Here is a 46,820-nt window from a genome sequence, read left to right on the forward strand (position 1 = left end):
TTATCACTTACCGCTAATCACTAAATCAGTATTTATTGTAAGAAACCACCTTTTCTTTCGGCTTTCTTGCTTTCTTCCGCTTCTCTTTCACGGAATAGCCAATGGTGATAACCAACAGCAAGCGTTTGGAAGAGGGAATACCGGTCAGCTTCTTGATTTCTTTCTCATCAAACCAACCGAGAATACAAGAGCCCAACCCTTCACTCTCGGCAGCCAATGTGATATGAGCAGTGGCAATGCCAATATCTATTAAAGGGAAATACTTGTCTTTAATCTTTGCACCCAGAAATGAAGTTACGTTCATTGATTCCTCCACCACCAAAATGTGTACAGGAGCATCTTTAGCAAACTTATTCATTCCCAGTCCGGCAGTGGCCTTACCTACTTTGACGGACAACTCCGGATCATTAATTACAACAAACTTCCACGGCTGCGCATTACAAGCCGAAGGTGCCAGACGGGCAGCTTCCAATATCCGTTCCAGCTTCTCAGGCTCAACAGGACGGCTCATATCATAAGCACGGTCGCTCTGCCGAGAAGCAACTAACTTCAGAAAATCTTCCATATCTATTAGTTAAACTGTATCATCCGGCTGATATACTTGCCGATAATATCAAATTCAAGATTCACTACACTACCTGCTTTGATATCGTGGAAGTTCGTATGCTCGAAAGTGTAAGGAATAATAGCTACCTGGAAAGTATCGTCTGTCGGGTTGCACACTGTCAGGCTTACCCCGTTCACGGTTACCGAACCTTTGTCTACCGTGATATATCCACGCTTGGCCATTTCCTTATCGAAAGTATACCGGAAAGTAAAGTAATAACTTCCTTCGGCATCTTCCACATTTATGCAAGTGGCAGTCTGGTCCACATGTCCCTGCACAATATGCCCGTCCAGACGGCCGTTCATCATCATGCTGCGTTCTACGTTCACTACATCCCCGACTTTCAGAAAGCCAAGATTGGAACGTTCCAATGTTTCCTTCATGGCAGTAACCGTATAGGAATCCTCCGTCATGCTGACTACCGTAAGGCACACACCATTGTGAGACACACTTTGGTCTATCTTCAATTCATTTACAAATGAGCACTTGAACGTGAAGTGTACGTTCTCTTGTTCTTTTACCAATGCCACGAGGGTGGCGCATTCTTCTACTATTCCGGAAAACATAAGTCTATTTATAATTTAGTGATTTACAATTCCTCATTCTGGTGGTACAAAGATAATGCAAATTGAGCGCAGAACTTTCATGCTTGCATGAAAAAGTTCTGCCGAGATGCAGTTTATCTTCTCTAAAGATACGAAATAAATGTGACATAGGTACAAAAAAAATGGAGCTTTTCACAAAGCCCCATTTTTCAGTTTTCAATAGGTATTAGTTTTTTTTTAAGGTAAAAAGATTGTTTTCAGGATAACGCTGCAAATATAGCGGCTTTTCGAGATACTTACCAAATTTAAAAACATGTCTTATAACATCTTTTTGAAATTTCTTTGGTTTTATTACCACTTATGTAGCCTTTCTACACCCGCAATCGTTTTCAGTGGACAAATATATATCATTTTTCTAACAAACACTAAATTTTATCTAAAAAAGAGCTTATTTCTTAGTTAAAGGGTAATGTTCGTCTGTTTTTCCGCTATGTTTTAACACTTTTGCATCGATAAAGAAGACTATTTCTTCTGCAATGTTAGTGATGTGGTCGCCGGAACGCTCCAACTTACGGAACACACTTACCAGGTTCAAACAGGGCAGTACAGCCTCGGGATGCTGGGCAATGTAGTCTGCTAAAACAGTAGTAGCTTCTGCATTGATTTCATCCAATAAATTATCTTTAGCAAATACCGAAGTCGCCAAATCCTGATTTTCTTCCTGAAGAGCTTTCTTGGCAAGCTCCAGCATAGCAAGTACCTGCCTCTGCATTTCTTCCAAGCGCAATCGTTTCAGAAGTTCCGGATCAAGAACCGGTTCCTTGCAATTCAGAACGAAGCGGGCAATACCCTCGGCAAAGTCACCAAGACGCTCCAGATTCGTATTGATCTTCAGCATGGCAAGCACAAAGCGCAGGTCGATGGCTACAGGATTATACAAAGCAATGATATCTTCAATATCGCTGTCTATCTTCAATTCTAGGGCATTCACACGACGTTCACGTACCAGTACCTGTTGCGCCAGTTCACGGTCAAAGGTCAACACAGCCTCCCCTGCCCTGTCGAGCTGGTTATATACTAAGGTCCACATTTCGTCTATTTCTTTTTTCAGCAAGACGAGTTCCGATTCGATAAACTTTACCATAAATTTCTATTTTAAGATTACTTGTATCATAAATTAAAGGAAGCCCGAGGTTCCTTTTTGTTTCTCCACAGGAAACAAACGCTTACCCGAAGCGTCCCGTAATGTAATTCTGAGTCTCCACCTTATCAGGGTTCGTAAATATTTTCTTGGTATCGTCAAACTCCACCATTTGCCCCAGATAAAAGAACGCTGTTTTATCACTAACGCGAGCAGCCTGCTGCATATTGTGTGTAACGATAACAATCGTATACTGCTCTTTCAGTTCGTGAATAAGTTCTTCTACCTTAGCCGTAGAAATGGGATCGAGTGCAGAAGCCGGTTCGTCCATCAGTAACACGGAGGGAGATACAGCCATGGCACGAGCTATGCAAAGACGCTGCTGCTGTCCGCCGGAAAGTGCATAGGCAGAAACTTTCAGTTTATCCTTTACTTCATCCCACAAAGCTGCCCCTTTCAAGGATTCTTCTACACGCTGGCGGATGAAGCTACTGTCTGTCACGCCATTCACTCGAAGTCCATAGGCCACATTCTCAAAGATGCTTTTCGGAAAAGGATTAGGACGCTGAAATACCATACCTACCTTCTTGCGAAGTTCATCTACCTGAATATCTTTTCCATAGATATTCTCTCCATCGATATGAATCTCACCTGTCAGGCGGGTATTGGGAATAAGATCGTTCATACGATTGAACAACCGGAGGAAAGTAGATTTGCCACATCCCGAAGGTCCAATAAATGCTACTACCGAACGTTCTTCTATCGACATGCTGATACCTTTCAAAGCATGGAAATCTCCATACCAGAAGTTTACATTATTTGTTTCTATTTTACCAATCATTTTATTTTCTGTTTTATTCCTGTTAGTTCATCTTTACTTTTTTCTCGAAATATTTTCGCAAAGCATTTGCCAGAAGATTTACCAAAAGGATGATTACGATTAAGACCAGAGCCGTGCCATAAGCCAGTGGAAGCTGGGCATCCATATCTGTGCCACTGGTAGAAATAACATACAGATGATAGGGCAATGCCATACACTGGTCGAGTATACTTGTGGGGAGTTGTGGAAGGAAATAGGCGGCACAAGTAAACAAGATAGGTGCAGTCTCGCCGGAGACACGTCCCAGAGCCAGAATCAACCCCGTAATCACATTAGGCATCGCCATAGGCAGAACAACGTGCCAGATAGTCTGCAACTTAGTGGCCCCTAACGCACGGCTTCCCTCACGCAAAGTATCGGGAATGGCTTTCAACGCTTCCTCTGTGGTACGGATAACCAAAGGCACACACAACAATCCCAACGTAAGTGAACCGGCCAGGATGCTATCGCCAAATCCCATATAGTTAACAAATAAAGCCATACCGAAAAGACCAAAAACAATGGAAGGTATGCCGCTCAGGTTATTTGTCATCATACGGATGAACCGGACTACCCAGCCTTTCGGCGCATACTCATTCATGTAGATTCCACTCATCACTCCTACCGGGAAGGCAAACAGGGCACTGCCTATCATCAGATAGAATGTTCCGACAATGGCGGGGAAAATACCTCCTGCCGTCATACCGTCCGTGGGGGCAGTAGTCAGGAACTCCCAGCTGATAACTCCCACACCTTTATATATAATGAAGCCGAGAATGGCAAAGAGTATCCCCACCACTGTCAGGCTCAGCAAACGGAATATTCCGAATGCAATACGTTGCGAAAGATGTTTCCTATCTATCATACTTATTTTTCTTTTCTCTATAAGACATTATCTTTTCCGGGCTGACACAGCTTCTACCGTGAAGTTTATCAGCAAACTAATAAAGAACAGCACTACACCCAAAAGAAATAAGGCTTCATAATGTGCTCCCCCGGCAGGTGCTTCTCCCAGTTCCGCTGCAATCGTTGCAGGTATGGTACGCAACGGCTCCAGAATGGTATGCGGTATGACTGCCGCATTACCTGTCACCATCAGTACCGCCATTGTTTCACCGATAGCACGCCCGATTCCCAATACCACGCCGGAAGTGATACCTGATACGGAATAAGGTATCACCACCTTATATATGGTCTGCCATTGTGAAGCTCCCAATGCAAGGCTGGCTTCCCGCATGGCACGGGGACAGTTGCGCATGGCATCTTCCGTCACCGTTATAATCGTAGGCAATGCCATTATAGCCAATACGATGCTTCCCGCCAGTCCACTTTCACCCACAGGCAGATTGAATACTTTCTGGATGAATGGTACAATCACAATCAGTCCGAAGAAACCATAGACCACCGATGGAATGCCACTCAGCAACTCAATGATCGGTTTCAGCAGATTACGTATCCTGGAATTTGCCACTTCGGACATATAGATAGCAACTGAAAGCCCAAAAGGCAATGCTATCAGGATGGCAAATAAACTCACCCACAGTGTACCGGTTATTAAGGGTAGAAAACCGAATTGTGCGGCAGGTGTAGCCGTCGGAAACCATTCCGCCCCCGCAAAGACATCTTTCACCGAAATGGTGTTATCCTGCAATAAGTGGACGGAATCCGGACGAACAATAAACTGTTGCGGTACAAAAGCAATAATGCCTGGCGTACGTTCCACCAGTTCGGTAATCTTTACTCCGGCATGTTCATAAGCTGCCCCCAGTTCTTCCTCGGTATAATACTGAGTGATATCTTCCAAACGGAAAAGCCGGATGGACATATCCTGCCCCCCGACTTCATTCCAGTTTGTTATCTCCTCATCGAAAACATCTTTTATCTGAGCCGGGGTCAGCTCACTTACCTTATTATCTTTATTCAGTGCCAATACATATCCTTCTTCAATTACCCGGCTGTTGAACAGTCCCAACGCCTCGGAAAAAAGAAACAGAATGATGAGCACAATGGTGATGCTTGTTACAAAACCGCTACAAGCTAACACTCCTTCTATTATTTTCTCAAAAAGCTTCTTCATAAATGCCTATTGAATTTCGTATGCAAAGAAACCACGTCGATGTTAAGAGAGTGTGACTAAGGTTTGAAAGAAATGTTTCAAACCTATTACAAAAGCGTTACAACCTCCAAAAACACAAGTTTTGTAATTAGATTGTAATGCGCAATTGTTTTATTTGCAAGCAATAAACAAATAGAATAATATTTGGGTTCTATTATCACCCACTTTTGAGTATAATAAAATTCATTATAAATAGAATAAAAAACAATTTTGAATAAAATGAAAACAATAAGTATCATCCTATTCCTGACATTGGCTGTAAGCAGCCTACAGGCGCAACGCATCAAAGGCAGTGACACCGTACTACCTGTAGCACAACAGACTGCCGAAAGATTTATGGCCCTCAATCCCGACGCCCGTGTTACCGTAACCGGTGGTGGCACCGGAGTGGGTATTTCCGCTCTATTGGACGGAACGACAGATATTGCCATGGCATCCCGCCCCATTAAATTCAGTGAGAAGATGAAAGTAAAGACAGCCGGAAAAGAAGTGGAAGAAGTGATCGTAGCTTACGATGCCCTTGCCGTTGTGGTTCACCCCTCCAATCCCGTAAAGCAACTGACGCGCCAACAACTGGAAGATATCTTCCGAGGTAAGATTACGAATTGGAAGCAAGTGGGTGGAGATGACCGTAAAATCGTGGTGTACTCTCGCGAAACATCTTCGGGTACTTATGAATTCTTCAAAGAAAGTGTTCTCAAAAATAAAAATTATATGAGTAGCAGCCTCTCTATGCCTGCCACCGGTGCCATTATACAATCTGTCAGCCAGACGAAGGGAGCAATAGGATACGTAGGATTGGCTTATCTTTCCCCTCGTGTCAAATCACTGTCCATTTCTTACGACGGGACACACTTTGCCCCACCCACTATGGAGAGTGCTACAGATAAGAGTTACCCCATTGTGCGGCCTCTATACTATTATTATAACACAGAAAACTCTGAACAAGCAAGTCCTCTCATTGATTTCATCCTTTCACCTGCAGGTCAGGAAATCATTAAAAAGAGTGGATATATTCCCGTGAAATAAGGATATACGAAAAAAATGTCTTACTTTTGTAGCTCGATTTTTAGAATATATACATACCAATTATGGCAGATATTAAGAGCGAAGAAGCAGGCGAAAAAAAGAGCCTCAACTTCATTGAACAAATTGTTGAGAAAGACTTGAAAGAGGGTAAAAATGGTGGTAAAGTGCAAACACGTTTCCCGCCGGAGCCCAACGGATACCTCCACATCGGACATGCCAAGGCTATTTGCCTTGATTTTGGTATTGCAGCCGACCACAATGGCATTTGTAATTTGCGTTTCGATGATACGAATCCGACCAAAGAAGATGTGGAATATGTAGAAGCTATCAAGGAAGATATCCAATGGCTGGGTTACCAGTGGGGTAATGAATACTACGCATCCGATTACTTCCAGCAATTATGGGACTTTGCCATCCGCCTTATTGAAGAAGGTAAAGCATATATCGACGAGCAGACTTCGGAACAAATAGCACAGCAGAAAGGCGCTCCTACCCAACCGGGTGTGGAAAGTCCTTACCGTAACCGTCCGATAGAGGAAAGCCTCTCCCTGTTCAAGAAAATGAATACAGGTGAAATAGCAGAAGGCGCTATGGTGCTTCGTGCCAAGATTGATATGGCAAACCCGAATATGCACTTCCGCGATCCTATCATCTATCGCGTAGTGAACCATCCGCATCACCGTACTGGTACAACGTGGAAGGCCTATCCGATGTATGATTTCGCTCACGGACAAAGTGACTACTTTGAAGGTGTAACGCACTCTCTCTGTACATTGGAATTTGTTCCCCACCGTCCGCTCTATGATCTCTTTGTAGACTGGGTAAAGGAGGGTAAAGATCTGGATGATAACCGCCCCCATCAGTACGAATTCAATAAGCTGAATCTCAGCTATACCCTGATGAGCAAGCGCAACCTGCTGATTCTGGTAAAAGAAAAACTGGTGAACGGATGGGATGATCCCCGTATGCCGACTATCTGTGGTTTCCGCCGTCGCGGATACTCACCTGAAGCCATCCACAAGTTTATTGACAAAATAGGATATACCACATACGATGCACTCAATGAATTCGCTTTGCTGGAAAGTGCTTTACGCGAAGATCTTAACACCCGTGCAACCCGTATCTCGGCAGTAATGAACCCGGTAAAACTGATTATCACCAACTATCCTGAAGGAAAAGTGGAAGAACTGGAAGCAATCAATAATCCGGAAAAGCCGGAAGAAGGCAGCCACTTCATTGAGTTCAGCCGCGAACTGTGGATGGAACGCGAAGACTTCATGGAAGATGCTCCGAAGAAATACTTCCGTATGACTCCGGGCCAGGAAGTACGCTTAAAGAGTGCTTATATCGTAAAATGTACCGGTTGCAAGAAAAATGAAGCCGGAGAAGTAGTTGAAGTATATTGCGAATATGATCCGAACACCAAGAGCGGTATGCCCGAAGCAAATCGTAAGGTGAAAGGTACCCTGCACTGGGTAAGTTGTGATCATTGCCTTGAAGCAGAAGTACGCCTCTACGACCGCCTTTGGAAAGTGGAAAACCCACGTGACGAACTGGCTGCTATCCGCGAAGCTAAAAACTGTGATGCACTGGAAGCAATGAAAGACATCATCAATCCGGACTCACTGAATATATTGCCTCATTGCTACATTGAAAAATACGCTGCCGGCATGAAACCGCTTACTTATTTGCAGTTCCAGCGCATCGGATATTTCAACGTAGATCCAGACTCCACACCAGAGAAAATGGTATTCAACCGCACTGTAGGCTTGAAAGATACCTGGGGCAAAATAAACAAATAAAAATAGGATTATAGGAGTAAACAATTAATGAGCAATAAAAACCTGCTGTCCGGCAGGGATAAAGAGTTACAGGAACTTGCCGAACAATATGAAGCGGCAATGGCCGAAAGCAAACCGTTCTATCAGGATGCAGATGAGTTAGCTGATCTTGCCGACTGGTATGGTACAAGGAAAAGATATAATAAGGCTTTTGAGATTGCAGAATATGGATTAAAGCTGCATCCCGATAGCACTGAACTTATGATTGAATACGCTTACCTGCATCTGGATAACGGAAAGAAAGCGAAAGCACGTGAAATCATTGAGAATCTTCCCGATACTTATTCGCCCGAAGCAAAAGTGGTGCGTGCCCATTTGCTATTGAGTGAAGGTAAACTGGATGATGCCGAACAGTTACTCGACACGATTGAAGATAAAGCTGATCTGGCAAATGTGGTAGATGTATCCTATATGTATCTTGACATGGGGTATCCGGATAAAGCCTTGGCATGGCTCGATCCGGTAAAGGAAGAATATTCTGATGAAGAAGTCTATATTGCCGTGGTTGCAGACTGCCTTTATGGCAAAGGCATGACCGAGGAAGCAATTCCTTTATATAACCGCCTCATAGACATGAATCCATATTCGGCTCCTTACTGGTTCGGATTGGCAAGATGCCACTTCGAAGAGATGAACTTCAACCAAGCTATTGATGCTTGCGATTATGCATTGGTGGGTGACGATGAATTTGCAGACGCCTATGTAATGAAAGGGCATTGCTTCTACCAATTAGGTAACGAAGATGCTGCTCTGGAGCATTATCAGAAAGCGGAAGAGCTTCATGGACTTGCTCCCGAATTTATCTATACATACATTGGATTATGCAAGGTATCCAAAGGAGAATGGAAGGAAGGTTATGAAAATCTGGAGAAGGCAATTCTGGAAAATGAAACAGATGAAGTTGCTTCTCCAATACTGCCCAGCTTATATGCCAATGCAGGGCTTTGCCTCTCCAAGATGGGGAAGAAACGCAAAGCACACCAATATTGTAAAAAAGCACATAAACTGTCACCGGAAGAGCCGGAATCTCTTCTGATAGAAGGTCGCATATACATTGAAGAAGGGGACTACGACAAAGGAATAAAGCAGTGGGCAAAGGCCTTGGATTGCTCTCCTACTGCCGACACCTGGAATGAAATAGGTATGCATAGCATGGAAATCGGTTGTCTGGATTATGCCAAGCTAGCTTTTGAACGTGTCTGCGAATTGGAACCGGACTTTGATGGTATCAACGAGAAGTTGACGGTACTCTACATGACGCTGCATGATAAAGAGAACTTCATAAAGTATAATCAGAAATGCCCCCGCCCATTCGATTTAAAAGAATTGGAGAAGATGCAGATGCTTATGGAAAGTGAAGACCGGGAAGACCTGGCCGCTTATATGCAAAACATCATAAAAGCATTGCAATAAAAAGAAATAGAGAGTAAAGGAATCTTTACTCTCTATTTTATATATACCCTCAAGATATTTGTTTGCTATCTCTTATTTAGCACTACGAGTAGAAAGCTTTTCCAGGAAATATACCAGGAAGAAACCCACTATCATCAATACTACAGCCTCAACAACATACTGATTGGGCAGAATATTACTTTCAACCAATGGTTTCACTACCCCATGACTATCAGTAAAAGTTTCTATAGTTTCCTTCCAAGGCCACACTTTGTTTAGTGATCCCAACATGAAACCTGTCAATACAGCCAATGTAATATTGCGGAAATGCTTTAATGCGTACGAAAGAACACGTGAGAAAGAAGTTATACCAATAAAAGCACCCACAAAAAACACTAATAAAACCGTTATATCAAGTGTTTTGACAGCCTCCATTATAAAAAAGTACTTACCTAACAGTACCAAAATAAAGCTTCCCGATATACCCGGCAATATCATAGCACAAATGGCAATCGCTCCACAAAGGAATATAAAAAATAAGTTGGAAGGAGTTTCTGCAGGAGTTGCTACCGTAATATAATATGCAACTGCCACACCTATAATAAATGCCGGAATCGTTTTCTTGTTCCATTCCTTTATGTCTTTTCCTACAAACCATGTGGATGCCAGTACCAGTCCGAAAAAGAAAGCCCAAACCATAACCGGATGGTCCGTAAGCAACCATGTGATAATTTTAGCTAATGAAAATACGCTGATTCCAATTCCCGCCAGCAGAGAGATCAGAAAATTACCGTTAATCGCTTTCCAGAATGCTCCCCATTTTCCTGTGAAAAACAACTTTAGACTTTTTCCGTTAATGCTTTTTATCGAATCTACCAATTCGTCATAAATACCTACAATAAAAGCAATTGTCCCCCCCGATACACCGGGAACCACATCAGCTGCTCCCATTCCCACACCTTTCAGCATGAGTAGGGCGTAGTCTTTTAAACCTCGTTCCATCTTTTTCTTTATCAATTAACCTATTAATACTTGATTTATAGGACGCAAAGTAAAACAAAAAAAGCCAGTTACTCACTATAAATCAATCAAAAATATCCGAAAAACACATTGGAATTTTATACAACAGTTGCATACGGATATAAAAAAGAAATGGTGTATAATAGTCTCACGACTACTATACACCTGGTCTTTTCTAATTGCTTATTAAAATCTGAGGTTTACTACTTTACAGCCTCTATTGCTTTGTCATAGTCCGGCTCCTGGGTAATTTCAGGTACCAGTTCAGTGTATGCAACCTTTCCATCCTTACCGACAATAACTACTGCACGTGCCAGCAAGCCACCCAACGGTCCATCTGCCATACGCACACCGTAACTTTCATCAAAATCAGAGAAACGGAAATCAGACAAAGGAATTACATTTTCAATACCTTCCGTAGTACAGAACCGTGCATGGGCAAAAGGCAAATCTTTGGAAATCGCCAAAACCACTGTATCTGGCAGACTCGCTGCCAGCTTGTTGAACTTGCGCACAGATGTTGCACAAACACTGGTATCCAAACTTGGAAAGATATTCAATATTACATTCTTACCTTTCAAATCTTTCAAAAAGAAAGAAGAAAGATCTGTTTTTACTAACTCGAAGTCGGGAGCAACTGTCCCTACTTTTATAAACTCGCCGATAATCTTAACCGGCTGTCCTTTAAATTTTGTTGTAGCCATAGTTTTCTTGTTTTATATGTCTATATAACAAACGAACTGTTGGAAAAGTTCGCCCAAAACTTTTCCAACTGCAAATTGTTACTCTCACAAACATGATTACAATAACCATTTAAAATTAAATTTGCATGAAAACTTTATTTGACGAACTTCAATACGAAGTAAAAAACTGGTGGATGTCTCTCCTACTTGGTATACTCTATGTAGTAGTTGCTATAAGTCTGATGTTTGCTCCGTTCAGCGGTTATGCAGTTTTGAGTATTCTGTTCAGTATATCGATGCTGTTCAGCGGTTTGTTAGAGATTTCTTTCGCCGTAAGCAACCGGAAGAATGTTTCCAGCTGGGGTTGGTATCTGGCAGGTGGTATCATCGACATGGTATTAGGTTTCTATCTGATAGCTTATCCGCTGTTAAGCATGGAAGTAATTCCATTCATCATCGCATTCTGGTTAATGTTCCGCGGCTTTTCTTCCATCGGCTATGCCATGGATCTGAAAAGATATGGTACCAGAGACTGGGGATGGTATATTGCCTTCGGCATATTAGCTGTGATTTGTTCACTCCTCATTCTGTGGCAACCGGCAATAGGTGCCATGTATGCTGTCTACATGATCTCATTTGCATTCCTTATTATCGGATTTTTCCGTATTATGTTGTCTTTTGAATTGAAGAACCTTCATAAGCGAGGAAGAAGTATGAAAGATAAAAATGAAGAAAAAGAAATTCCAAAAGAAATTCCAGTAGAATAAGTAGCAATCCAGCCCGGAAAAACGAGTTGACTAAAGAACCTGGCAACAGGAACTTGCCAACTCGCTTTTTCATTAGTTACACTTCAGAAAGCGGTGCATGGTGGTTCTGGATACTCCCATTTGACGGGCTAATTCCGAACAAGAAACACCTCGTCTGGATTCACGCATCAAACGTCTCTTATTCTCACGGAGTACCCGCATTGCAGGGCAGGTCCCCTTTTTACGTCCTAACTTGACCCCTTCCTGTTTTCGTCTTGCCAACGCTTCCTTAGTTCGCATGGAAATCAAATTACGTTCTATCTCCGCCATCAATCCAAATGCAAACCCCAATACTTTACTGTTAATGTCATTTTGAAAAACATATCCCTCTTTCGTGCTGTACAAAATAATTTCTTTCTTTATACACGAATTGAGAATAGTCATGATTTCCAACAAGGTGCGACTCAATCTCGAAATCTCCGTTACAATCAACGTATCCCCCCGCTGCATCCGGTTCAACATCCCCGACAGCTTTCGTTCCTTACTACTCACACTCCCACTCACTGTCTCAGTGTACCACTTGTCAATCTTCAATCCATTTTTCTCTGCAAAGCGCAGAAGTTCTTCACGTTGATTAGCCAGAAACTGCTTTTCTGTACTCACTCTTAAATAAGCTACTACCATAATTTTGTTGTTTTTATAGGTTTAACAGTGCCAAAGAACAGCAATAACAGTGAAAAATCACAATATCATTAAGCAATGAAATACAGCAAGTTCGCGCACTTTCCCCCTTTTATTTTACATCACTTATTTCGAAGATGGCAAAGCAAATTATGTAGGAATACACATTTCCATACCGGAAGCTGGTTATAAAAAGAAACAAGAAAAAATCTTCTTTCTATAATAGACAATTTTTCCTTTTCAGCTTTCCACAAGTCCTAGTATTAAGTTCTAGAAACGTTAATCATCTAATTATGAAAGCATTGTATTTACCAACTGTTCACATCATAATGTAAAAGCATTTACCTCAGCATGTAACGGTCTTTACCCCATATTGTAACGACCTTTACCGCGTCATGTAACGGTCTTTACCGCGACATGTAACGGTCTTTACCGCGACATGCGAACAGGATTAGCATGGGGGATAAAAAGAGTTACCATGAAAGAAAACGACCTCATCTCTGTAAGATTTCAATTCCGCTCTTCCCATAAAAAATGAATAGATTCATTTTATTCTACCCTTCGTTTGCATTATCTTTGTGGTCAGTTTTATAACAAGAATATAAATTCATAATTAAAAAACAAAGAAATTATGGCAATGCATACATGGTTTGAGTGCAAAATCCGTTACGAGAAAGTAATGGAAAACGGAATGAACAAGAAAGTAACCGAACCCTATTTGGTAGACGCACTCAGCTTCACGGAAGCAGAAGCACGTATTATTGAGGAAATGACACCGTTTATTTCAGGAGAGTTTACGGTATCGGACATCAAACGTGCTAACTATAGCGAATTATTCCCAAGCGAAGAAGAAGCCGCAGATCGCTGGTTCAAATGTAAACTGGTCTTCATCACTCTGGATGAAAAGAGTGGAGCTGAAAAGAAAACATCGACTCAGGTATTGGTACAAGCTGCCGACCTCCGTGATGCCGTTAAGAAGCTGGATGAAGGTATGAAGGGTACAATGGCTGATTATCAAATCGCTTTAGTGTCCGAAACACCTCTTATGGATGTATATCCGTACAGTGCAGAACCCAATGATAAACCGGAGGTTTAATATATATATATTAGTATCATGAATATTGCAGATAATCTTCAACAAGTGCTGAACGAACTACCTGAAGGGGTGCGATTGGTAGCTGTTTCCAAATTTCACCCCAATGAAGCGATAGAAGAAGCTTATCGCTCCGGGCAGCGAGTGTTCGGTGAAAGTAAGGTGCAAGAAATGACTGCCAAGTACGAAAGCCTTCCCAAAGACATTGAATGGCATTTTATCGGGCATCTGCAAACTAATAAAATAAAGTATATTGTACCCTACGTAGCTCTGATTCACGGCATTGATTCATACAAGCTTCTTGTTGAGGTCAATAAACAGGCCGAAAAGGCCGGGAAAGTGGTCAACTGCCTGCTGCAACTACACATTGCAGAGGAAGAGACTAAATTTGGTTTCAGTTTTGACGAATGTCGGGATATGTTAGCGGAAGGTGAATGGAAAACTCTCAGTAACATACAATTATGCGGCTTGATGGGCATGGCGACAAATACAGACGACAATGAACAAATAGAGAAGGAATTTTGTTCATTAAGTAGCTTCTTCAAAGAAGTGAAAGACTCATGGTTTGCCGACACAGAGGCTTTTCGGGAGTTGTCCATGGGAATGTCCCACGATTATCACCAAGCTATTGCGGCTGGAAGTACTCTGATACGCGTAGGAAGCAAAATCTTTGGAGACAGAACGTATTAATCATTATTCATTAAACATTATTACCATGGCAACATTAAAAACTACTTTTGCCGGGTTAGAATTAAGAAACCCGATTATCGTCAGCAGTTCAGGCTTAACTGATAGTGCTGAAAAAAATCAGAAATTCTATGAAGCCGGTGTCGGTGCCATTGTTCTGAAATCTCTTTTCGAGGAGCAGATCATGATGGAAGCTGACTGGCTCGGAGATCCGAATATGTACCCGGAAGGCAGTGATTACTTGGTAGAATACGTCCGCCAGCATAAGCTGTCTGAATATCTAGAATTGATAAAAGAGACTAAGAAAGTATGTCCTATTCCTGTTATTGCCAGTATCAACTGCTATCAGGATGCTGAATGGGTAGGCTTTGCACAACAAATGGAAGCTGCAGGTGCTGATGCTATAGAAATTAATATTTTGGCGTTACAAACAGGTGTTCAGTACAATTACGGTTCATTTGAACAACGTCATATTGATATTCTCAGCCACATCAAAAAGACAGTTCGCATTCCGATCATTATGAAGCTGGGCGACAACCTTACTAATCCGATAGCTTTGATAGACCAGTTATATGCCAATGGAGCTGCCGCTGTTGTATTGTTCAATCGTTTCTATCAGCCGGATATCGATATCGAGAAGATGAAGCAAATCTCAGGAAATGTATTCAGTACAGGAGCTGATCTGGTTAAATCTTTACGCTGGATAGGTATTGCCTCAGCAGCAGTAAACAAGCTGGATTACGCAGCATCAGGCGGTATTCATTTTCCCGAAGGAATCGTAAAAGCAATTCTTGCAGGAGCTTCAGCCGTAGAAATCTGTAGCGCATTCTATCAAAACAGTTATGCACTTGTAGCAGAATATACCCGTTTCCTGAATTTATGGATGGATCGTAAAGGAATGGAAACAATCTCTCAATTCAAAGGAATGTTGAATGTTAGCGATTTGAATGGTGTGAATACCTTCGAACGTACTCAGTTCATGAAATATTTCTCCAGTAGAAAATAGCAGGAACCACACAACATATCATTATACGTAATGCCCCTTAACATATATTGTTAGTGTATCTAACGTATATTGTTACGGGGCATTACATTTATTTATTACTATTTCCTTACAGGATGACTTAATCCGGTTTCTTGTCCAATGCTTCAAAACATGAATTCTTACTGATAAATTCAGGAACAATATCCTTCATAGCTGACACAATCTTCATCTGATCATAAGTATAACTAACATCTATCAGTTTTTGGATACGCTCTTTTACTTCGTCATAATCATATTCACGGACTGTTGCAATCATGATCTTCTCATGGTAAGTCGGTTTGGTCAACTCTTTTACATTCAGCAACTCTTCATAAAGTTTTTCTCCATGGCGTAGTCCTGTAAACTCAATCTTCACATCCGTACGTCCTGAAAGACTGATCATACGTTTGGCAAGATCTACAATCTTCACCGGCTTACCCATATCAAAGATATAAATCTCACCCCCATTTCCCATACTACCGGCTTCGAGTACCAAGCGGCAAGCTTCAGGAATCGTCATGAAATAACGGATAATTTCAGGATGAGTAACAGTCACCGGACCACCACGTTGTATCTGATCGCGGAAGCGGGGAATTACAGAACCGTTGGAGCCTAATACATTGCCGAAACGTGTCGTAATGAATTGGGTTACATGCCCACCTTTCTGTTGCAGCTTCTTCGCCAAAGACTGTACATAAATCTCACAAATACGTTTGGAACATCCCATCACATTTGTGGGGTTTACAGCTTTATCGGTAGAAATCATTACAAACTTCTCAGCTCCATATTTCACAGCCAAATCAGCAATAGTACGGGTTCCATACACATTAATCTGAATAGACTCTGAAACATTGTCCTCCATCATCGGCACATGCTTGTAAGCAGCCGCATGAAAAATATACTGAGGTTTATATTCTTTAAAGATTTCTTCCATACGCGTAGCATTGGAAATATCTGCAATAATCGTTTCCGCATCAATATCACGCCAACGATCCTGTAACTCCAGACGAATATCATGCAACGGAGTTTCTGCCTGATCTACCAGAATCAACTTATAAGGATTGAAAGAGGCTACCTGACGCATAATTTCACTACCGATAGAACCGGCAGCACCAGTTATCATCACCCGTTTTCCTTCCAGATGAGAAGCTACCTTATGGATATCGATTTCAATAGGGTTACGTTGCAAGAGGTCTTCAATCTGTATTTCTTTCAGTTGGGTACGGTTCAAAGTCTGCCCACTCCATTCACTCAAAGGAGGCGCAGTCATTAATTTGATATTATGAGCCAAAAGACGGTCAGCCATATCTGATCTTTTCAGTTCCTCCATCTTGGCAGGCGAAATAATAATGGTATGCACATCACGATCGTTCAGTACATCAATCAGCGTCTCGTCATTGGGAAATACTTTCACTCCCATCATCACCTTATTTATCAGCTCCGGCTCATCGGCAATGAAACCACGCAGACGATAGTGATTACGCAAATTTACACGCAATGCTTTAGCAATATTGACTCCTGCCTCCTTAGCACCATAAATAAAGACATTGGCACTATGACTTCCATCGAAATTCAGCAGTTCATAAAACATCTTCACAACAATGCGCGAACAAGACATCATGGCAAAACTAATAATATATGCCATGAAGAATACGCTCACAGGTGCCAGGCGAACATCCATGTAGCTTGATAAAAGCACACTCGAAATCATCAGCAGCGCATAAGACACTGTTAATGAAACGAAGATGCGCATAATATCTATAAACGAAGAAAAGCGCAACACATTGGAATATGTGCGGAATATCCGAAAGAATACCAAGTTGACAATAACTGTACATACAATCGTTTTGTCAATGGTAGAGGATTCCAGGAAAATACTCCGGAAATCATATCGAAGTGCATAAGCCAACAGGCTGGATACAACGATTATCAATACATCGATCAACAGAATAGTCCAAATCGGCAATACCTTTGCTGAGAGGTATCGATGAAAAAATTTATGTTTCATTTCGTTTGACAGTTTTGTTTTAGGCGAGGCAAAGATACATTATTTTTTATCAAATATGGGAAGAAAAAGATAAAAATGTGTGATAAAATTAAATGGCGGCAAAGTTACGTATATAACCTTGCCGCCATATTTATTGCCTATAAAGCTCTGTTACATCAAATTACTAGCTAATTCACTTAGTTGACTACGCTCTCCTTTTAACAAATTCACATGAGCAAAAAGGTTCTGATCTTTCATACGATCAATCATGTAAACCAAGCCATTGGACTGACTGTCCAGATACGGTTGGTCTATCTGCTGAATATCACCGGTAAACACCATTTTGGTTCCTTCGCCAGCACGGGTGATAATAGTTTTTATTTCATGTGGAGTCAAGTTTTGTGCTTCATCAATGATGCAATAAGTTTCACTCAAACTACGTCCGCGAATGAAAGCTAACGCCTCGATTACCAGCTGCTCGCTTTTCTGCATATCTTCCAAACGTTTTACTTCAGTAGAATTAGAAGCAAACTGACGCTTAATGACATTCAGATTATCGAACAAGGGCTGCATGTAAGGTGCCACTTTCTCTTTTGCATCACCCGGTAGGAAGCCAATGTCTTTATTGGATAGAGCAACAATCGGACGTGCCAGCAGAATCTGTTTATAATCATTCATCTGACTAAGGGCAGCTGCTAAAGCTAGCAGAGTCTTTCCTGTACCAGCTTTACCCGTCAGAGCAACCAACTTAATATTAGGATCAGTCAACACTTCGAAAGCAAAACTTTGTTCAGCATTTCTGGGTTCAATACCATAATTCTTTGTTTTATTTACCCGGCAGATTGTATGTGTAAAAGGATTGTAACGTGCAAGAACACTATTCCTGTCACTCTTCAGGATAAAACATTCATTCGGGTGAATAATATCTTTGAAATCAAACTCACTGATATCCAGTCCTTCTCTGGAAGAATAAATTCGGTCTATCAAAGCAGGATCAATTCCTTCGAACACCTCATTTGACTTTTCAAATATATCCACATTTATCACCTTATCGTTGATGTAATCTTCGCAAAGCAGACCTATGGAACGTGCTTTCATCCGGAGATTCACATCTTTAGTCACCAGGATAGTTTTCATATCCTTCTTCTGGCGTGTCAGCCAGTCCACTACAGCCAGAATCTTATGATCGGGAATACGCTCGGGGAATGAGTCGAACACATCCGGAGCATCCACCGAACCGGCTATCACAAATAAACTTCCCAGACCTTCGCCCAGAGAGGCACCTTTATTGAAAAGATTGTCATCGGTAACTAAATCGAGTTCACGGAGAAATTCACGGGCATTGAAGTTTATCTGTTCATTCCCTTTCTTGAATTTGTCCAATTCTTCAAGAACTACGATGGGAAGATAAATGTCGTTCTCTTGGAAATTCTTAAGACAGTTATAGTCGTGAAGGATCACATTCGTATCAATCACAAAATTTTTCTTTGTTCCCATACTCTTTTAGATTTAAAATGTTGATATATTTGCCTCCAAAGCGAAGATAAGCTGCACTTCGACATAAAAAATGAACAAGTTCATTTTATTCTGCTCTCAGTTTGCATTATCTTTGCAGCTTCTAAGATAGGAATTAAAAAGAGAGAATAGCTTGCTTTCTCGTTAAATATTTTAAAAGATGGATTATCAGAACACTTTATTATACTTATATAACAGTGTCCCCATGTTTCAACAGGTGGGAAGTTCAGCATACAAGGAAGGTTTAGAGAATACACTAGCACTGGACGAACACTTCGGCCACCCGCACCAGCACTTCCACAGCATCCATGTAGGGGGAACTAATGGAAAAGGCTCATGTTCGCACACACTTGCCGCCATTTTGCAGGAAGCAGGATATCGGGTAGGACTTTACACTTCTCCACACCTTGTGGACTTCCGCGAGCGTATTCGAGTGAATGGACAATCCATCCCGGAAGAGTATGTAGTCCGATTTGTAGAAAAAGAACGAAATTTCTTCGAACCTCTGCATCCTTCTTTCTTTGAATTGACTACTGCTATGGCATTCCGTTATTTCGCCGATGAACATGTAGATGTAGCAGTTATTGAAGTAGGACTGGGTGGAAGACTGGATTGTACCAATATTATACATCCTGATTTATGTATTATCACCAATATAAGTTTTGATCATACCCAGTTCCTCGGTAATACATTAGAGAAGATAGCAGGAGAAAAAGCCGGTATTATCAAAAGCAGAATACCCGTTGTAATCGGAGAAACCACTCCCGAAACAAAACCTGTATTTACAAAAAAGGCTCGCGAAGTGGATGCGCCCATTTTCTTTGCAGAAGAAAACAAAAAAGATGATTACCCCGGATTGGAATGTGAACTAAAAGGATTATACCAAGCTAAGAATACCCATACTTTACTCACAGCCATCGCACAGCTACAGCAAGCCGGATACAATCTGAGTGAGCAGGCTGTCCGTAGTGGTTTTGCACATGTTTGTGAACTAACCGGCCTGATGGGACGTTGGCAGAAATTGCAGGACAACCCTACTCTGATATGTGATACCGGACATAATGTAGGTGGTATCACATATATCACAGAGCAATTGAAACAGCAATCTTACCGAAAGTTACATATGATTATAGGTATGGTGAATGACAAAGACATACGTGGTGTATTGGCATTACTGCCCAAAGACGCTGAATATTATTTCACGAAAGCCAGCGTCAAACGTGCATTACCCGAAAATGAGCTTCACCAGCTTGCCTTTGAAGCCGGATTACAAGGAAGTTGTTACCCGGATGTCCCTTCCGCCGTGCAGGCGGCACAAGAAAAAAGCCTCCCGGAAGACTTTATCTTCGTAGGAGGCAGTAGCTTTATTGTTGCTGATCTGTTAGCGAACTGCGATACACTCGATCTCCACTAAAGCATCTTTCGGCAGAGCTTTCACTGCAACGGCCGAACGAGCAGGGAAATCACCATCGAAATAGGTGGCATATACTTTATTCATATCTGCAAATAATGACATATCTTGCAGGAAAACAGTAGTTTTGACAATATTTGCCATCGTCAAACCTGCTTCTCCAAGGATATGCTTAACATTCTCCAATGACTGGCGGGCTTGTGCTTCAGCCCCTTCTGCCATCTTTCCGGCAGCTGCATCAATAGGCAACTGACCAGATACAAATATCATTCCATTCGCTTCGATAGCCTGGCTGTAAGGACCGATAGCTCCCGGTGCTTTCTGACTGCAAATTACTTTTTTCATTCCAATAATATTTTAATATTCAACAATTTACGATTTATGCAAGAAAAAAAACAGATATTCTATGCAGTATTCTGCAACTTCATGCATTTACCTAATAGGATTATACACAAAAGAAAAATTCACTTATACCTGTTTTAAAAACCTAGACTTAGCTAATTCTTTTTTGACACGGGAGTTTCCCGATAAAGGCTCGGCTTGTGAAAGCAGAGCCTTTTTTACAGACATATCATCTGTATTGCAACTACTTACAATGCTTCTCAATCAAGGCATCAACGTTCGGATCACCCAGCTCTTTTGCTTTCGCAAAACTAGCACAAGCCTCCTTATTCTGCTTCAACTGCAATTGTGCAACTCCCATCAAACGATAAGCTTCAGCATATTTAGGATCAATTGTCAAGGCATCTTTCAGAACTTTAATAGCTTCTTCATTTCTACCCACGCGAATATTCACCGCAGCAAGTTCCGAACGATAAGTCAACTCTTTCGGATTAAGTTCAATTGCTTTTGCCATATCATCCAACGCACGTTGGAATTGTTTTGCTTGGAAAGCGGCTTGTTCACGGTAATAGTAAAACACATCATTCACATTACCACGCACAGCTTTATAATATTCATCATAATCAAGCATTGCATTACGCCCCTGTCCGGCATTCATGCGTGCTTGGGCACGTTCCAACAGATAAGGGGCAGCATCTTCAGTGTACGGTTGCAGGCAATGTGCTATACAGCTATCCATCAAAGCCAACACTTCTTCCGGAGCTGCTTCCATCAATTCTTTTGTCTTAGCAGCACTAAAGAATGTAGCAGGAGAAACAATATTGGTTTTATTTACTTTCTCATAGCTGGCAAGAGCTGCTGCATAGTCTTTTTTAGCAAACTGAATATCACCTTCCAACTGAACATAAACCGGAAGTTCCTCAATTGTTATTGCTTTACGAACTTCATCCAATGCTTTGTCATATGTCCAATCTTTATAGGTGGTTTCCGGTTTAGTCAACTGATAATTATAAATTAATTTGGCACGATTGAAGTATGCATCATCTTTCTTTTGTGCTACCTCAAGTGCTTTATCTATATCAGCAGCCACCTTATCCATCGAACTTATTTCTTTCGACAAATACATTTGACTGTTGGCACGACGAAAATAACCATCGGCACTATTAGGATACTGGGCAATAAAATCATTCAGCAATTCGGCATATTGCTCCGGAGTTTGCTGTGAAGAAGCCATATAAAGATATACCAACGCTTGTTCTTCTGTATCAGGTAAGGCTTTCTTAATGCCAATACTTGATAAAGCATGATCATTAAAAGAAAGAGGACTGATCTTCTGAGACATAGCATAATCAGCGCCTACCGCATAGCAAATGGTAGCTGTATCTTTTCCTGAAGATTTCTGTGCAAGACCGAAAACTTGTCCGTCAGCAGTCATTACCGGACAACTTACCATCTTGTCTTTCAGATGCATATCAAGCGTATAATAATGGTATTGCCCCTCTACCTTAGATTCTTCTTTTACCTGTCCGGCAGTATAAGAACGGTCCTTTTGTGTAGAATAAGGCAACAAGTAGACACTTGTACCTACAGTCGGAGCCGTAGGAGATACCACTAATGCAGGTACTTTTTTCCCTGAGATCGCTACACGGAACTTCACAACATCGTACATATCGTTTGCTCCCATGATAACTTCCACAGGCATTTGTTCGCCCTCTGAATTAATGACTACGGCACGTTGCGCACCTTTAAACAGACTATAATCAGACAGAGCCATTCCATCCTCGGTAACAAAAAATCCGTTTCCCGTATTGAGTATCTTATCACTCTCGTCGTATGTGACTACCGAGAAAACAGCACGCTTGGCTTTTTCCACCCATTTGGGTGCCTGAGCTACACTCCACTGTGCCAGCAAACAGAGGGTGAGTGTCAACAACAAGTTCTTTTTCATATCTTAGTTGGTTCTTTGTTTCACAGCTTCATAAATCAAAATACCTGCCGCAACAGAAACATTGAGCGACTCGATAGTACCCAGCATCGGGATTTTCACCCATTCATCACAAAGAGCCAGGTTCTCATAGGAAACGCCTTTATCCTCAGCTCCCATTATGATACACATCGGTCCTGTATAATCAGCTTTAGTATAATCATAGTCCCCCTTTTCCGTAGCTGCCACAATGCGGAAACCACTATCTTTGAGATATTGCAATGTAGTCTTCAGATTCTGCTCACGGCAAACCGGCAGCACATGCAAGGCTCCGGCAGATGTTTTCATTGCATCTGCATTCACCGTTACACTTCCTTTAGCAGGAATAATAACAGCATCTACCGCTGCACACTCACAGGTACGGGCTATAGCACCAAAGTTACGAACATCGGTCACACCATCCAACATGACGAACAACGGATTCTTGCCCTCTTCGAAAAGAAAGGGCACCAAGTCTTCTGTCTTCTGATACGTAACGGATGAAATAAAAGCAATCACCCCTTGATGGTTCTTACGGGTAATGCGGTTAATGCGTTCCACCGGAACACGTTGCACCGGAATCAAAGTTCCTTTTAGTGCAGCAAAAAGTTCTTTGGATAAATCGCTCTGAATGTCTTTCTTCACCAGAATCTTATCGAATTCCTTTCCTGCCTGTATTGCTTCTATCACAGCGCGAACGCCGAAAATCATTTCACTCTTATCAACCATCTTTGAGAATTTAAAATTAGAAATTAAAAATTAAAGGCTATCTTTTGATACCAAGAAGCGCCTTTGCATTATTCAAAGCAGCTTCTGTCAAAGTAGCCCCACTTAGCATATGGGCTATTTCCTCTACCCTCTCCTCATCTGCCAGACGGCGTATGTGGCTGTTGGTTTCGGTTTCATTATCTTGCTTATATACTTTATAATGTGCACATCCGCGCGCAGCAATTTGCGGCAGATGGGTAATACTGATTACCTGGCGATCCTGTTCGCCCATTTCCTGCATAATGTCCGCCATACGGTCGGCAATCTCACCGGATACTCCTGTATCTATTTCATCGAATACAATAGTGGGCAATTTCACCGCACCCGCTATCATGGCCTTGATGGACAACATGACACGTGCAATTTCACCACCGGAAGCTACCGATGAAATGCTTTGCAATGCGCCGTTCTTATTGGCAGAAAAGAGAAAATTTACAGTATCTTCACCGTGTACGCCAGGTTCTTTTCTCATTCCCATTTCCACCTGAAAACGCACATTAGGCATACCCAACAGAACCAAACGTGAAGCCATCTGCTTCTCCACTTCACGGGCAGCACCGGTACGGGCTTTGGTAAGAACAGCAGCCTGCTTTTTCACCTTATTATATAAGGTATCGCAAAGAGTGGTCAACTCACCGATACGTTCATCATAAGAAGTAATGGCGGCCAACTTTGCTGCATATTCCTCAGTAAGCGCCAACAACTCTTCTACGGTAGTTACTCTATGCTTTTGCTGTAAGGTATAAATCAGATTCAAGCGATCGTTCACCTCTTCCAGACGCTCAGGGTTAAACTCGACATCCTCTTCCTGAGAAGAAACCTCCTGAGAAACATCTTTCAATTCAATATATGTACTTTCCAGACGTTCAGCAAGTTCTATAGCCGGAGAATAGACCTTTTGCAGACCAAGCATTGTATTCAGACTTTCCTTCAACCCAGCCAGCAAACCGCCTTCATCAGAGGTCAGCAACTGCCCGACACGGAACAAACCGGCCTTTATTTCTTCAGCATGGCTCAATGTATCCGTCTCTTGTTCCAGTTCTTCCTGTTCACCTGCAGATAAATTCGCTTCTTCCAACTGTTCCAACTGGAAACGGATATAGTCTTCATCTGCCTTATTCTGCTCAGCACGGGCTATAAGATCAGCCAGATCCTGTTGTGTCTGCTTCCATTCTCTGTACAAAGATTGATAAACGGAAAGTTGTTCATCATTATGAGACAATATATCGAGTACATTCAACTGGAATCCTTCTTTATTCAACAAAAGATTCTGGTGCTGAGAATGCACGTCAATTAACTGTTCACCCAGTTCTTTCATTTGTACAAGCGAAGCCGGAGTATCATTGATAAATGCACGGCTTTTGCCGGATGCATACACCTCACGACGCAAGATACACTCTTCTTCATATTCCAGTTCATTCTCTTCAAAAAAAGGCTCCATACCATAAGCTGAAATATCAAAACGGGCCTCAATCACACACTTCGATGCACCCTGGCGAATGGCTTTTACTTCGGCACGCTGACCCAGCAACAAGCCGATAGCACCCAGTATGATAGACTTACCGGCACCCGTCTCACCCGTGATAACGGAGAAACCTGCACCAAAGCTAATATCAAGCTTTTCTATAAGCGCGTAATTCTGTATGTAAAGCGAACGTAACATGACTTATTTACAATTTTAAATCTTACTCACTTCCTATTATTGTTTTATCTTTTCCCACTCGGTAGTCAGCGAAGGATTGACAGAAGAAAGCAGCTCACAAACCTCTTCCTTTTCCTTCATTGCAGCACGGGAATAAAGATTAATCAATTCATCTTTTTTTATTTCAGTAAACAAACCGGGCAATGCCGACATAGGTTTATTCTGCTGCGCCTCTTTCAGACCGCTAAGCATAGATGTTATTGTAGCACGGGCACGGGCAGCATTCACTGAAAGTTCATCCATACCTGTACGATGATACCCATACATCAATTTGCGCAAAGGCGTCATACCATCTTCCAGATAATCGGAAACCAACGCATAACGATTCCGACTGCTATCGAACGCTTTCCAACCGGTTTCACCAAGATTCTGTGCAGCTGTTACAATATCCTCAGCCGCCCGAAAAAACTCCGTACCACCTTGTGGAGCCATCGTGTCCATGTCCAGTCCGATAATCATATAAGCATAGTAAGCAATTACTGCCGTCAGATTACTGTCAATAACATTATCCCGCAGTTCCAGCGGATCAAACTCACGATAGTTGAAAGCAACATCCGTATCTTTAAAGCTAAAAACTACCGTCTGATAACCGGATTGCCAGACAGGGCGTGTAGACTGCACTATCAACTCACATTTCCAACGCCCGTCCGCCTCATTATACTCTTTCACTGTCAAGTTCATAGAGCAACGAATCCGTTCATTCATTTCATACTGCGCCTGCGTCCACCGACGGGTATTGATAAACTCCATCAAAGCATTTTCAAGCGTAGTGAAAACCTGCGTACTCGTACCTTGTATCTGAGAATAATTCACCGTAAATTTACAATTCAATTCCTGGGCAGCAGACTTTAACACCACCACAACCAGAAACAGAGTCATATAAAGTGTCTTATTCCTCACTAGCTTATTTACTTATTCTTCAATACTTCCACTAGACGATCTACAATATCCGTAGCTACTTCTGCCTTTGATTTCAACGGAAAGTCCGTCTTACTTTCACGGTCGATGATACTGATTTTATTCGTATCGCACCGGAAACCGGCCCCCTTATCATTCAGGGAATTCAACACGATAAAATCCAGATTCTTCCGTTGCAACTTATCTTCAGCGTTATGTTGTTCGTCATTCGTTTCCAGAGCAAAACCTACCAATACCTGACGTTCTTTCTTCATCTGTCCCAGACAGGCAGCAATGTCTTTCGTAGGTTTCAAACGCAACGTCATTTCCCCTTCCTTTTCCCGCTTTATCTTGGCATCAGCAACTTGTTCCGGTGTAAAATCGGCAACAGCAGCCGAAAGAATAGCAGCATCAGCCTCTACAAAAAAGTTACACGCCGTAGCATACATCTGATCTGCCGATTCCACAGCAAACCAATTTGCCGGATATTTCAATTGCTGTTGCACCGGACCTGATACCATAATAACCTTAGCTCCACGGGCAGCACATTCATCAGCAATAGCAAAACCCATTTTACCGGAAGAATAATTTCCGATGAAACGCACCGGATCAATCTTTTCATAAGTAGGTCCGGCAGTGATCATAATGGTCTTACCTCGCAAATCACCTTCTTTCCCAGCAAAATAATTCGCCAGATGCTGAATAATGACTTCCGACTCTTCCATACGTCCCTTACCTACCAGATGGCTGGCAAGTTCTCCCGTGCCCGGTTCTATAATATGATTTCCGTAAGAACGAAGCGTATCCAGATTCTTTTGTGTAGAAGGGTGGGCATACATATCGAGATCCATGGCAGGTGCCACAAATACCGGAGCTTTAGCCGACAAATAAGTCGTTATCAGCATATTGTCAGCCACACCGTTGGCCATTTTGCCAATCGTCGAAGCAGTAGCCGGAGCTATAAGCATAGCATCCGCCCATAAGCCCAGATCCACATGGCTATTCCATGTGCCGTCACGCTGGGCAAAAAACTCACTGATGACCGGTTTACTCGTCAACGCCGAAAGCGTAATTGGAGTTATAAATTCTTTCCCCGCAGGAGTTATGACAACCTGTACTTCAGCACCTTGTTTTATCAATCCCCGGATTATATAACAAGCTTTATAGGCAGCAATGCTTCCGGTTATACCTAATACTATTTTCTTCCCTTTCAGTGTATTCGCCATGATACTACTTATTAGTTAATTCACGTAGACGTATCTTAGTCAACATTGCCTTGGTATTCAGTGTAAAGTCACTGTTCAGTATCCAGCTATAATAACCCGGATCACGCTTCAATACATCTGTCACCGACATCCCTTTGTATTTTCCAAAGTTGAATACTTCCACGCCATTATCATCATAAACCATACGTCCGGCAAAATCCACATTCTTGTTAAAGCTGGAATATTCAGCCAGGAAAGCGATGTCATTCTGCAATTCCGGATAACGGTCCAGCTGTGCCATCAGCACCTCGTAAGTAGCTTGTGTATCAGCTGCCGCCGTATGTGCATCCTCCAGATTCTTTCCACAATAGAATTTATAAGCAGCAGAAAGTGTACGTTGCTCTAATTTATGGAAAATGACCTGTACATCCACAAACTTGCGGCGGCTCAGGTCAATATCTACACCGGCACGAAGAAATTCTTCGGCCAGCACGGGAATATCAAAACGGTTGGAATTAAATCCTGCTAGGTCACATCCTTCTATATCATTGGCAATGGTACGGGCCACTTCTTTGAAGGTAGGGCAATCTACCACATCCGCATCATAGATACCATGAACGGCAGATGCGCCTTCGGGAATATGCATTTCCGGATTAATACGAAGTGTTTTTGCTTCCTCATTACCATTGGGATGTACTTTGAGATAACAGATTTCAACGATACGGTCTACATTGATACTCGTTCCGGTCGTCTCTAAATCAAAAAAAACAATCGGGTTTTTGAGGTTTAATTTCATTATTCTTCTATTTTACAGTTGACAAGGGAACGAGTTGACAAGGGAACAAGGCATTCCCAGCATAACAGCACAGCCCTTGTCTCCTTGTCAACTCGTTCCTCGTTAACTCTATTATTTTTTTAATCATTCAGCATCATCGGCATCAGCAGCATCAGCAAGTCCTCATTTTCTTCTTGTTCAACGGGGATGATGACACCTGCACGTGACGGGTCTGCCAGTTCAATTATCACTTCATCAGCAGCAATATTATTCAAAATATCAATCAGGAAAGTCGATTTAAAACCAATACTCATCGGATTGCCATCATACTGGCAAGCCAATGTTTCTTCAGCAGAAGTAGAGAAATCAATGTCCTGGGCTGAAATCACAATCTGATTGGGCTGCATACGCAACTTGATAAGACTACTTGCCTGTGACGAGAAAATAGATACACGACGTAGTGCACCTACCAACTGTATACGGTCTACAGTCACTTTATAAGGATTATTCTGCGGTATTACCGAATTATAATTAGGATAACGTCCTTCAATCAGACGACATACCATGCGATATTTCTCCAATGTAAATACAGCATTACGCTCATCGAACTCAATAACAACCTGTCCTTGTTCTTTAGGCAACAAGTTCTTAATCAACGAAGCCGGTTTTTTAGGCAGAATGAATGCTGCACGTTCATTACCTTTGGCCGCTAATGTTTTGCAACGTACCAGTTTGTGACCATCAGATGCCACCATTGTAATATCTTCTGTGGTGATATCAAAATAGATACCATTCATCACCGGACGAAGTTCATCATCAGCCGTAGCAAATACGGCACGATTAATGCCACCCAACAATACGGATGCTTCCATCTCTACACGTACGGCATTATCGCCCAGCATAGCCGATTGAGGAAATTCATCGGCATTTTGCCCCATCAGACTATACTTACCGTTTTGATACTGTACTGTGATTTCCAAGGAATCAGTATTTACTTCAAACGACAGCGGTTGCTCGGGGATTTCCTTCAAAGCATCCAGAATTGTTTTAGCAGCCACGGCAAAACGTCCGTCAGCATCACTTTCATTCACTTCAACTGATGTTACCATCGTCGTTTCACTATCAGAAACAGTAACCGACAATGTTCCATCTTTCAGTTCAAAGAGGAAACAATCCAAAATGGGCAACGCATTCTTCGAATTAATCACACGGCTGATAGCCTGTAAATGGCTGGAGAGCGCAGTACTCGAAACGATAAATTTCATATATTCTGTGTATTTAAGTTTTATATTATTCCCTATTCGTACTATAACTTCATAGTATCGGACAAAGTTACAAAAAAAGATCTTCCCACAACAAAGAAAATTAAGAAAAAACGTCCGGAACTTCTCCGGATTTCCCTAAAATATTGTAACTTCGCCGCATCATTTAAAAAGAATGCAATGGAATTTACAGGAAAAATTATCGCTATACTCCAGCCAAGAGGCGGAGTGGCAAAGTCGGGCAATGAGTGGAAAGCACAAGAATACGTGATTGAAGACCACGGCCAATATCCCCGCAAAATGTGTTTCGATGTTTTCGGAGCAGACAAAATAGAACAGTTTAACATCCAGATGGGTGAAGAACTGACCGTATCATTTGATGTGGATGCACGCCAATGGCAAGACCGTTGGTTCAACAGTATCCGTGCATGGAAAGTAGAGCGTGTCAGCGCTGCAGCTCCTGCCGGTGTACCGGGTGCACCTGTTCCGCCACCGGCACCGACTGCCGCACCAGAATTCTTGGCAGGTGATGCTAAAGACGATCTGCCGTTCTAAAATATATAAAATTTAGATATAATAAAAAAGAGGAGAATAATTCTCCTCTTTTTTATTATATAATTACAAGCATTTTGAACCTCCCATTTACCCTTTGTATAAAAGCACCAAATTCGGATATACCACCTCTTCTACACAAGTAAACTGTATAGAAAGTATAAAGTGGCGAAAAAACTTCGCCTGACGAAAGAAAAAGTTAGGTATCAGGCGTACATATGTTTCCGGCTGCTCTACCATCCTTTCCATATCCACCATCATCACAAAGCTATACGATGGTGAAAGACTTCCTATTCCTTCCTCGTAAAGCGCCGTATCATCCAGCACCTCTCCATTCTCCATAGCATCTATATAGGCAGTAAGACTAACCACATCCGGCGCCATCAACAAATGTCCACGATAAAAACAGACATATGTATAAAGAGCCGATTCCGTGATACCTGTCAACTGGGTCAGTAAAGTATTTCGAGGCAATACATAATAACGGTGTCCCCATGCTTTGGGATAAAGATGATAATCAGGACGCTCCTGCGGAACAGGAGGTGCATCCACTTCCTTGGGAGAAGTATAAAGCAGTGATTGCAAACGACGTTCAGCCTGCGACATATTCTTCACCGGAACACTCATCACTGCACATGGATACTCACTTAATGTATCTTTCGGCTCGAAGAGGCAAGAAATCACCTGATCTCCCGCATAAGTCTTCAGAAAGTCCATCCACTCCTCATCCCTCTCTTTGATATAATCGGAATAAGTAGCTTTGGCATATTCCTGCTCTGCCGTAAAACTACACATGGCATCCATATCTGAAATAGCCCAACAGTCATAAAAGAAAGTAGAGAGTGGAAGTTGTTCTCCCGGAAACCCCTCCACCGGTTGCTGATGGCGTAAAGCATTGATAAAAGTACGTGTAGTGTCCGAGCCATGACTGATACCTGAACAATAAATAGCAGTTTCATTCAGCTTCAAATCAAACTCCGCCCAACTTCCCAGATAGGTTTGCGAACGAATGCCATCCGTATTTTTCCCCATATCCACCGACTTGATGCGCACATACACCGTAGCTTCCACATTCGTATTCTTTCCTGCATGCATCAGTTTGAATGAGGGCATATCTATTAATGATTTCTTAGAAAGTCGTGCATCGATCACTTGTTCCACCAATCGTTTCTGAAAACTAATAGCCAGGAAGTCCGGGGTAAAATATGCCGCCAAAAAGCGCCCCTCAGGCATAGGATAAATACTAATCTCTTCACCCCTGTAATCAAAGAATTTAGAAGGAAATGCACTGGAACTATATTTCCTGATAAACGACTCCACCAACTCATAATCTCCCGAACCCAGACTGCAATACAACACCTGATTCAATGGGTTATCCGGTTCATGGAAACTGATAAGCATTTTATTCATCTGCTTACTAAGACCATGCGGAGTATCATCGAGCAAGGTATGCAGATAGTTTTTCAGATAGACAAAGAGTTCGGAAGCATAAAGGAAGTGATTATCTTTGCTGCAACTCAGTTGATTAATACCATCAACCAGCTCAGCCATGCGATCTGTCTCCAACACAGCCATTGCACTTTGAGGGACTAAAGTATAAAGATTAAAATCTTTCTGACTCTCCACCTCATTCAACCTGAAGAATGAATACACCCCGAACCCCGTACATAGCAATACTATGGACACAATCACGGCAATTCTTATGATAAGACGTAACTTCATGGTTTTTCAGGCATCAAGTTTCGGCAAAAATAATTATTTCTACTAATAAAACAAAACAAATGTTTCAAAAACTTTAGTAGATATAAAAAAGTTTTAGAATGCCTGTGCCTCAAAACTCAATTTCCATACCATCAAAGGTCAAATGTACATCAGGCGGAAGCTGTTTTTCAAGCTCGACATGCAATCCGGCATGATGACTCATATGGATAAAATAAGTTTCCCGTGCGCCAATACGCTTCGCCGTTTCCAAAGCCTCGGAAATACTCTGATGCGTAGGATGCGGTTTTACGCGTAAGGCATTTACAACCAGAACATCCAAGTCATGTAATTGTTCATAGGATTCTTCGGGCATAGTCAGCATATCTGTAATATAAGCCATACGTTTACCGATACGATACCCCAGAATAGGCAGACGCCCGTGCATCACCTGCAAAGGGGTAATCTCCGTATTATTGATGAAGAACGTTTTTCCGGCTTCCACTTCCTGCAAGAAAATTTGAGGAACACCCGGGTATTTATGCTCCAGAAAGCAATAAGGCATCCGTGCACGCAGGTGAGTTGCCGTATACTCATCGGAGTATATAGGTATTTCACCGAAACGACAGAAAGGACGAAGATCATCCAGCCCACCTACATGGTCATAATGTTCATGGGTAATCAACACTCCATCTATTTTTTCAAACGAAGCTGCACGCAACATCTGCTCCCGAAAATCCGGTCCACAATCAATCAATATCACCGCATCATCCGTATGCAACAAAGACGATGCACGCAAACGGTTATCACGCGGATCGGCAGAAGTACAAACTTCACACTTACAACCTATTTCAGGCACTCCTGTCGATGTTCCGCTCCCTAATATTCTTAGTTTCACGTCTATTACCTATTAATTATCAATCTTTCAAATAAAATTCACTTCGGGATGAATGTCAATACCAAACTTCTCGCGAACTGACGCCCGCACGGCATCCGAAAGGGCTACAATCTCAGCTCCCGTTGCCCCACCCCGGTTTACTAATACCAACGCCTGCTTATCATGCACAGCAGCAGGCCCCAGCGCTTTACCTTTCCAACCACATTGGTCTATCATCCAGCCTGCAGGAATTTTTATCCGGTCAGCCCCCATCTCATAAAAGGGCATTTGAGGATATTCTTCCCTCAAAGCCTCAAAGACCTCACGAGAGACGACAGGATTCATAAAAAAACTCCCGGCATTACCTAGTAGTTTCGGATCAGGCAATTTACTTTCACGAATATCAATGATCACCCGGCGCAATGTTTTCAAATCTACTTTCGGATATTTTTCAAGCTCCTGGCGGATCGTACCGTAATCCAGCGTATAATGCTCTTTCTTACTCAAAGAGAAGCAAACATACGTGACAAATACCTGCTTCATTTCCGGATTTTTAAAAATACTGTTCCGATATGAGTAATTACATTCATCCACTTGGTAAACATGTTTCATTCCTTGTATGTTCACCGTCTCCACGGAAGAAATCAAGTCTTTCACCTCTACACCATAGGCACCAATATTCTGTACAGCTGCTGCTCCTACCTCACCAGGTATAAGAGACAGGTTCTCAGTCCCGTACCAACCACGTTCCGTGCAATAGGCCACGAAATCATCCCATACCACACCAGCACCTACACACACCGAAACCTTTTCTTCATTTTCAGCCATTACTTCAATGCCACCAATGCGCGAATGCAATATCACTCCTTCATAATTTCCAGTAAACAACAGATTACTCCCTCCGCCAATATGCAGATAAGGAGAAGTGATACGCCCGTCAGCAATCAACTTCTCCAATTCTTCTACCGAACCGTATTCCAGAAACACGGTAGCTTTCACATCAAGTCCGAATGTATTGGGTATTTTTCTCATTTATAAATCTTAAATGCTCGTATCCTCATATTTATATAACTCCCACTCTCCACGATGTCTGCGGAAATAGAAGATATTGGTATATCCATTTCCAATCCCGTTCACCTTCAGGATTTTCGTATTTGAGTTATCACTATTCTTCTGTCCATAATTGATATTGGATAGTTTATCCACAGGCAATACAGGGCGGAAAGCATACCACTGATTCAAATCAAGCGTAGTCTCCAGAATAGAAAACTCATCATCCGGATCTATTGTGATATACTTCAAAGGCTCCCGGATATGTCGACTCTGATAAATGCTGTCGGTTACAAAGCGAGAGTAAAACGCAACGAAGTCTTCATTTTCCCCCTGCTCTATCTGGCGAAGATTGATAGCTTCCAACATCCACACACCCTTAGTACGTTCAAAATAGTATTTCTTCACCATACGGTTTTCAAGAAAAATCCATTCCACTTGTACAGAAGTAAGTGCAGTATCTCCCACCAATTCCAGATCATCTTCATCATCAAAGAGCAATGTATAATAACTCTGCTGGGTAAACAAATAATCATGCTCCCAATCCTCCTTCTCTATTTTCGAAGATGTATCGACGTTGTAAAAAGGCAATGGGAATTTGGTCCGCTGCCGTTGCAGGGCGTCATCCGAAGCATAACTATAGATAAAATCATCAAATAATTCATCCGCTTCTATGGGCTTAGGGTCGTTATCCTCTTCAACATCCGGCACAGTATCAGCCTTATGTGAAGCTGAATCCACCAAATTGGTGATTGTCGCAAAAGGGTCCATCTTCGTTTTCTTGTTGCCGCATGACATCAAGAAAACGAGAAGAAAGAACCCCAATCCTATTTTTCTCATTCTTTACCGAGACCTCATCAGGTCACTTATTTAGTTTAGCTCTTAACTTCTCAAGCATGTCCACTGTCATGGACTCTAAATCATATTGCGGTTTCCAATCCCACTCTTCACGAGCACAGGTATCATCCAGACTATCAGGCCAACTGTCGGCAATAGATTGCTTCAATGGATCAATTTCATATACCATTTCAAAGTCGGGCACATGCTTCTTGATAGCCTGGTAGATCTCTTCCGGATCAAAGCTCATAGCAGCGATATTGAAAGCATTCCGATGCTTCAGACGTGCCGGAGCAGCCTCCATCAATGAAATAGCTGCATTCAGTGCATCAGGCATATACATCATATCCATATAAGTACCAGGCTTCAAAGGACATACGAACCTTTCACCTTTCACTGCGGAGTAAAATATATCGACTGCATAGTCGGTAGTACCTCCACCCGGAGGGGTCACATTGGAGATAATACCCGGAAAACGAACCGCACGGGTATCTACACCGTATTTAGTATAATAATAATCGCTCAATAATTCAGTAGTTACTTTGGTTACACCATACATGGTACGGGGGCGCTGAATCGTATCTTGCGGAGTCTTCACATGAGGTGTAGCTTCTCCGAACGAACCGATGGAGCTCGGGGTAAAGACTGCGCAACCATACTCGCGCGCTACTTCCAGTACATTCCATAATCCGTCGATACCGATTTTCCAAGCCATGGCCGGACGACTTTCAGCAACAACCGAAAGCAAAGCTGCCAGATTATAAATCGTATCAATCTTGAATTGGCGGGCCACCACTTCAATAGACTGACGGTCGGTCACGTCGGCAATAGCTGAAGGACCTGATGCCTTTAATTCCCCTTTAGGCATAGCACTCGGAATGTATCCAGCGATAACATGGTCATCCCCATAACGTTTACGCAATTCCAATGTGAGTTCCGAACCTATCTGTCCGGTTGCTCCAATTACCAAAATATTCTTCATACGACTTATTTATAAGGTACTCCATACTTAGAGACGCGCAAATATACATACTTTTTTTTCATTATTCTATCATTTTGCTATTGTTTATTTGAAGAAAAATCGTGTCCTTTGTATCGTTTAGTATTAAGATGACAAACTTTTAATTTATAAAGCTATGTACGGGAAAATGAAAGAACATCTCAGCAATACACTTGCTGAAATTAAAGAGGCCGGACTCTATAAAGAAGAACGCCTGATCGAGAGTGCGCAACAAGCCGCCATCACCGTAAAAGGGAAGGAAGTGCTGAATTTCTGCGCCAACAACTACTTGGGTTTGTCCAACCATCCGCGACTAATTGCCGCTGCCCAAAAGATGATGGATCACCGTGGCTACGGCATGTCTTCCGTACGCTTCATCTGCGGAACACAAGACATTCACAAAGAACTGGAAGCTGCTATCTCTGACTATTTCAAGACGGAAGACACCATACTATATGCTGCTTGTTTTGATGCTAACGGTGGTGTATTCGAGCCGCTATTTACGGAAGAAGACGCCATCATCTCCGATTCTCTGAACCATGCCTCCATCATCGACGGTGTCCGCCTATGCAAAGCCAAACGCTACCGCTACGCCAATGCCGATATGACCGAACTGGAAAAATGCCTACAGGAAGCCCAGACACAGCGTTTCCGCATCATAGTCACCGACGGTGTATTTTCTATGGACGGCAATGTTGCCCCAATGGACAAAATTTGCGATCTGGCTGAGAAATACGATGCACTAGTGATGGTAGACGAATCGCACTCTGCAGGCGTAGTAGGTCCTACGGGACATGGTGTAAGCGAACTGTATCAAACTTACGGACGCGTAGATATCTATACTGGAACATTAGGTAAAGCCTTCGGCGGTGCTATGGGCGGATTCACGACCGGACCGAAAGAAATCATTGACCTGTTACGTCAGCGCAGCCGTCCGTATCTGTTCTCTAATTCAGTAGCTCCGGCTGTGATAGGTGCAAGTATCGAAGTATTCAAGATGCTGAAAGAAAGTAATGCGCTACATGACAAGTTAGTAAACAATGTGAGCTATTTCCGCGATAAGATGACTGCTGCCGGTTTCGACATCAAACCCACTCAAAGCGCCATTTGCGCCGTGATGTTGTATGACGCCAAATTGTCTCAGATATATGCCGCACGCATGCAGGAAGAGGGTATCTACGTAACCGGGTTCTACTATCCCGTAGTACCAAAAGAGCAAGCCCGTATCCGCGTACAGATTTCGGCAGGACACGAGAAAGAACATCTAGATAAATGTATCGAGGCATTTATTAAGGTAGGAAAAGAACTTGGAGTATTAGCGCACTAAAGTGCGCTAAGTTACAGGCTACGAGTTACGAGCTACAAGTCACTCGTAGCTTGTAGCTTTTAGTATCACCGCAAATCTGCTCCCTTTCCCCTGTTCCGAGTGCAGTTCAATCCTCCCCTGCAATTTCTCTATAATAATCTGGCAGATAGAAAGCCCCAAGCCCGTTCCTTGCGAAAATTCATTCTGCTTGTAGAACCGATTAAAAATTATCTTCTGCTCGGCGCGAGGAATGCCACAGCCTGTATCTTCCACATAAATTTCCACTTCCGAAGTCTCAGGTAAATAACGATATCCCAGCTTGATATACCCTGAAGCTGTAAATTTAGAAGCGTTATTCAGGAAATTAGTGACCACTTGCGCCAACCGTCCTTTATCCACATTTATCCTTACCGGCACTGTATCCTTATCCTTAATAAATTCCAACTGTTCCGGTATTAACATCTGATGGGTCTGATAGATTTCATCCACCAATTCCTCCACTCCGCATGGAGCAAATTCAAAGGACATATAGCCCGACTCAAGCCGTGAAAGTTCCAAGATATCATTTATCAGCATCAGCAGCAAATCACTATTCTTGTTGATCGTCTTGATATACTCACAGCGCTCATCTGGTTCCAGTTCTTCATCCGCTGCCAATATATTGGAAAAGCCGACAATCGCATTCAGCGGAGTGCGTATCTCGTGGCTCATATTCGCCAGGAACGACTGTTTCAGCTCAGCTTTTTCCGCCAGCAGACGCGCCTCTTCCAGTTCATGTTCATGATCTTTAATGTCCTGTATATTCAGCAACAGTCCGGCAGCCTTATAGCCGCCATCCGGCAATGCAATGGTCTTATACCGGAATTCCCACCATTGATATCCTTTTCCGTTAAAGTCGCAACGCACCTGCACCGCCACCTTACGGATTAAGGATATCTTCCTCCAGTTTTCCTCCACCTCATCCCGGCATTCCGGATGAATAAACTTAATGAGTTTATCAAACGTAAGTACCTTCGACATCATTCCCTGCGACTTCCAGAAATCACTCTCAAATATAAAATAATCATTCTCCAACTTCCACGCGTACGTATCACTCCCCTCAATAGCCAGCGCCAACGTTTCTTTTTCATCCTCCAGCGCATTGAGAGCTTTCTTTTTCCTCCCCTGCTCCCGACGATAAAGGAAAAACAACAAGACAAACAGCGTAATCAATAGAACTGTAATTGAGAAAATAATTCCTCCCCACAGCCAAGGATATGCCTCACTGAACGGAATATGGATAATAGAATACTTCTCTGGAATATCCGCCTTCGAAAGCCCCCTCTGCTCCATCACCTCCCAATCTACCACATACTCTTTAGCACTGTTTGCGATGGGCATATCCAAAGGCTTCTCACCATGCAAAATCCTGACCGCCGCATCCACCATTTCCCCTACCTGTATTGGGATCGTCGTCATATATCCCCCCAACAGTTTCTCGCCATAGCCAAAACCTTCATTAATGGCTGTCAGACTGGGGCTGGAACAGATATTTCCGATATTGACAGTCGTAAAGTCCCTTTTCAATTGAAGATAACACCTATCTCTTGTGTATTGGCTCAAACTCCAAAGTAGTCCGGCATCCGAACGATCCTTCTGAAGCCGGACAGTAAGCCCGGCAAAATACGTATAACTCTTGTCTTTTACAAACTCCTTCCATTCCCAGGAATTGAATTCTTTTGAGTTCATGAAACCTTCCACCTTCTCGTCTTTCAACTGTTCCCAAGCATCCTTCCTTATTTGTTTATCCAGATAAGTGGAGTCTATAATAGTGAAGAGATGCATCCCCTTCCCGAATATCTCTTTCGCAACCTTGATATTCGCCATAAAATCTATTTTATCACGAAATCCGGTCACGTTGGGATATTGCTTTATAAGAGGCCAGTTAGGGTAATTCACTCCACCAAAAACAACGGGGAGTTGCTTCGCCAGCGGATGTCCGCACTTCAGCAGTGAATAAGTTGCCTGGTCATCATTAACCAATATAATTTCCGGTTCCCAGTTTTCGGAAACTTCATCCAACAGAGAGTGCAGATACAAAGATTCTAAGTTATCCCGATAAGCCTCGCAATCTAAATACACTGTACGGAGTTCGACATCAATCCCTCTCTTCCGGAAAGTTTCGGCAATCATTTTATTAAAATCAGGATAAGCAGCATAAGTTTTCTCATAAGAGTGCACCACCAGCACTTTCCGTTTTTCCATCTCCGAACAAGCGCTCAAGACATGGCAACTCAACATTATCCAAAGGAGGAATTTAAAATTTATTTTGCCCATACGCATAGTAATTCACAGTACGTGTTAAAAAGAGTAACAAAGGTAGATTAAAATACTGAAACAGCAAAAATAAAAGAGCTGCTTAAAAAATCAAGCAGCTCTTTTTTTGACTTAGCAATTCTATATCAAAAGATTATTAACGTTCGCCCAATTTTACGTCTACAAAGAAGATACCCGTTGCACCGGCTTTCTTAATCATATCAACAATGCCTGCAGCAGTTGCTTCTTCTTCTACTTGTTCACGCACAAATCCCCACAGGAAGTCCTGCGTTGCTTTATCTTTCTCAGCAGCAGCTACATCTACCAACTTGTCAATCATTTCGGATACACGACATTCGTGTTTGTAAACCTGTTCAAATACTTCCAGCGGAGTACCAAAATCATTGGGAACTACATCCAGCTTATCAACTTTGGCTTTACCGCCACGTTTGATTACGTAATCAGCCAATGCACAGGCATGTTCGTTCTCTTCTGCCCACTGTTTCTTCAACCAATGTGCCATACCACAAAATCCTTCTTTTTCCATATAGAAAGACATAGCCAAATACATGTTAGCCGACCACATTTCAGCCGTAATCTGCTCGTTAATTGCATTCTGTAATTTTTCAGTAATCATAATCGTATTTTTTAATTAAATTGAAATCATTACAAAAGTAACAATGATACACAACATTTGTTCATTTGATAACATTTTTTAAATAAATAAAATCAGAAGTACATTTGAAGCTAGTATATATATGTCCGGCGTATAACTCCTCCATTGCTTTTCCATTTCCAATCACATCATACAAATATAGATATTGAAAATAAAAAAGACAATTTCCATATTTCAAATACAAATAAATTAAATACAAAATGACAAAAAGCGTGCAAGATTTAAATGATAGTCTTACACGCTTCCTACAATATATTCAATTCTTTCACACCAGTTCGTCCGAAGTGTACCCCTGTGGCAACTCACGACAGTTATAGCTCGAAGCCATTATCTCACCATAAGCACCTGCAGAACGTAATGCAATCAGATCTCCACGCTTCACCTTATTCAAATCTATCGCTTTCCCGAAAACATCCGACGATTCACAGATAGGACCTACCACATCATACGCCTCAACTGCATCCTCGGAAGTAATATTCTCTATCTTATGATAAGCCTGATACAATGCAGGACGAATCAAATCCGTCATACCAGCATCAAGGATGGCAAATTTCTTATTTGCTCCCTGTTTTACATAAAGCACCTGTGAGATAAGTGAACCGCACTGCCCCGTTATGGCACGCCCCAATTCAAAATGAAGTGTTTGATAAGAGCGCAGTTTCAGATGTTCGGCATAAGTAGAGAAGTAATCCTTAAAATCAGGTATTGCCTGACGGTTGGGATGCTTATAATCAATACCCAGTCCACCACCTACATTGATATGCTCGATGCGGATGCGATGTGCTTCCAGCTTGTCTTGCAATTCATTTACACGATTGCACAGGGCAACGAAATCACCCATATCTAATATCTGCGAACCAATGTGAAAATGCAATCCGATAAACTTCACATTCTTCATCTCCAAAGCCACTTCTATCACATTATCCATGTCTTGCATACTAATGCCAAACTTGTTTTCCGCTAGTCCGGTAGTGATATTTGCATGAGTATGAGCTCCTACATTCGGATTGATACGGAAAGCGACATTAGCCACTTTACCTTTAGCTGCAGCCAGTTCATTGATAATCTCCAACTCGGGAATAGACTCTACATTAAAACAGAAAATATTGTAGTCCAGACTCAGGTTTATTTCCCAATCAGACTTGCCCACTCCGGCAAAAACAATCTTATTTGTAGGAAAACCTGCCTTAACAGCAGCACGTACTTCTCCTCCACTCACACAATCGGCACCCAGTCCGTTCTCACGGATAATGGTAAGTACCTTCGGATTAGCATTTGCTTTCACAGCATAATGTACCTCAAAATTGCCATATTTAGCAGCTTCTGCACGCACACAGGAAAGAGTGTCGCGCAACACCTTCGTATCATAATAATAAAAAGGGGTACGCAGCTCACGGAATTTATCTATGGGAAATGTTCCTTTCATACTTCAAAACTTTGTTTATAAAGAAAAGAACGCAAATTACGCGAATTACACAAGGCCCTTTATCAGCGAGTTGTGCAATTTGTGTAGTTTGCGCTCCATATCATTTTATATCTGTACTTTCTTATTTCTCTTATTCTTCGTTGAACAGTGCATCACTAAGCGACTGCAATGCTTGATTCTTATCGCACTCACGAATGAGGAAAGAAATGTTGTAGTTACTACCACCGAACGAAATCATTCGTACCGGTATGTCGCGCATGGCATCCAGTGCCTTCGCTTCGAAACCGACATTCTCCCATTCCAAATCACCTACCACGCAAACGATACACATATCCTTATCTACTGTAACGGTTCCGTACTTCTTCAGGTCGTCCAGAATCTCGTTGAGGTGCTTCGTATTATCAATAGATACAGATACTCCTACCTCAGAAGTACAAATCATATCGATAGAAGTCTGATAGCTCTCGAAGATTTCGAAGACCTTGCGCAAGAAACCGTGGGCAAGCAACATACGACTGGATTTAATCTTGATAGCTGTAATGTTATCTTTTGCTGCAACTGCCTTGATTTTACCCTTCTCAGTATCATTGGAAATCATAGTACCGGGAGCAGTCGGATCCATCGTATTCAGCAGACGCACCGGTATATTGGCATACTTGGCAGGCTGTATACAAGTGGGATGAAGAATCTTCGCACCAAAATAAGCCAGCTCAGCAGCTTCTTCAAAATGAAGATGACGTACAGGAGCAGTCTTGTCAACAATACGCGGGTCATTATTGTGCATACCGTCGATATCGGTCCATATCTGGATTTCGGAAGCATTGATAGCTGCACCGATCAGAGAAGCGGTATAGTCGCTTCCACCACGTTGCAGATTATCTATTTCTCCGTAAGCATTGCGGCAAATGTATCCTTGTGTGATGTAAATCTCAGCACCGGGATGCAATTCCAACTGCATCTGAAGTTTCTCCTTAATATATACAGGATCGGGCTCTGCATTCTTATCGGTGCGCATATATTCCAAAGCCGGAAGCAAAATGGACTTCACTCCACACTCTTGCAGGTAATAGTTCATCATGGCAGTAGAGATCAGTTCTCCCTGTGCCAGAACCACCTTCTCCTCAAATAGTGTGAAAAGGTCTTTGGTATAAGAACGGATGTAGTCAAAATGAGATTTAATCAGTTCCTGGCCTTTCTGTTTATACTCAGGAGTGGAATACAACTCATTCACATGCTGTTTATATTTAGCCTCCAGCTTGTTAATGATTTCGTTGGCACCCTCCGGATTTTTCTTGTACAGATAGTCCGAAATTTCCACCAATGTATTAGTTGTGCCCGACATAGCCGAGAGTACAACTATCTTCTGTTCACCATCAGTGATCAATTTGGCTACTTCCTTTATCCGCGGTGCAGAACCTACGGAAGTACCTCCAAACTTTAAAACTTTCATTTTCGTTCCTGTATTAAATGATTATATATTGTTATTTGTTTCTTCTACAGCGGCATCATACCCGAATACTCAGACGTTACATCTGTTATCTGATGACCTGCACAGCGATATACCTGTCCCGGAAACTCGTGAAGCAAATGAAGGTTGTGCGTAGTCATCAATACCAGTGAGCCACCCGTGCGACTGATGTTATGTAACAGTCCTACAATAGCACGTCCCGTTTCCGCATCCAGATTACCGGTTGGTTCATCCGCCAAGATAATCTCCGGAGAATTGAGCATAGCACGGGCAATAACGATGCGTTGCTGTTCGCCTCCCGAAAGTTCACTAGGGAACTTGTACCCTTTATTACCCATTCCTACCTGTATCAGCACTTCAGCGATACGATCTTTTATTTCCGATTTGTTTTTCCAGCCCGTAGCCTTCAATACAAAAGCAAGATTATCGTTCACCGTGCGGTCCGTCAACAGTTGGAAATCCTGAAACACGATGCCCAACTTACGACGCAACTGTGGAATATGCTTGCGCTTAATGCGACTCATATCATACCCCAGTACCATTGCTTCGCCGGCAGTGATATCCAGTTCTCCGTAGAGTGTCTTTAGCAAACTGGTCTTACCCGAACCTACCTTACCGATCAGGTACACAAACTCTCCCTTCTGCAGCTCGAGGTTTACCTCATTCAGCACGCACAAGTCCTGTTGGTGTACTTCCACATCTTTATATCGTATTAGCGGTTCAGCCATTCCCGTTTAATTATTATTTTTTAACTATTAATTAATTAGTGTTTCTTCCACGAAGCGCTATGACGTTCCTGCAATTCGCGTGCCAAATCTTCCAGACTGTATCCTTTGGATGTTAGCAGCACGATGAGGTGGTATATCAAATCGGCTCCTTCATAGATCAACCGTTCATCAGTTCCGTTGCAAGCTTCGATCACTGTTTCCACAGCTTCTTCACCCACTTTCTGCGCCATTTTATTCACACCAGACTCAAACAGACTGGTTGTGTAAGAACCTTCCGGCATCTCTTCATGGCGCTTAGTAATAAAATCCTGAAGATGCTTCAAGAACATTACAGGCTGTTCATTCTTCTCACCCCAGCATGTATCCGTGCCTGTATGGCAAACTGGTCCCACAGGATGTACCTGAATCAGCAATGTATCCTGATCACAGTCTTCCTTGATAGAAACGACATTCAGAAAATTACCACTCTCCTCACCTTTCGTCCAAAGACGGTTCTTGGTGCGGCTGAAAAAAGTCACTTTACCGGTTTCTACCGTTTTGTCGTAAGCTTCTTTATTCATGAAGCCCAACATTAACACCTTAGCGGTGTCTGCGTCTTGTATGATTGCCGGAACAAGTCCGTTCATTTTATCAAAATCCATTTAGGTAATTATTAATTATAAGCTATAAATTATTAATTGCTATGCAGCATGATGCGGTAATATTCTGTCATCTTTATCGCCTTATCACTTTGCCACTCTATCACTTTTACATCACCCGCATTGGTATTCCCTGGGCGCAAAGATACGATTTTAAATCGGGAATTTTAATTTCTCCGAAATGAAAAACACTGGCTGCCAACGCTGCATCTGCTTTTCCTTGCAAAAACACATCACGAAAATGCTCTTTTGCTCCTGCTCCGCCCGATGCAATTACCGGAATAGAGAGATTGTCAGACATTTCAGCAAGTGCTTCATTGGCGTATCCGGTCTTTACGCCATCATGATTCATGCTGGTGAAAAGTATTTCTCCGGCACCACGTTCCTGGGCTTCTTTGGTCCAGGTAAACAGTTCCTTATCTGTTTCTACACGGCCTCCATTCAGATAGCACCACCAGCCTTTTTCAGTTTGTTTGGCATCTACCGCCAGCACGCATACCTGCGAACCGAAGTTTTTAGCTATTTCATCAATCAGTTCGGGACGGCGAATTGCAGAAGAATTGATAGAAATTTTATCTGCACCGGCATTCAGCAGACGATCTACATCACTCAATTCGTTGATACCGCCACCTACCGTAAACGGAATACTGATATTGGCAGCAATGCGTTTTACCAACTCTGCAAATGTCTTGCGACCTTCAAAACTGGCTGTTATATCCAGAAAAACCAATTCATCAGCACCTTGCTCACTATACGCACGCGCCAGTTCCACCGGATCGCCCGCTTGACGCAGGTTGACGAAATTGGTTCCTTTCACTGTTTGTCCGTCTTTGATATCAAGACAGGGAATAATTCTTTTCGCTAACACTTCTGTTTTGTTTTAACGATTTATATTCATGAGAATGATTCGTCAATAACCCTGCATCATTCTTTCAATTTCCTTCAAAGTAATACGCCCTTCATACAGAGCCTTACCAAAAATTACAGCCGGTACTCCAGCCGCCTCCAATGCACGTATATCTTCCATACTGCTGACACCGCCACTTGCTATCAGGTAAAGATCAGGATGTTCTTCCAGCATTGCCTTATACAGTTCAATAGAAGGCCCCTGCAACATACCGTCACAACTAATATCCGTGCAAATTACTTTCTGAATGCCTTTCTCTACATATTCTTTCAGAAAGGGAAATAATTCACAGGCACTTTCGTCCTTCCAGCCATTCACAGCTATCTTCCGGTCTTTCACGTCCGCACCAAGAATTATCTTCCCACTGCCGTAAACTTCCAGCCAATGACAGAATAGTTCAGGATTTTTCACCGCAATACTGCCACCTGTAACCATTTGTGCCCCATTCTCGAAAGCAATTTTCAAGTCTTCATCACTTTTCACGCCACCACCGAAATCAACTATCAGGGAAGTCTGTGAAGTGATTCTATTCAAAACATTATAATTGACTACATGATGAGAAGCCGCTCCGTCCAGATCTACCACATGAAGCCGGCGAATACCGTGTGCCTCCATTTCTTTGGCCACTTCTACCGGATTTTCGTTATACACCTTTTTACTGTCATAGTCACCTTGCGAAAGGCGCACACACTTTCCGTCGATAATATCTATTGCAGGAATAAGCTCTATCATATATGCATCTACTTAATTATAATTCTAAAAAATTGCGCAGGATACGCTCTCCCACACCTCCACTTTTCTCCGGATGGAATTGGGTAGCGTAATAATTATCCTTATGCAAGGCAGCGCTAAACGGTTGTATATAGTCCGTCACAGCAGCCGTATATTCATTGACGGGAACATAGAAACTATGCACAAAATAGACAAACTCTTCTTTTGTAAAGCCTTTGAATAAGCCACTGTTCGTCTCTGTGAGCGTATTCCAACCCATGTGAGGCACTTTATCCTCATGCTTCTGTGGAACGAAACGCTTCACTTCCGTATCAAAAATACCCAGACAATCTACATCTCCTCCCTCTTCAGAATGTCGACACATCACTTGCATACCCAGACATATCCCTAAAAGAGGCTGTCTAAGTTCCTTAATCAATGCATCCATGCCACTGGCACGCAGAAACTTCATGGTGGTTTCCGCCTCACCCACACCTGGAAAGATCACTTTGTCCGCCGCACGCAATTCATCTTTATCCGCCGTTACCACAGCTTCCACGCCCAAACGCTTCAGCGCATAATCCACCGAATAAATATTGCCCGCATTATATTTGATAATCGCTACTTTCATGAATATACCTTAACTAAATATCACTGTTTTATTCTTATATGCCAGCACCTTGCGCTCAATATGCTTCTGCACGGCACGCGAGAGAACGATCTTTTCCAAGTCCTTCCCCTTATTAACAAGATCTTCTACAGTATCTTTATGAGTGATACGAACTACATCTTGTTCAATAATCGGTCCTGCATCCAGTTCTGTTGTTACATAATGACTGGTAGCACCAATGATCTTCACACCACGCTCAAATGCTGCATGATAAGGTTTTGCTCCCACAAATGCAGGAAGGAAAGAGTGATGAATATTGATAATCCGATTGGGATAGGCATCAATCATCCGCTCTGAAATCACCTGCATATAACGCGCCAGTACAATGAAGTTCACCTTATGCTTTGCCAGCAATTCCATTTCTTTTTTCTCCTGTTCTTCTTTAGTCTCCTTTGTAATAGGGAACAGATAGAAAGGTATTCCGAAACGTTCGGCTACATGTTGCAAGTCGGGATGGTTGCTTATAATAAGAGGAATCTCGACATTCCACTCTCCTGCTGTATAGCGTGCCAGCAAATCGAACAAGCAATGCGACATCTTAGATACAAATATTGCCATGCGTGGTTTCGTATCCGAGAAATAGAGACGGAAAAACATTTCATATTTCTGTGCGTACAACGTAGCAAAATAATCTTCAATTTTCTCTTGCGGTATCAGGAAGTTCTTCAATTCCCACTCGATACGCATGAA

Annotated in this window: 44 protein-coding genes; 10 read left to right on the top strand and 34 right to left on the bottom strand. The window is 42.3% G+C overall.

Annotation, left to right across the window (positions count from 1 at the left end; all coding sequences use genetic code 11):
- Positions 1 to 25: 25 nt before the first annotated feature.
- The 6 genes from BWI44_RS18475 to pstC all read right to left on the bottom strand — a co-directional run bounded on the left by BWI44_RS18475 (position 26) and on the right by pstC (position 5,229).
- Positions 26 to 565, bottom strand: coding sequence for a nitroreductase family protein (locus BWI44_RS18475; RefSeq protein WP_007664900.1), 540 nt, complete (start codon positions 563 to 565; stop codon positions 26 to 28).
- A 5-nt stretch (positions 566 to 570) separates the two neighbouring features.
- On the bottom strand, positions 571 to 1,173 hold the full coding sequence (locus BWI44_RS18480) for a riboflavin synthase (protein WP_007664903.1): 603 nt from the start codon (positions 1,171 to 1,173) through the stop codon (positions 571 to 573).
- Between the two features lie 427 nt (positions 1,174 to 1,600).
- A complete protein-coding gene (phoU, locus tag BWI44_RS18485; protein WP_007664909.1) occupies positions 1,601 to 2,296 on the bottom strand; it encodes a phosphate signaling complex protein PhoU in 696 nt (231 codons plus the stop codon).
- An 82-nt stretch (positions 2,297 to 2,378) separates the two neighbouring features.
- The gene (gene pstB, locus BWI44_RS18490; RefSeq protein ID WP_007664912.1) at positions 2,379 to 3,134 is read right to left on the bottom strand and encodes a phosphate ABC transporter ATP-binding protein PstB; all 756 of its coding nucleotides are present in this window, start codon (positions 3,132 to 3,134) and stop codon (positions 2,379 to 2,381) included.
- Positions 3,135 to 3,156: 22 nt separating this feature from the next.
- A complete protein-coding gene (gene pstA / locus BWI44_RS18495) occupies positions 3,157 to 4,017 on the bottom strand; it encodes a phosphate ABC transporter permease PstA (protein ID WP_138292451.1) in 861 nt (286 codons plus the stop codon).
- Between the two features lie 27 nt (positions 4,018 to 4,044).
- Positions 4,045 to 5,229: a phosphate ABC transporter permease subunit PstC gene (pstC, locus tag BWI44_RS18500; RefSeq protein WP_195209678.1), complete on the bottom strand. Its 1,185-nt coding sequence runs from the start codon at positions 5,227 to 5,229 to the stop codon at positions 4,045 to 4,047.
- A 258-nt stretch (positions 5,230 to 5,487) separates the two neighbouring features.
- Here pstC and BWI44_RS18505 point away from each other — a divergent pair, with 258 nt between their 5' ends.
- The 3 genes from BWI44_RS18505 (at position 5,488) to BWI44_RS18515 (ending at position 9,551) form a co-directional block, all read left to right on the top strand.
- Positions 5,488 to 6,297 (top strand): PstS family phosphate ABC transporter substrate-binding protein, encoded by an 810-nt coding sequence (locus BWI44_RS18505; RefSeq protein WP_195209679.1) that lies wholly within the window; start codon positions 5,488 to 5,490, stop codon positions 6,295 to 6,297.
- A 62-nt stretch (positions 6,298 to 6,359) separates the two neighbouring features.
- On the top strand, positions 6,360 to 8,099 hold the full coding sequence (locus BWI44_RS18510; RefSeq protein ID WP_195209680.1) for a glutamine--tRNA ligase/YqeY domain fusion protein: 1,740 nt from the start codon (positions 6,360 to 6,362) through the stop codon (positions 8,097 to 8,099).
- A 27-nt stretch (positions 8,100 to 8,126) separates the two neighbouring features.
- The gene (locus BWI44_RS18515) at positions 8,127 to 9,551 is read left to right on the top strand and encodes a tetratricopeptide repeat protein (protein WP_195209681.1); all 1,425 of its coding nucleotides are present in this window, start codon (positions 8,127 to 8,129) and stop codon (positions 9,549 to 9,551) included.
- Positions 9,552 to 9,623: 72 nt separating this feature from the next.
- Here BWI44_RS18515 and BWI44_RS18520 read toward each other — a convergent pair whose 3' ends face one another.
- Together BWI44_RS18520 and tpx are read right to left on the bottom strand one after the other, a co-directional pair.
- Positions 9,624 to 10,532 (bottom strand): polyprenyl-phosphate transporter, encoded by a 909-nt coding sequence (locus BWI44_RS18520; RefSeq protein ID WP_138292447.1) that lies wholly within the window; start codon positions 10,530 to 10,532, stop codon positions 9,624 to 9,626.
- 221 nt (positions 10,533 to 10,753) lie between these two features.
- A complete protein-coding gene (tpx, locus tag BWI44_RS18525) occupies positions 10,754 to 11,254 on the bottom strand; it encodes a thiol peroxidase (protein WP_021967221.1) in 501 nt (166 codons plus the stop codon).
- 125 nt (positions 11,255 to 11,379) lie between these two features.
- On the opposite strand from tpx, the gene BWI44_RS18530 reads away from it, so the two are divergent.
- Positions 11,380 to 12,000 carry an HdeD family acid-resistance protein gene (locus BWI44_RS18530; RefSeq protein WP_195209682.1) on the top strand — a complete coding sequence of 207 codons (621 nt, stop codon included), beginning with the start codon at positions 11,380 to 11,382 and terminating at the stop codon, positions 11,998 to 12,000.
- 72 nt (positions 12,001 to 12,072) lie between these two features.
- Here BWI44_RS18530 and BWI44_RS18535 read toward each other — a convergent pair whose 3' ends face one another.
- Positions 12,073 to 12,666 (bottom strand): master DNA invertase Mpi family serine-type recombinase, encoded by a 594-nt coding sequence (locus tag BWI44_RS18535; protein WP_270460710.1) that lies wholly within the window; start codon positions 12,664 to 12,666, stop codon positions 12,073 to 12,075.
- 625 nt (positions 12,667 to 13,291) lie between these two features.
- Between BWI44_RS18535 and BWI44_RS18540 the strand changes: the two genes are divergently transcribed.
- Genes BWI44_RS18540 through BWI44_RS18550 form a run of 3 tightly spaced genes read left to right on the top strand, consistent with a single transcriptional unit; the run spans position 13,292 to position 15,446 of the window.
- A complete protein-coding gene (locus BWI44_RS18540) occupies positions 13,292 to 13,756 on the top strand; it encodes a DUF4494 domain-containing protein (RefSeq protein WP_007664937.1) in 465 nt (154 codons plus the stop codon).
- A gap of 18 nt (positions 13,757 to 13,774) precedes the next feature.
- On the top strand, positions 13,775 to 14,443 hold the full coding sequence (locus BWI44_RS18545; RefSeq protein WP_118223796.1) for a YggS family pyridoxal phosphate-dependent enzyme: 669 nt from the start codon (positions 13,775 to 13,777) through the stop codon (positions 14,441 to 14,443).
- 25 nt (positions 14,444 to 14,468) lie between these two features.
- Complete coding sequence (locus BWI44_RS18550) at positions 14,469 to 15,446, top strand: dihydroorotate dehydrogenase-like protein (RefSeq protein ID WP_195209683.1); 978 nt, start codon at positions 14,469 to 14,471, stop codon at positions 15,444 to 15,446.
- A gap of 118 nt (positions 15,447 to 15,564) precedes the next feature.
- Here BWI44_RS18550 and BWI44_RS18555 read toward each other — a convergent pair whose 3' ends face one another.
- The gene (locus tag BWI44_RS18555) at positions 15,565 to 17,472 is read right to left on the bottom strand and encodes a polysaccharide biosynthesis protein (protein ID WP_021967222.1); all 1,908 of its coding nucleotides are present in this window, start codon (positions 17,470 to 17,472) and stop codon (positions 15,565 to 15,567) included.
- Between the two features lie 150 nt (positions 17,473 to 17,622).
- The gene (locus tag BWI44_RS18560) at positions 17,623 to 18,948 is read right to left on the bottom strand and encodes a PhoH family protein (protein WP_007664946.1); all 1,326 of its coding nucleotides are present in this window, start codon (positions 18,946 to 18,948) and stop codon (positions 17,623 to 17,625) included.
- 178 nt (positions 18,949 to 19,126) lie between these two features.
- Between BWI44_RS18560 and BWI44_RS18565 the strand changes: the two genes are divergently transcribed.
- A complete protein-coding gene (locus tag BWI44_RS18565; protein WP_195209684.1) occupies positions 19,127 to 20,380 on the top strand; it encodes a bifunctional folylpolyglutamate synthase/dihydrofolate synthase in 1,254 nt (417 codons plus the stop codon).
- Here BWI44_RS18565 and BWI44_RS18570 read toward each other — a convergent pair.
- The 8 genes from BWI44_RS18570 to dnaN form a co-directional block, all read right to left on the bottom strand.
- Positions 20,348 to 20,722 carry a RidA family protein gene (locus tag BWI44_RS18570; RefSeq protein WP_195209685.1) on the bottom strand — a complete coding sequence of 125 codons (375 nt, stop codon included), beginning with the start codon at positions 20,720 to 20,722 and terminating at the stop codon, positions 20,348 to 20,350. The two genes, BWI44_RS18565 and BWI44_RS18570, sit on opposite strands and share 33 nt — an antisense overlap.
- 241 nt (positions 20,723 to 20,963) lie before the next feature.
- Complete coding sequence (locus BWI44_RS18575; protein ID WP_195209686.1) at positions 20,964 to 22,667, bottom strand: serine protease; 1,704 nt, start codon at positions 22,665 to 22,667, stop codon at positions 20,964 to 20,966.
- A gap of 3 nt (positions 22,668 to 22,670) precedes the next feature.
- Positions 22,671 to 23,411 carry a 23S rRNA (guanosine(2251)-2'-O)-methyltransferase RlmB gene (gene rlmB, locus BWI44_RS18580; protein ID WP_044534229.1) on the bottom strand — a complete coding sequence of 247 codons (741 nt, stop codon included), beginning with the start codon at positions 23,409 to 23,411 and terminating at the stop codon, positions 22,671 to 22,673.
- Positions 23,412 to 23,448: 37 nt separating this feature from the next.
- A complete protein-coding gene (gene recN / locus BWI44_RS18585; RefSeq protein ID WP_044534228.1) occupies positions 23,449 to 25,113 on the bottom strand; it encodes a DNA repair protein RecN in 1,665 nt (554 codons plus the stop codon).
- A gap of 36 nt (positions 25,114 to 25,149) precedes the next feature.
- On the bottom strand, positions 25,150 to 26,031 hold the full coding sequence (gene porD, locus BWI44_RS18590) for a type IX secretion system protein PorD (protein WP_007664973.1): 882 nt from the start codon (positions 26,029 to 26,031) through the stop codon (positions 25,150 to 25,152).
- 29 nt (positions 26,032 to 26,060) lie between these two features.
- Entirely contained in the window at positions 26,061 to 27,275 is a 1,215-nt protein-coding gene (coaBC, locus tag BWI44_RS18595; protein WP_044534227.1) for a bifunctional phosphopantothenoylcysteine decarboxylase/phosphopantothenate--cysteine ligase CoaBC, read from the bottom strand.
- 4 nt (positions 27,276 to 27,279) lie between these two features.
- The gene (locus tag BWI44_RS18600) at positions 27,280 to 28,050 is read right to left on the bottom strand and encodes a 3'-5' exonuclease (protein WP_007664979.1); all 771 of its coding nucleotides are present in this window, start codon (positions 28,048 to 28,050) and stop codon (positions 27,280 to 27,282) included.
- 119 nt (positions 28,051 to 28,169) lie between these two features.
- Entirely contained in the window at positions 28,170 to 29,294 is a 1,125-nt protein-coding gene (gene dnaN / locus BWI44_RS18605) for a DNA polymerase III subunit beta (protein ID WP_021967223.1), read from the bottom strand.
- Between the two features lie 177 nt (positions 29,295 to 29,471).
- Here dnaN and BWI44_RS18610 point away from each other — a divergent pair, with 177 nt between their 5' ends.
- A complete protein-coding gene (locus tag BWI44_RS18610) occupies positions 29,472 to 29,846 on the top strand; it encodes a DUF3127 domain-containing protein (protein WP_118223851.1) in 375 nt (124 codons plus the stop codon).
- An 87-nt stretch (positions 29,847 to 29,933) separates the two neighbouring features.
- Here BWI44_RS18610 and BWI44_RS18615 read toward each other — a convergent pair whose 3' ends face one another.
- From BWI44_RS18615 to BWI44_RS18635, 5 genes are all read right to left on the bottom strand, one after another.
- The gene (locus BWI44_RS18615; RefSeq protein WP_044533985.1) at positions 29,934 to 31,565 is read right to left on the bottom strand and encodes a hypothetical protein; all 1,632 of its coding nucleotides are present in this window, start codon (positions 31,563 to 31,565) and stop codon (positions 29,934 to 29,936) included.
- Between the two features lie 109 nt (positions 31,566 to 31,674).
- Positions 31,675 to 32,439: an MBL fold metallo-hydrolase gene (locus BWI44_RS18620; RefSeq protein WP_044533984.1), complete on the bottom strand. Its 765-nt coding sequence runs from the start codon at positions 32,437 to 32,439 to the stop codon at positions 31,675 to 31,677.
- 27 nt (positions 32,440 to 32,466) lie between these two features.
- Complete coding sequence (gene murB / locus BWI44_RS18625) at positions 32,467 to 33,450, bottom strand: UDP-N-acetylmuramate dehydrogenase (protein ID WP_044533983.1); 984 nt, start codon at positions 33,448 to 33,450, stop codon at positions 32,467 to 32,469.
- A gap of 9 nt (positions 33,451 to 33,459) precedes the next feature.
- Positions 33,460 to 34,308, bottom strand: coding sequence for a DUF4348 domain-containing protein (locus BWI44_RS18630; protein WP_195209687.1), 849 nt, complete (start codon positions 34,306 to 34,308; stop codon positions 33,460 to 33,462).
- 22 nt (positions 34,309 to 34,330) lie between these two features.
- Complete coding sequence (locus BWI44_RS18635; RefSeq protein WP_138292438.1) at positions 34,331 to 35,287, bottom strand: NAD-dependent epimerase/dehydratase family protein; 957 nt, start codon at positions 35,285 to 35,287, stop codon at positions 34,331 to 34,333.
- Between the two features lie 154 nt (positions 35,288 to 35,441).
- Between BWI44_RS18635 and kbl the strand changes: the two genes are divergently transcribed.
- A complete protein-coding gene (kbl, locus tag BWI44_RS18640) occupies positions 35,442 to 36,632 on the top strand; it encodes a glycine C-acetyltransferase (RefSeq protein ID WP_007664997.1) in 1,191 nt (396 codons plus the stop codon).
- Positions 36,633 to 36,671: 39 nt separating this feature from the next.
- Here the strand turns inward: kbl and BWI44_RS18645 are convergent, their stop codons facing one another.
- The 10 genes from BWI44_RS18645 to purU form a co-directional block, all read right to left on the bottom strand.
- A complete protein-coding gene (locus BWI44_RS18645; protein ID WP_195209688.1) occupies positions 36,672 to 38,933 on the bottom strand; it encodes a sensor histidine kinase in 2,262 nt (753 codons plus the stop codon).
- Between the two features lie 130 nt (positions 38,934 to 39,063).
- Positions 39,064 to 39,543, bottom strand: a complete 480-nt coding sequence (locus BWI44_RS18650) for a ferritin (protein ID WP_025831173.1) — start codon at positions 39,541 to 39,543, stop codon at positions 39,064 to 39,066.
- A gap of 304 nt (positions 39,544 to 39,847) precedes the next feature.
- Positions 39,848 to 41,008: a diaminopimelate decarboxylase gene (gene lysA, locus BWI44_RS18655; protein ID WP_195209689.1), complete on the bottom strand. Its 1,161-nt coding sequence runs from the start codon at positions 41,006 to 41,008 to the stop codon at positions 39,848 to 39,850.
- Positions 41,009 to 41,138: 130 nt separating this feature from the next.
- Entirely contained in the window at positions 41,139 to 42,458 is a 1,320-nt protein-coding gene (locus BWI44_RS18660) for an aspartate kinase (protein WP_138292582.1), read from the bottom strand.
- 44 nt (positions 42,459 to 42,502) lie between these two features.
- A complete protein-coding gene (locus tag BWI44_RS18665; RefSeq protein ID WP_195209690.1) occupies positions 42,503 to 43,204 on the bottom strand; it encodes a cell division ATP-binding protein FtsE in 702 nt (233 codons plus the stop codon).
- A gap of 35 nt (positions 43,205 to 43,239) precedes the next feature.
- Positions 43,240 to 43,845: a bifunctional phosphoribosyl-AMP cyclohydrolase/phosphoribosyl-ATP diphosphatase HisIE gene (gene hisIE, locus BWI44_RS18670; protein ID WP_044532491.1), complete on the bottom strand. Its 606-nt coding sequence runs from the start codon at positions 43,843 to 43,845 to the stop codon at positions 43,240 to 43,242.
- 106 nt (positions 43,846 to 43,951) lie between these two features.
- Positions 43,952 to 44,710 carry an imidazole glycerol phosphate synthase subunit HisF gene (gene hisF / locus BWI44_RS18675; RefSeq protein ID WP_007665009.1) on the bottom strand — a complete coding sequence of 253 codons (759 nt, stop codon included), beginning with the start codon at positions 44,708 to 44,710 and terminating at the stop codon, positions 43,952 to 43,954.
- 42 nt (positions 44,711 to 44,752) lie between these two features.
- Positions 44,753 to 45,481 carry a 1-(5-phosphoribosyl)-5-[(5-phosphoribosylamino)methylideneamino]imidazole-4-carboxamide isomerase gene (gene hisA, locus BWI44_RS18680; protein WP_195209691.1) on the bottom strand — a complete coding sequence of 243 codons (729 nt, stop codon included), beginning with the start codon at positions 45,479 to 45,481 and terminating at the stop codon, positions 44,753 to 44,755.
- A 16-nt stretch (positions 45,482 to 45,497) separates the two neighbouring features.
- On the bottom strand, positions 45,498 to 46,091 hold the full coding sequence (gene hisH, locus BWI44_RS18685; RefSeq protein ID WP_007216310.1) for an imidazole glycerol phosphate synthase subunit HisH: 594 nt from the start codon (positions 46,089 to 46,091) through the stop codon (positions 45,498 to 45,500).
- 9 nt (positions 46,092 to 46,100) lie between these two features.
- The coding region (gene purU, locus BWI44_RS18690; protein ID WP_286815902.1) for a formyltetrahydrofolate deformylase at positions 46,101 to 46,820 on the bottom strand (720 nt) is incomplete at its 5' end.

The organism is Bacteroides sp. Phil13, assembly GCF_001940965.1.
Classification (GTDB): Bacteria; Bacteroidota; Bacteroidia; order Bacteroidales; family Bacteroidaceae; genus Bacteroides; species Bacteroides intestinalis.

Excerpts from the sequence above, each read along its gene's own strand:
- BWI44_RS18645 (WP_195209688.1), bottom strand. The coding sequence starts at position 38,933 with ATGCGTATGGGCAAAATAAATTTTAAATTCCTCCTTTGGATAATGTTG.
- BWI44_RS18560 (WP_007664946.1), bottom strand. The coding sequence starts at position 18,948 with ATGGGAACAAAGAAAAATTTTGTGATTGATACGAATGTGATCCTTCAC.
- pstB (WP_007664912.1), bottom strand. The coding sequence starts at position 3,134 with ATGATTGGTAAAATAGAAACAAATAATGTAAACTTCTGGTATGGAGAT.
- BWI44_RS18475 (WP_007664900.1), bottom strand. The coding sequence starts at position 565 with ATGGAAGATTTTCTGAAGTTAGTTGCTTCTCGGCAGAGCGACCGTGCT.
- hisIE (WP_044532491.1), bottom strand. The coding sequence starts at position 43,845 with ATGGATTTTGATAAAATGAACGGACTTGTTCCGGCAATCATACAAGAC.
- BWI44_RS18665 (WP_195209690.1), bottom strand. The coding sequence starts at position 43,204 with ATGGCTGAACCGCTAATACGATATAAAGATGTGGAAGTACACCAACAG.
- BWI44_RS18600 (WP_007664979.1), bottom strand. The coding sequence starts at position 28,050 with ATGAAATTAAACCTCAAAAACCCGATTGTTTTTTTTGATTTAGAGACG.
- lysA (WP_195209689.1), bottom strand. The coding sequence starts at position 41,008 with ATGAAAGGAACATTTCCCATAGATAAATTCCGTGAGCTGCGTACCCCT.
- BWI44_RS18530 (WP_195209682.1), top strand. The coding sequence starts at position 11,380 with ATGAAAACTTTATTTGACGAACTTCAATACGAAGTAAAAAACTGGTGG.
- coaBC (WP_044534227.1), bottom strand. The coding sequence starts at position 27,275 with ATGGCGAATACACTGAAAGGGAAGAAAATAGTATTAGGTATAACCGGA.
- BWI44_RS18515 (WP_195209681.1), top strand. The coding sequence starts at position 8,127 with ATGAGCAATAAAAACCTGCTGTCCGGCAGGGATAAAGAGTTACAGGAA.
- BWI44_RS18575 (WP_195209686.1), bottom strand. The coding sequence starts at position 22,667 with ATGAAAAAGAACTTGTTGTTGACACTCACCCTCTGTTTGCTGGCACAG.
- dnaN (WP_021967223.1), bottom strand. The coding sequence starts at position 29,294 with ATGAAATTTATCGTTTCGAGTACTGCGCTCTCCAGCCATTTACAGGCT.
- BWI44_RS18480 (WP_007664903.1), bottom strand. The coding sequence starts at position 1,173 with ATGTTTTCCGGAATAGTAGAAGAATGCGCCACCCTCGTGGCATTGGTA.
- BWI44_RS18540 (WP_007664937.1), top strand. The coding sequence starts at position 13,292 with ATGGCAATGCATACATGGTTTGAGTGCAAAATCCGTTACGAGAAAGTA.
- BWI44_RS18630 (WP_195209687.1), bottom strand. The coding sequence starts at position 34,308 with ATGAGAAAAATAGGATTGGGGTTCTTTCTTCTCGTTTTCTTGATGTCA.
- BWI44_RS18570 (WP_195209685.1), bottom strand. The coding sequence starts at position 20,722 with ATGAAAAAAGTAATTTGCAGTCAGAAAGCACCGGGAGCTATCGGTCCT.
- BWI44_RS18565 (WP_195209684.1), top strand. The coding sequence starts at position 19,127 with ATGGATTATCAGAACACTTTATTATACTTATATAACAGTGTCCCCATG.
- BWI44_RS18510 (WP_195209680.1), top strand. The coding sequence starts at position 6,360 with ATGGCAGATATTAAGAGCGAAGAAGCAGGCGAAAAAAAGAGCCTCAAC.
- BWI44_RS18615 (WP_044533985.1), bottom strand. The coding sequence starts at position 31,565 with ATGAAGTTACGTCTTATCATAAGAATTGCCGTGATTGTGTCCATAGTA.
- porD (WP_007664973.1), bottom strand. The coding sequence starts at position 26,031 with ATGACTCTGTTTCTGGTTGTGGTGGTGTTAAAGTCTGCTGCCCAGGAA.
- tpx (WP_021967221.1), bottom strand. The coding sequence starts at position 11,254 with ATGGCTACAACAAAATTTAAAGGACAGCCGGTTAAGATTATCGGCGAG.
- BWI44_RS18555 (WP_021967222.1), bottom strand. The coding sequence starts at position 17,472 with ATGAAACATAAATTTTTTCATCGATACCTCTCAGCAAAGGTATTGCCG.
- murB (WP_044533983.1), bottom strand. The coding sequence starts at position 33,450 with ATGAGAAAAATACCCAATACATTCGGACTTGATGTGAAAGCTACCGTG.
- rlmB (WP_044534229.1), bottom strand. The coding sequence starts at position 23,411 with ATGGTTGATAAGAGTGAAATGATTTTCGGCGTTCGCGCTGTGATAGAA.
- BWI44_RS18545 (WP_118223796.1), top strand. The coding sequence starts at position 13,775 with ATGAATATTGCAGATAATCTTCAACAAGTGCTGAACGAACTACCTGAA.
- phoU (WP_007664909.1), bottom strand. The coding sequence starts at position 2,296 with ATGGTAAAGTTTATCGAATCGGAACTCGTCTTGCTGAAAAAAGAAATA.
- kbl (WP_007664997.1), top strand. The coding sequence starts at position 35,442 with ATGTACGGGAAAATGAAAGAACATCTCAGCAATACACTTGCTGAAATT.
- BWI44_RS18520 (WP_138292447.1), bottom strand. The coding sequence starts at position 10,532 with ATGGAACGAGGTTTAAAAGACTACGCCCTACTCATGCTGAAAGGTGTG.
- hisA (WP_195209691.1), bottom strand. The coding sequence starts at position 45,481 with ATGATAGAGCTTATTCCTGCAATAGATATTATCGACGGAAAGTGTGTG.
- BWI44_RS18650 (WP_025831173.1), bottom strand. The coding sequence starts at position 39,543 with ATGATTACTGAAAAATTACAGAATGCAATTAACGAGCAGATTACGGCT.
- BWI44_RS18660 (WP_138292582.1), bottom strand. The coding sequence starts at position 42,458 with ATGAAAGTTTTAAAGTTTGGAGGTACTTCCGTAGGTTCTGCACCGCGG.
- recN (WP_044534228.1), bottom strand. The coding sequence starts at position 25,113 with ATGTTACGTTCGCTTTACATACAGAATTACGCGCTTATAGAAAAGCTT.
- pstA (WP_138292451.1), bottom strand. The coding sequence starts at position 4,017 with ATGATAGATAGGAAACATCTTTCGCAACGTATTGCATTCGGAATATTC.
- BWI44_RS18505 (WP_195209679.1), top strand. The coding sequence starts at position 5,488 with ATGAAAACAATAAGTATCATCCTATTCCTGACATTGGCTGTAAGCAGC.
- pstC (WP_195209678.1), bottom strand. The coding sequence starts at position 5,229 with ATGAAGAAGCTTTTTGAGAAAATAATAGAAGGAGTGTTAGCTTGTAGC.
- BWI44_RS18610 (WP_118223851.1), top strand. The coding sequence starts at position 29,472 with ATGGAATTTACAGGAAAAATTATCGCTATACTCCAGCCAAGAGGCGGA.
- hisH (WP_007216310.1), bottom strand. The coding sequence starts at position 46,091 with ATGAAAGTAGCGATTATCAAATATAATGCGGGCAATATTTATTCGGTG.
- BWI44_RS18550 (WP_195209683.1), top strand. The coding sequence starts at position 14,469 with ATGGCAACATTAAAAACTACTTTTGCCGGGTTAGAATTAAGAAACCCG.
- BWI44_RS18635 (WP_138292438.1), bottom strand. The coding sequence starts at position 35,287 with ATGAAGAATATTTTGGTAATTGGAGCAACCGGACAGATAGGTTCGGAA.